Origin of the sequence: Enterovibrio makurazakiensis, assembly GCF_050336585.1 — a bacterium.
Lineage (GTDB): Bacteria > Pseudomonadota > Gammaproteobacteria > Enterobacterales > Vibrionaceae > Enterovibrio > Enterovibrio gelatinilyticus.
The window spans coordinates 57672-115342 of record NZ_JAKJSE010000011.1 but is presented as its reverse complement, the minus strand read 5'-3'; the positions used below and the strand labels follow the sequence as shown (position 1 = coordinate 115342).

Here is a 57671-nt window from a genome sequence, read left to right as displayed (position 1 = left end):
ACCTGTCTTTCCGACTGTACATAAGGCCGTGCTACCCGCACTCTGCCCGCGTAGACCTTCTCCACCCAACGGCTTGTTCTTGTCCGGCATGTCATGCTCCTTGTCATAGACTAATTCATTGTTTTTATTACTTTCCTTACGTTTCTCGCTCTTTCCAATTGCGTTTCAAATATCGGTACTATTCTTTGTCGGCAAACAGCTTATCGAGTTGCTGTTCGTAGTTGTGATAACCCAGGTAGCCATAGAGCTCCTCTCGCGTCTGCATGGTGTCAACCACATTGCGCTGATGACCGTCGGCTTTCACCTGCTGGTAAACGTTCAACGCTGCTTGGTTCATGGCCCGAAACGCCGAGAGCGGGTAAAGCACAAGGTCGACACCCACTTCGTCGAGTTCACTCACTGAAAACAACGGTGTTTGACCAAATTCAGTGATGTTCGCTAACACAGGAACCTTTAGTGCTTGGGTGAACGTTCGGTACTGATCAAGGGTATTAATGGCTTCAGGGAAGATCATGTCTGCACCCGCATCCACACAGGCATGTGCCCGTTCCAACGCAGAATCCATCCCTTCTACTGCCAGTGCATCAGTGCGTGCCATGATGACAAAATTGGGATCGGTTCTCGCATCGACCGCCGCTTTGACCCGATCGACCATTTCAGATTGGCTCACGATCGCCTTATTTGGGCGATGACCACAGCGCTTTTGTGACACTTGGTCTTCAATGTGAACAGCCGCTACGCCTGCACGCTCCATTTCTCTCACGGTTCGAGCAATGCTGAATGCCCCGCCAAACCCCGTATCGATATCCACCAGCAAAGGAAGACTTGATGCATCCGTGATACGGCGAGCATCTTCAAGAACGTCGTTAAGTGTTGTTATTCCCAGATCGGGCAAACCAAATGAGGCATTGGCAACGCCACCCCCTGAAAGGTAAATGGCCTGATGCCCTGTTTGTTCTGCTAACATCGCGGTATACGCATTGATCGTACCCATGACTTGTAAAGGTCTGTTGTTTGCGACGGCTTCTCGAAACGTTTTCCCTGCGCTCATGAGGCTTTCTCCCTGTCTGAATTAAGTTGCTTCGCGGCTAATTCCCCACTTCGGCGAATGTGTCTTCGCATTAACATTTCCGCCAATTCTGCATCTCGTTCTTCGAGTGCATTAAGAATCTGAAGATGTTCATCTAGCGCTCGCTCTGGGCGAGACTGAGTCCGAGTTGATTGGGTACGATACATCCGCACAAGATGATAGAGTTCGTCACATAACAAGCTGATTAATTTATTATTTCTACTCGCTTGAATGATTCGGTAGTGGAAATCGAAATCACCCTGCTGATGGAAATATGTCGCACCATCAACATCATCAATATGTTGCTGGTGACGGTGCAATAAGGTTTTCAATGCCTCAATCTCACTAGCCGAAATGTGCATGCAGGCTTGCCGTATTGCCATGCCTTCCAATGCTTCGCGCACCGCATAAATATCAGACAGTTGTGTCGCACTTATCGCCACCACTCGAGCGCCAACATGCGGTACACGCTCAACCAAACCCATCGACTCTAACCGCATCATGGCTTCACGAAGTGGACCACGACTCACGCCCAACTCTCTTGATAACTCCGGCTCAGAAATTTTGCTTCCTGATGCAAATTTGCCACTGACAATCGCTTCGATAAGCCACTCGGTCATCCCTTCTGATTTGGTGACATCTTTCATTGTGCAATTCCTTAGGTGTCGACAATACGTTTCAATTCTCACTCGCATAACTCAATACATTGTCGACAATATTTTAGGCTTGATTAATTATTAGCCATTTTTTGGCGATTTATCAAGCTAGATTGTCGACAATCCATGTTAGACATTGGTCTACCACAATGCATTGATGAGTAAATATTCAACGCACATAATTCATGAATTTGCTGAATGTTTGTCAGTTGAAACTGTGAATCGCTACCAGAAGCGAGAGGCTTTTTTACCCAGTAACTGACTAGAGATCTAAAACTCACCAAAACCACCGTGTCTCATAAATGCAACTCGTCTACTTTATTTATTACGCGATTTAAGTTGCGTTAATTAACAATAAATCAATAAGTAGTATCAATTTTCGAGGTAATTCCAATGGATGTGTCACGCAAGAGCAAAGGCTTCACGCTGTCGGCAGTCGCCGTCGCGTGTATGTTTGCTTTCAACGCGCAAGCAGCAACCGATTGTTCAAATATTGAAGAATGGAAAGATAGTGTCGCCTACGGCGGAGGCTCTACTGTCCAGCAAGATAACACTGTCTACAAAGCTAACTGGTGGACAATGGGTAACAACCCAAAAACGTCTTCCGGTCAGTACCAAGAGTGGAAAGTCATTGATCAGTGCGATACGGGCGGCCCAGTCGATCCACCATTGAATGAAGCTCCTACCGCCTCGCTAGATGCGCCTACGGCTAGCGACAAAATTACGACAGGTGACAGCGTAACGCTAAGTGCATCTGCAGCAGATACAGACGGCACTGTCGCCAACGTCGAATTCTTCGTAGATGGCATTTCTGTTGGCAAAGACAGCACGGCACCATACTCTGTCGCTTGGACTGCCGCTGAAGGCGCTCACTCCATTACCGTTAAGGCAACGGATGATAAAGGTGCAGTGACTGAATCAACGGCTCTCAGCATCACCGTTGAAGCTGGCACGGTTGAACCGGGAAATGAAGCACCGACCGTTTCTGTCTCCGTATCTGCGACTGCTGTTGACCAAGGCGCAGTTGTCACCCTGACAGCGGATGCCGCTGATGCCGATGGCTCAGTTGCAAAAGTTGATTTCTATGCCGCGGGCCAGTTGGTTGGCTCTAAAGCTGCCGCGCCATTCACGCTTGATTGGACGGCAAATAAAATCGGCAACGTCGCTGTCTACGCAAAAGCGACGGATAACAAAGGCAAATCAGCGGATTCCGCTTTGATCACAGTTAACGTTACCGGTGTTCCTACCGTGTCTAACTGTCGCCCTGAAGGCTTGTTCCAGACGCCTGGCGTCAACGTTCCTTACTGTACCATTTATGATTCAGAAGGCCGTGAAGACATGGGTGCTGACCACCCTCGTCGTATCATCGGTTACTTCACAAGCTGGCGTTCAGGCGATGACCCACAAGCCGCATACCTTGTTAATGACATTCCTTGGGAAGAGCTAACGCACATCAACTATGCGTTCGTCAGCATCGGTTCTGACGGCAAAGTTAATGTTGGTGATGTTAACGACCCAAGCAACGCCGCTGTCGGTAAAGAGTGGGCGGATGTTGAAATCGATCCAGCACTTGGCTTTAAAGGCCACTTCGGTGCACTTGCTACCTACAAGAAAAAGCACGATGTTAAAACACTGATTTCTATCGGTGGTTGGGCTGAAACAGGTGGTCACTTCGGCAACGATGGCAACCGCGTTGCCGATGGTGGCTTCTACACCATGACAACCAATGCCGACGGTTCTATCAACCACGCTGGCATTCAGAAGTTTGCTGATTCTGCTGTTGAAATGATGCGTAAGTATCAATTCGATGGTCTGGACATCGACTATGAGTACCCAACCTCAATGGCAGGCGCCGGTAACCCATACGACAAAGACTTCATGGAGCCACGTCGTGCTTACCTGTGGGCATCTTATCAAGAGTTGATGCGCGTACTTCGTGAGAAAGTCGACATCGCTTCTGAGCAAGACAGCCAACACTACATGCTGACTATCGCAGCGCCATCTTCTGGTTATCTGCTTCGCGGTATGGAAACCTTTGATGTCACTAAGTACCTCGATTACGTCAACATCATGACGTATGACTTACACGGTGCTTGGAACGATCACGTCGGTCACAACGCCGCGCTGTTTGACACTGGTAAAGACTCTGAGTTGGCAGCATGGAATGTCTATGGCACTAGCCAGTACGGCGGCATCGGCTACCTGAATACTGACTGGGCTTACCACTACTTCCGCGGTTCAATGCCTGCAGGTCGTATCAACATCGGTGTTCCTTACTACACCCGTGGTTGGCAAGGTGTCACAGGCGGTGAAAACGGTCTGTGGGGCAAGGCTGCTCTTCCAAACCAAGCTGAGTGTCAACCAGGCACAGGCGAAGGTGAGAAGAACAACTGTGGTAACGGCGCAATTGGTATCGACAACATGTGGCACGATACCGATCCGAAAGGCTACGAAATGGGCGCAGGTTCTAACCCAATGTGGCACGCGAAGAACCTTGAGAACGGTGTATTCGGTTCTTATGCGTCAGCGTACAAACTTGACCCAGCAAATAACCCACAACACCAACTGAAAGGTAACTACGAGCGTAACTACGATGCAGTTGCTGTAGCACCGTGGTTGTGGAATGCCGAGAAGGGTGTATTCCTGTCTACCGAAGACGAAGCGTCTGTCAGCGTGAAATCTGACTACGTTATCGACAAAGGTATTGGCGGCATTATGTTCTGGGAGCTTGCAGGTGACTATGCGTGTTACCAACTAGATGCTAGTGGCAACCGTACCAACGTTGTCGATGCAACCGAGAACGCGTGTAAGACTGGCAATGGTGAATACCACATGGGTAACACCATGACCAAAGCCATCTACGACAAGTTTGCTGCTGCAACACCTTACGGTAACAAACTGTCTGACACGGCAATGCCGTTAGAAGCTGTGGACATCACTGTTTCGGTCGGTGGCTTCAAAGTGGGTGACCAGAACTACCCTATCAATCCTAAAATCACCTTCACCAACAACACTGGTACTGATCTGCCGGGCGGAACGGAATTCCAATTCGATATTCCAACGTCAGCTCCGGACAACGCAAAAGATCAATCTGGTGGCGGTCTGAAAGTGATTGCTTCGGGTCACACCAAGTCAAACAACATTGGTGGTCTTGAGGGTAACATGCACCGTGCAGCATTCTCATTGCCAGCATGGAAATCACTGCCAGCAGGCGCGAGCTACGAATTGGATATGGTTTACTACCTGCCAATCTCTGGCCCAGCAAACTACACCGTGAACGTTAATGGTGTTGATTATGCATTCGCGTTTGAATACAGCGATCTTCCTTTGGCTGACCTGACAACAGGCGGTTCAAACGGCGGTGGTAACGGTGGCGATACGGGTACTTGTGACACAGCAGGTCTCGTGGTTTATCCGAACCTACCTCAAACTGACTGGCAGGGTAATCCAAGCCATGCCAGCGCAGGCGACAAAGTCGTAAATGATGGCAAGGTATACCAAGCCAACTGGTGGACTGCATCTGTACCTGGAAGTGACGGTAGCTGGTCTAAAGTGTGTGGCTAATCGCCTCTTAGCACTATGACTAACCCGTAAACTCCATAAAGCCGGCTAATCAGCCGGCTTTCTTTTTTTAGTAATCAAATGCCAGCCTGAAGCCTCACTATCGGCATTCCAATAAAACGAGGCGTCCCATCCGGTTTTCTAATCTTGCTTTCGTATTTTGTTTTCTCGTTCTACTTAAGTGAGTTGAATCTTTAACTGAACGAAAATTCATACAATCGCGCTGCTCTTTTATGCTGTTGCGGCGTATCATAGGCACAGATTTTCTAGCAACATTATGTTGTTTCTTCTTTCTTCTTTTCGTGAAGGTTCCATGATTTATAAACTTTTTGAACGGGTAACCGCCGCGTTCCCTCAGTCCCAAACGGAACAACCTCCTAATGGGTTGCTGGCGTTTTGCCGCCATTACACCAAGGGATTTGAGCGTCCACTCGTCGCCATGTCACTACTGACCGCATTAATTGCGGTAGCGGAAGTTTCTCTATTTGGTTTTATGGGGCAAATGGTTGATTGGCTGACCAGCCAAAATCCAGACACCTTTTTAGAGCAAGAAGGTTCAACCCTAATTGGCATGGGTTTGCTCGTCCTAATCGGTATGCCTTTGCTGGTGACGGTACACTCTCTCGTGTTGCACCAATCTCTGCTCGGTAACTACCCGATGTCGATTCGCTGGTCGGCCCACCGTTACTTGCTAAAGCAAAGCATCAGTTTTTACCAGAACGATTTTGCAGGACGCATCGCCACCAAAGTCATGCAAACCGCGCTTTCCATTCGCGAAACCGTCATGAAGTTGCTGGATGTGGCGGTTTACATCAGCGTTTACTTCACCGCGATGTTAGTCATGGTCGGGCAAGCAGACATTCGCCTGATGATCCCTCTTCTGATTTGGTTACTGGCTTATATTGGCATTCAAATATACTTCGTTCCCCGCCTGAAGGCGGTGTCGACAGAGCAAGCTGACGCCCGTTCACTCATGACAGGGCGCATTGTGGACAGCTACACCAACATCGCGACAGTGAAGCTCTTCTCACACACTGACCGCGAAACAGAATACGCAGAAGAAGGGATGAACACCTTCCTTGATACTGTGTATCGCCAAATGCGATTGGCTACGGGCTTTAATATCGCGGTAGAAATCATCAACTACATCTTGGTGTTTTCTATTGCTGCTATCTCAATTTGGCTGTGGTTGGATTCTGCGATTAGCGTTGGCGCTATTGCCATTGCTGTTAGTTTGGCCCTTCGTATTAACGGCATGTCTAAATGGATCATGTGGGAGATCGGGTCACTGTTTGAAAACATCGGTACTGTGGTTGATGGCATGACAACCTTGTCCAAGCCCGTTGAAGTGAGCGACAAAGCAAATGCTCCCGCTTTGGATGTGCCAAAAGGTGAAATTTCATTCGACGATGTGCGCTTTCACTATGGCGAAGGCAAAGGCGTGATTGAAAAGCTAAACCTCAACATTAAGCCGGGTGAAAAAGTCGGATTAGTCGGACGCTCAGGCGCGGGGAAATCTACGCTTGTTAACCTTCTGATGCGATTCCATGATGTTGAAGGCGGCCAAATCCGTATTGATGGACAGAACATTTCAGCGGTAACGCAAGACTCGCTTCGCGCCAACATTGGCATGGTGACGCAAGACACGTCGTTGTTACATCGCTCGATCCGCGAGAACATTCTGTATGGCAACCCAGATGCTGGTGAAGAGGCAATGCTTGAAGCCAGCCAACGCGCGCAAGCACACCAATTCATTGAAAACCTCTCTGACCCTCATGGCAACACCGGTTACGACTCTCAAGTGGGAGAACGTGGCGTCAAATTGTCAGGTGGACAACGTCAACGTGTCGCCATTTCTCGCGTGTTGCTAAAAGATGCACCGATTCTTATTTTGGATGAAGCCACCTCCGCACTGGACTCAGAAGTGGAAGCCGCCATTCAAGAAAGCTTGTATCAGCTAATGGAAGGGAAAACCGTGATTGCCATTGCTCACCGCTTATCAACGATTGCAGCAATGGATCGCTTGATCGTGCTGGATAACGGCGAGATAGCAGAAGAAGGTACACACCAAGAATTGATTGCTAGCGGCGGTATTTATGCACAATTATGGCAGCATCAAACAGGCGGTTTCATCGGAGACTAACCGCAACATGACTCTTTCGTAATACCATAAAAACAGGCGCTTTCTGCGCCTGTTTTACTATCTGCCCACTCCTGTTTCGCATTTATAAGACACATCTCCTACCCTTATCAGTGAGCAAACTGATTAAAGGAAGGACTCATGTCATTGACCAGATTCACCGTAAAATCTACGTTTATCGCCCTACTTGCGTTCGGTCTAACCGCATGCACAGATTACGATCCCATTCCTGTTAGCCAATGCAGTAAAGTAGTCAGCCATGCTCAGAAAGTACTAGGGGCCATGGCACCTTCTGCCAGTGAATTGATGGGCCAATGTAAGTCAGCCACCGATAGTGAGCGAGGCTGTGTGATCGCAGCAACCAAAAAAGGGCAACTTGCTCAGTGCCTCTAGCAACAAAAGATATCGTATAATGGCCCCGTTTTTATAGCGGGAGCCATTTATGCAACGTTCCACCCTCGTCGGCTTGAAAGTCGGCTTAATCGCCCTTCTCATCTTTATCGCCATGATAGGCACGAGCACTAACGCACCTGCGACAGAGTGGCTAAAAGAAGCGTTCCTCGGTATTAGCTTTACGTTTGCTTTTGGGTTAGGTGCTCCTGAAGCATTGGCCTACGTGCTAACAGGTGTGATCTTTGTTGCGATTTTCTGCGCAGGATACTTTGTTGGTAAGAAGGCATCAGCAAAGCTAGATAAGTAAACACGTCATCAATGGAACACCTTGCCAATCTCTAAGCGTTTAGAATGTAAAGTGGAAGTCGCCTCAGTCAAAATAGGGATCAACATCATGTCAGATTTAAGCAGCCAAAAAGTCAGTTGTTTATGTGGGGAAGTGAGGATTGAAGCCACGGAGATAAATCCCAAGTTTACTGTCTGTCATTGTGAAACATGCAGAACGTGGGGAGGTGGTCCGTTGTTTGCTGTTGAATGCGGAACGGATGTTAAGTTTGAAGGTGTTGAGTCGATTAAAGAGTACAAATCTTCACCTTGGGCAACCAGAGGGTTTTGTCATCATTGTGGCACTCATTTATTTTATCGTTTGAATAGTACTGGCGGCTATAACATGCCTATCGGTTTATTTCCTTTTTTAGAAAAACCCGTGATGACAATGCAGTATTTCAGCGACCAACGCCCTCATTACTATTGTTTTTCTAACGAAACCAAAGAAATGACCAAAGCTGAAATTGAAGCGTATTTCGGCACCTTGAACTAGATAAAACATCGTGACAACAATGGCAGGTTGACACATAGGGGGCTATCTAGCCCCTTTATTGTCTTCGAATTATATTTTTTCGACTAATTTTTGCAGTAAACGAATCATCTCTTCGCGTTCCTCAAGGTCTAACGTTCCGAGAAGCTGTTGATTGACGTTGGCAGGAATCGGCAACAGTTCATGCTCTAGCGCTCTACCTTTATCCGTAAGATAAATGCGAAATGAACGGCGACTATTTGGATCAGCTTGACGTTCTACCAATCCAAGCGCTTCTAGCTTGTCCAACGTCCTCGTCGTCGTCGAGTTTTCGACTTTAGATTTGGCGGCAATATCACGCTGAGTCACGCCTTCTTCTTCCCACAAACACATCAGGGTGGGCCATAAAGCGACAGTTAAACCATGCTTCTTTAGCTCATTATCAAAGGTCTTTGAAGCGTCGTTTGCGACAACATTGATTAACCAACCAAAACTACGCTGTCTATCAAATTCGATTTCCATTTCAGACTCACTCACACTCATGCTAACGCAACTATTCCCATAGTAACTGATGTCGCCAATCCTAACACTAACAATGCTCGCCATTGAGAAACAAAAATAACGGCTTGTGCTGAGCTTAGTGGTTTCTGCTTCCCTGTCACCATCGCCCAAGTGAGTGGCTTTGAACGAAACTTGTAAATCAAAATGGCACCAACATGAACAAAAACCAACGCAGGCAATATATAAGCAAGTTGTAGATGCACCATTTCCAACCAGTAAAAGACCGTATCGGTCAACAGCACGTCTGCATGCGGCAAGGCATCAAAAAATCCAGCCAATGCTAGCCCAGAGATACACTGCAAAAATAGCGCAAGAACCAAACTTATCACCATCCAGCCACCACTGGGGTTGTGCCCCGGCTGACTCTTCTCTCTTCCTCTTAGGTAGTTGAAAACATGTTTGGGTGAATGCAGAAACTGTTTGAAGCGACTGGTTTCACTCCCTACAAATCCCCATGCCATACGCCAAATGATCAACGTCATGATCGCCAAGCCCAATTGTACGTGGGGGCCATTACCTGAAAAGCCCGAAAACATTAACACCATAAATAACAGCGCTTGAGCCCAATGGTATAGACGCGTTGATAAATCCCAAACTTTTATTTTTCTGCTCTCAATAGGGTTAGCTCGAATTCATAAATCCAAATTTACACCACAACTATTGCACACGCAACAATTGCAGTGTAAATTAATCCTCATTGAATACCTACCCTGACCCAACATGAGAACAGCACCCATGAAACAACTGATTATCAGCCTTATCTGCTTTGTCCCATTACTCGTTAACGCACAAGACTACTCACATCAAATCGAAGCACGGCAGCAAGCATTCGCCGACATAGGATCGCTTTCAGACAAGGCAGATCAACTCATAGAAGGCGCTAACACAGATTGGGCGGCGTTGGAATCAACCAGTGCTGAACTCAAAGAACACAGCCAATCTTTATTTGCGCTGTTTCCTTCTGGAAGCCAAGTAGGAAGCAAAGCGCAAGAAAGCGTGTGGAGTAAGCCAGAAAAATTCAATCAGTTGTTAAGTGAAATGGACGAAGGGTTTCAAGCACTTTATCAATCTGCACAACAACAGAATGCGAATGGTGCTGAAAATGGCTTAGAAGCAGCACAAAGCACATGCAGAGGATGTCACCGTACTTATAGAGCGCGCTGGTAACGTTTCATCATTGATTCAGCATCTCAGACCCTTAGTGTGGTGTTGCTTAGGTGTTGAGCGAACGATGCAGACACCTTCCTTGATAGCACCTTTCACCCAATAGCCGTTGAGACCGACGCTTTAAAGGGGTTGTACCCAAAATCACCCATAGGGATCCTGTCTTCAATGTCTTTTGAGATAGCATTTTGGTATAAATCGCTCATAATCTTGCTACAAACACTCGAAGAAAAATTATCTATGACTGATTTTCAATATTATTTTCATGAACTCCCTTGTTTTAGATGTAAAAAAACCGCAGTAAGCACTGATCTTGGTTGGTTAACCGCTGCGATGAAAGATGATGTTGTCGCGCAAATGGCTGCGATTATCAAGCAAGGCAACGATGAATCAGATCTTTCGGTGAACGTGACTTGTACTAAAGACGAAGCGCGTGATTACTTATTACTGAATTTCTACGGTTACTCAGAAGAAGAACTCGCGAATCCAGTTAAAGTGGAAGATGAGCAAGAAGTGGCGGATGAAATCGCTGAGCTGCTGGCAGAAGGTGCCGATGTAGCCGTCTTTGAACATGAAATCACACTACAAAGTTGTTCTGATTGCGACATGGGTTAAGCGTCAAACCACGCGTAATCACCAAGCTTAAACATGTTCATCATGCATAACTTGATGGTCTAATTAAGGCGTTATCAAACTAGGATTGATAACGCCTTTTTGGTTCTACCGTGTTTAGTTTCGCGCCATTCGTGAGGGGAAATCATTGATTTCCCCTGTCACCAAAATCTTCGCAAGCATCGAGTTAACGGTTAGAACGAGCGCAAAAACCACAATCTGCGCAGTGATAGTTTGTAACAGACGGTAACGCGATTGAACGGTCAAAGCGTGTCGGGAAGCCTCTGTTGACAGCTAAGGTGGTGTATTTGCTTAGGTGCCAATGTCCGCGGGTGACACTGTCTCATTTTGTTTGCATGGTTTTGTGTGAGTATTCACTAGACTAATTCGTTATTGCGGAAATATACTGCGCGTCCTGTTATTACGTTAGGAATACTTTGTGGACCCCAACTCTAGTCGATTGTGTCAAACCTTACTGGCCTCTTGTCACCAAGGGAGGACGCAACAATGATTGAGACCCTTCTTACCCTTCTGTTCGGCATTCTATTTATCTTGGCTATTATCGCAGCAAACGGCTACTTCGTTGCCCAAGAGTTTGCGTACATGGCCGTGGACAGAGCAAAACTCGCAACTCTAGCTGCCACTGGCGATGAAGCCGCAAAACGCGCTCTCAAGGTGACCAAACGTACCAGTTTTATGCTTTCCGGTGCCCAACTTGGCATTACGGTAACTGGTCTGGTGCTGGGTTTCGCTGCAGAGCCACTTGTTGGCCAGTCACTGGGCGTATTGTTGCAAGGCTTTGGGTTATCGCTAGAGGCGGGTATCGCTCTAGGTACAGTTATCACTCTGGGTGTCGCTATGGTCGTTCAAATGATCATGGGCGAGCTGTACCCGAAAAACCTCGCTATCGCGAACGCAGAGCCAATGGCTCGCATGATGTCCCGCTCAACACTGATTTACATGTCTGTGTTTGGCTTTTTCATCAGCTTTTTCGACAAGTCAGCAAACCTTCTTCTTCGCGCGTTTCGCATTGAACCGGTTCACGACCTTGACGTGAGTGCGTCGGAAGAAGATTTGCACCACATCATCGCTAACTCGCGTGAAACAGGTGATATCCCTGTCGAACTGTCATTGATGATGGATCGTATACTGGATTTCCCAGAGCGAGACGTAGAACACGCGATGGTGCCCCGTTCGCAGGTGGATTGGGTTGAGCCGGAAACCACATTGACTGAGCTTGTATCACTGATGGCGCAAGCACATACCCGTTACCCAGTGGTTAACGATGATGACGCGCCTGTGGGTGTGGTTCATCTGCCTGACGTGCTGGCGCGTATTGATGCCGGTCACGCTGACGACACCGTAGAATCAGTGATGCGCCCTGCTACCGTGCTGCCAACCCTGATGAGCTTGCCCGACGCCCTCGACCAGTTGGAGAAATCAACCAACCACCTAGCGTGTATTATTGACGAATACGGTGGCTTTGCTGGCGTTTTGACAATTGAAGACCTTGCGATGGAAATCGTGGGTGAAATCACCGACGAGCACGACGCAGACGCGGCTGATGCGGTTGTTCCACAAAGCGACAACGTATGGCTGATGGAAGGTGACGTTCACATTGACGAAGTGGAACGTGCGATTGGCTACGACCTGCCGAAAGACGATGTAGAAACCATCGCCGGTATGTTGATTGCTGAGCGAGGTGCACTTCCGGCTGAAGGCGAAACAGTGATTATCGAACTGCCTGTCGACCCATCCGAATTTGCTTCCGGCGAGCTGTTTAAGCGCCATCTTGAGGTTGAAGTGTTGCGTATTGAGCGTCACGTTCCAACAGAGGTGCGCGTCAAGCTTGTAGAGAATCCAATTGAGGAGGGTGAAGAATGATGACTGATCCGTTGACTGTCACTCTGGTGACCACTGCCCTCATCATATTGAGTGGCTTCTTCGTTATCATCGAGTTTGCATTGATGGGAGCACGCCGCCACCGCCTAGAAGAAATGGCCGTTGAAAGTGCATCTGCACGTGCTGCGCTGCGCGGTATGAACGACCTCACGCTGATGTTGGCAGGTGCTCAACTCGGTATTACCTTCTGTACCTTTGCTTTGGGTGCAGTTACCAAGCCAGCGGTTGACCATTGGATTGGGCCAGTATTTGCCTCAATGGGCATGCCAGAATGGGCGGTAGATGGTGCATCATTCGGTTTTGCGCTGTTCGTCGTGACCTTCCTTCACCTCGTTGTTGGGGAAATGGCTCCTAAGTCCTGGTCGATTGCGCACCCAGAGAAATCAGCACTGGCGATTGGTCTCGTGGCACGCGCTTACGTGTGGCCGCTGCGTCCACTGCTGAACTGGATTAACCGCATTGCGAACCATCTGGTGAAAGCATCTGGCGTTGAGCCAGTAGAAAGCGCCGCTGTGGGTGGACAAGACATTGATACCATCCGTCAACTCGTAGAGCACTCCGGCAAAGTGGGTACACTGCAGCCGAGTATTCAGAAGCAGCTATCCGGCCTGATTGACCTGAGTTCAATCCCAGTTGAAACGCTGGTAACTGAAGGTCAGGTGATGGCTCATGTCGACAAGCGTGCTAGCGTTGCAGAAGTTCGCAAGGTGTCGATGGAGTCTGGACACATGCGTATTTTAGTATTCGGCAACCGTGGCCTGAAACCGCTTGTGGTTCACGTGCGTGATACCCTGCTGGAACCTGCTGACCGACCTGCACGTGAAGTTGCACGTAAAGCGCATGTGCTTGATGCCAACACACCGGTATACGAAGCGCTGGCGCGTATGCGAGCAGCGAGTGTGCAGATTGCTGTTGTGAGCAAAGGCGACAAGATGATTGGTGTCGTCACGCTGGCAGATATCCTGAAGCGCGTGCTGCCAACGTCAGCCGCGAGCTAATCGTTCAGCTACCTTGTCGTCGTCACGCCTACTCTTTGCTGGTGTGTATAAAAAAAAACGCCACCTTTTCGGTGGCGTTTTTGCTTCAAATCAATCCATCAAAGCTTTAGCAATAGCGGTCACCGAAGACGGCGCTGCGCTCTGGTGACCAGCCGTAAATTTCGTCAAGCTGGTCGTTGTGACCTTTAAAAGTCATCTCAACGGTGTAAAACAAACAACTGAAAGCATTCAAAGCTGCTTAGGTAAGATCCCGCCCTGTTCAACAAAATAGTCGCTAAGGTTGTTCGCCACCGAAACTAACGCACTTTTGTAAGAACTACCCGACCCTTTAACATCGACTTGATAAGGCAATTCGCCATCGCCACTGATCAGTAGTGTTGTTTGAATATGCTTGTCTGACACCCTGTCATTGCGAGCAACAAACTGAACTTTTCGGCATTCAGCGCGTTCAGAAACCGTTAAGTGCGAGTAATACAACGCATTCTTTATCACTGGCAGGAAATACTTATCTGCAACCTTGTCGTGGCTTTGCTCAACGGTAAAACATACCGCGTTAGCAAACTGGTTCTGCTTCTTCGCGAGGTTTGCAAATGCCGCGCTATAACGCGATGACGTCATGGAGTATGGCGAAATCATTGCTGCAATTGCTTGATTATCCTTGAGAGCAATGGCTTTGCTGCGACGGTAGTCACCCAGCGACCACTCTGAGAGTGAGGTGATACTCTCAATTTCTGTTATCTGACCTTCCAGTTTGGTTTCTTGAATAATCACCCATTCGGCAATAATCACGCCCCCTCGAACATAGTAAAGCTCGTCGACATAAGCCTGTTTTAACCAATGTACGATAGATAAGGGGACATGCTTATTTTCAACCTTGGTGACTGCTTGTGAATGCACCTTTCCTTTATTCCCTTCTGTCACCACGGTTTGTTCCGTATAGCTGGATACTTCACTGTACAGCGACAGTGAAAGGTTCTTCAGGGCTTGCTGTTGTGCACTTTCAAGATCTTCCCCAACACCAACGCCTGTCACCCACTTTGGGTCTACCTCAGTACTAGAAAACCAATCTGGTGCGGAATAAGCACAAATTGAAATAACCATTAAGCCAGCAAAAAGTGCGTTAGAAATAAGGCGCATAGAACTGCCTCTTTGCTTCTACTTTTTGAATGTAATTCCGAGTTTCTTCGAAGGGGAACTGATGGGCAAGTGAATGATAAACCCGCTGGGGTTTCATGCCATTGACATGACTTGCCAGTTTTTTCAACGAACCTGTTCCAGTGAAGTGCTTTGCTACTGAGCCAACGCCACCATTATATGATGAGATCGCAATGTACATTCGTGTTGTAGGATCCTGAATACCTTTGAGGTATCGGGCATCAAGAATATTTAAATACGCCGCCCCCACCTCGATGTTGTAGTTGGCATCAAACAGCTCACTCGGTTGCAAAAGTCTCTCCTGCCCCATGTGCAAGCGCGTGACATCTTTACCTGCTGTAGTAGGCACGATCTGCATTAGTCCATAAGCAGGAATATGAGATTGAGCAACGGGATTAAAGTGACTTTCTGTGTGCATAATTGCCATCATCAACACGGGGTCAACTTGCCACTTATTCGCCTGTTTCTCTATTTCAGGAACATACTCCAAACCACGTTGTGACAACGCATCTTTTGGAAATGCCATGGACACTTTAGTCACGGTTTGGCCATTCGGCTGTTCAAACTGAGTTTGGCGTTTTGTTGCGATCAGGCTTGCTGTGCTGGTGTTGGGAAGAACACGCTTGTGCTCATAAACTTTTTGTGAAGAAATTTGACTGAGCACAGGATCTTTAGCGACTGCTGAAGCGACTGTCGCGCTGGACAGTTCTCGTGTTTGTGCCCGAATGATACCATCGACTTCCGCCTGGTTCTTGGCACCCAGTATCTCAACAGTGTATTCACCCGATTCAAAGTCAACCGTACGACGCACCCGCTTATCGTTACTGTATACCACCCACTTATTCGCGGAGCTCATTACAGGATTTTCCCAAATATCAGCATATCGAGCCTGCGCTTTTTGAAAGCTATCTCGGTAAGCCTTCTTCGATTGTTCAAATTTGTCATCCTGAACCTGTCGCTGAGAGTCAAAATGACTGTTCATCAACGATTTTTTTGCTTCGAAAAGCGCGTTCATATTCGCTACATCGGCGTAGGAACAAGGAGCAGCCAAAGCTGCTCCCGCCGCCAATATAAGTAAAGTTTGCTTAATCATTGACTCACCCACTTTCACGTTCAATTCGCGCTTAGAACGGCACTAATTTCACCCGCTAGTTCTGCGTTATTATCCGTATCCAGTAGGTTTTCAACATTTTGCTCAAGCGACTTTTCCGGCATTGATACCAAGACATACATAAAGCCATCTGGGCCTTTCTGAACTCTCAATACATCAAGGCCTTTCAACATGACATTGGTTCGCATCATGGTTTCTTCTGATGTCGCGCCAGTGCCACCATTGCTGCCTTCCACTCCCAAAGTCGCCAGTTTCTTCTGCATAACCTGAACAACATCAGACTCTAGCTGTTTCCCGATTAGCTGCTGAGCATCAAGGATAGCTAAGTTACGCTGATGGCTTACACCACCAGCCGCGTTTTCACTCACACCGACAACAGTGTACAGAGAAGTGACATCCTTCACTTTTGCAGAGCATATCCAATCAGGTGCCACTGCTTGTGGTGCACCAAAATAGTGACAACCTGATTGCGCTAGCTCGTCTTTAGGCCCGGGCTTAGCGCTGCATGCTGACACCATGACACAGGCCGAAAGTACCAAAACAGATCTCATCATCCACATCACCTTAGAAGTCGTCATCGCTAATATCAGGAGCACTCATTAAGGTCTTGCTCGCCGTTGCTCCCTGCACTTTCTTTGCTGTTTTCAAGGGTGCAGAAGCAGCTATAGAATTTGATGGTTGTTGAGAAACCGAAGGCATCGCTACCTCAGATTTGGAGCGATTAAGCTTTTCCTGATTATTTGCGGCTTGGGCACTTTTCAGGTTGTTGTGGCGGTTGGCAACAGCTGCAGAATCAAAACTGGAGTACTCAATCGCGAGTGCTTCGCTAGCGCTACTTGCTGAAACGCCATATGCCACAACATACATTTCTTGTTGGGAAATGGGATGAACAATAGTGGAGGAAAACAGCTTGGACATACCATTGATGTTTCGGCCTTCAACCGCCTGACGAGTCGCCTCTGAGAAGCTGGTCGCCACGTCAGTGCTGTCTTTTTCGCCCAGCTCGGAAGAACGTGTTTGCATGGCAATAGCAGCCTGCTTTTGCGTCTCTATATCTGCAAATACCGCAACCGCCATTTCCTTTTGCGCCATTGTTTCGGCCAATTTACGATTCTTGCGAACTAACGAAGAAGAGCCCTCAACCGGCATTGCGTAAGCACCGATAAACCAACGCTCACCCGTCTTATCCACAAACTGACGTGGACCGACCATAGTGCTGGCTTCTTGTGCTTTAAGCCAAGCCTGAACCGACATACCATCTTTCGGTTTTAACGCTGTCGGTTCACCCGTCACCACCGCCTTCGCTGCAGCCTCAAGCTTAGGGCTCCAGACCAGAAGCGTCGCCACTTCATACACTTCTCGAACCGCATTCCATGATTCAGCTTGAACCAGAACACTCGCCCCAAGAATCGGCGCTTGAGCAAGGGTTTCAACCATACTGGTTGACTCCAGTTTCACTTCACCCGCTAACTTTTGGGCTTCTGATTCAATACGCTCCAGCTCTGAACTCGCCTCTTCATAACGTTGCTTCACTTTTTCATATTTTTGACGCTTACTCTCTTCAATTGCAGCAACATCGTAGGAATCATCAAGACGTTTGATCACGCCATCCCAAGTCGCCTCTGCCCTATCTTCCCAAGTCGTTCCGCTAAGCTTACTTGCCTCTGCTTGGTCAAGCTCGGCCAGGATTTTGACCAGCTGCTTTTTCTGTGCAATGAGCTTTTTCTCTGCTTTTATGTGTCTCCCATTGAGTTCAGCGTGCACATCCGTGCCTGGTGCTACCAACATGTCTACAGCTGACATTGTTGTTCGCATGTATTCAACCATCTGAGCCTTTGCTGACATCGTTGCCAACGTAGCAAACTGCGAGCGCTTGATAATAAAGCTGTCATCATATGATGGGTCTTCGGAGTCAAACTGTTCTTGGCTCAATACAAAGAGTCGTTTTTTGTTCGCATCCCATCCTTCTGGCCAGCCTTGAGCTTCCATGTAATCACGGATCTGTTGCTCAGCAGGCACGTATTCCACAGTCGCTTTTTGTTGATAGGGCTCGCTGGCAACCTGCTGCTGGGCCGCTAATGCTTCAGATGCAGTGGGTTGTGGAACAAAGTCTTGTGCAGGAGCCATCCCGGAAAAACTAACAGCAACAGCGAACGCCATTGGAGCCAACATGTTGTTCATTATGATTATCCTTTTATTTGATTTTGTTCCCAGTGACTCAAAGGCCATTCATTGGCGACTTGTTTGAGTAACTTGAGTAATTGGTTTGCCTGATCAGGATGAGCCACTTCCAGCGCGCTATAGAGATATACCCAAGCGTTAAGAGAGCCGCCGCTGGCTAGAAAGTACTGCCTAGCAGTCCAAAGTGCGTCATCTTGACCGATTGTTCGCATAAGGTTGCTTAAGGTTTTCCACGCGTTTGCATTACGTGGATCAGCGTTGAGTGATAGCGTGAGATAGCGTTTTATCTGAACGGGTGATTGCCCCCGTTCGAACAGATTTTCCGCTTTAATTAGCCAGTACTCTGAAGCTTGCGGGTTAGCTTTATCACTTGAAGCAAGTGTTCTCCCACCTAATAATTTCGCCGTGCTGAGCACACCATTTATGTCGTACTGATCCATCCCTACCACTGCATCAGCTAAATCATTGTTAGATGCCGTAACCTCGCCTTGAATCAGCACACGATAAAGCCCACTCACTTCGGGAAGAGAGGGTGAATTTAATTGTTGGGCCAGTTTGTCGTAATCCTTATCGGCAACTAGCTCAGCAATTGCTTCACCCACAAGTGGAGCCACGTCTTTATTTGATATGGTGATATGCTGACTGTTGAAAGCTTCAATACTGCTAGCTCGTACCTGACGACGAACACAATTATCGAGGTTACTATCAGAGAGAAGTTGATAGTGCACTCGTGATTGTTTCAATCGCTGAGCTTTTTGACGGTATTGAATCTCCTCAAATATCGGTAGTGATTCCCATTCACTGGGTTCTATCGACAACACCCGTTTTTCTACTTCCTGAGCAAGCAGCTGATAAAAGTGCGCCTGTGCCTTTTTTGATTCAAGCGAACCCGCTGAGCGCTTTTCTTCTATACACTCCGCTTCAGTGATAAAGAAAACATGATCGATCGATTCGTAGACACCAATAGGGTTATCAATCAATTCGCTACGATAGTGTTCTAGCAGGTCACTCCCCCAAACAGAGGATGACGCTATCAAACTCAACAACGTACCTAGATAGTTAATTGTTTTTGTTATTTGCATAGCACCGCCTTACAAAATTTCAAAGACTGCATCACGCTCATTCAGCGCTTTTAGGTGTGGACGCCTTCCCTTTCCTTCTACTTTGAAGGTTTGATAAATTTCATCTAACCCTTGATCAAAAGCCTGCGATAGTGAGCCAGAGAAGCGGTAGTTGAGGGTCATTGTTTTACCCGACTTATCCCATGCCCAGTTTTCTACTGAGCCTTCGGTCGAATTTTCAAGGACATGTCGGAAGATAGCCGTATCGTTACGATTCGCGTTATGAAGAATAATGGGGTACACCTCACCTTGTTCAGCATGCGCTGCAAGAGATTGAATCACCTCGAGCCCCATTTTCTTTCCCATCTGCTTGTAAGCTTGATGTTCTGAAACCTGCTTTGCCCGGCTCTCTGGTGTCACGTATATGCGGGTTTTCATCGGCTCATTCACGACGGAAAGAACAATATTCCCGGTGTGATCATCGATGAGGTCGATAGACAGAGCTGTTTCTATTCCTTTCGCGCCTTTGTGATCTTCCACGGAGCGCTGGTGTTGTTGCAGACGAAAAGTATGCGTAGCAGCACTTGCGTCCTCAGTAATGCTGAAGCCAAGCCCTTGCAACTCATCAATTAACCACTGCGATTTTTGCCTGTTATCCGACTGAATTGAAAAACGAGCATTGCCTAATACATCTAGATAGAAGCTGGCGTCATGAAGCAACTTACCTTGGTTAACGTTTGCCACCAGCACAACGTAGTACTGGCCTCTCTCGATATCTTCATCCAAAACTTCATAGCTACTCACATAGCCTTGTGTTTTCGTTGATATCGCCATAGAGACAGCATCGTTAAATTGTCCCGACTTGCCACTTAACATGACTCCCTGAGCCTGCTGTACCGCATTGCGGATGGCATCTAACAAGGCTTCTTCGCGCGCTTTTGCCTCTCCACTCTTCATTGAAGCAAGTCCTTTCGCTTCAACGGATTTTTCATGAGAGGAAAACGCCGCAACGGTTTCCACCACTGTCGCAGAAACAGCCCCGCCACTTCTTGAAGGTGCTGATTTAAGGCGCCCCACTTTGACAATGTCAGCTTCTGTTATAGCCAGAGCGACAAAGTGTTCATCCTTAAATTTTCCACTGTGAAGCATTTTGACTGCAGATAGACTCCCACTGAAGGATGTATTCACCACATCGATAAACCTTTCTTCAGAGAACTCGTGCTGTTTCGCGCCATCACTCAAGGTGGTATAACTCATTGATACATGTGTTGAGCCCGAAGCAGTGACCCCGTTGATCATCTCATTTAGCTGGCGCAGAGCATCAATTCGTGCTTCCTCTATACCCTTTGCTTTTGAAGAGCGATTAGATGTCCCCATTGCCACCACATAGTAGCCATCCATTTCGCTCACACCGCTGCGTGTTCCTCCTTGCCCGAGCATAGAAAACACATCATCCATGGGATCAGAAGCAAAACAGGGCACCACGAATAACGCGCTCATCATTAGAATGAGATATTGGAAAAATGCTGCAGTCTTGCTCATCGCTACAGTCTCCACTCCTCAGGAGTGCCTACTGATACTGCGTAAATTTTATTGCGTTTCAGGTACTGTTTCCCCATCGCCTCAATTTGCGCCTTAATCTCTTTGGCATCTTGGTCAGACTCTTTCCATTTCAGTACTTCGAACATACTGTTGTCCTGACCAGCTGGCGTGATAAAACCTGAAGCTAATGGGATGGCGATACCGAAGTCGTCCTGATAAATAACTGCAGGAATCTTTACCCCTTGTTTAGGTACACCTTGCTCAGAACCTGCTGCGATAGCGAATCTGTTACTTCGATAGTGAACAGCCTTACCACCGACTGGGAATTGGTTCATCACATCTGCCACCAGTACTTGGAGGCTCTTCTGAGCGGCTTCTTGATAAGCTTGGTTAACGACGGCTTTGTCTTCGAAATTAAAGCCCGCCAGATATTTGCCACTTGACGGACTCTTGGCATACTTTTTCGGCGAGAGGTTCTGACGGATTGGAGGGAATGCGTGTTTCACCTGCTTTGTTGTACCGTCAATCAGCTGCGCTGAAACGGTGCTTCGAAATGTCAGTTGATAATAAGTGCCATTGCTATCGGTGACTTTCTTTTCAGAAGTACCCAATTGAACATTCGCTTCCAGAATGTAATCAGGATTGAGCGCCTGACCTAGCTCGATCGCACCTTCAGATACTGAATTTTCTGCCTGGAATGCAACTTCATAATCACAAGAAGTACAAGTTCGAGAGAGAACACTGAATCGCTCAGTGCGTGACAACTCACCACCTAACATGCGAGCCGGCATGCCCATGTCAATTCGATGGTTTACTGAATCTTTTGCCATCGCAATGTCTACGATATAAGGTGCAATCGATAATTTAACGAACTCTTTAACATTGAAATTGGCGGGAACTTTAATGTTTTCTTCTTCTAACAATGCTAGTTCGTTTACCACTGACACCTTGGAATTCGTTGTGATATCAGCCTCTTTATCGGCTCTCAACTCCGGCGCTGTCGACTGACAGCCAGATAAAATTAAAACCATTACCAGAACTGAAATAGATAATTTTTTACTACTCATTGCACATTCGCTCTTCAAAAAAAAAGCCTGACGAGTCAGGCTTTAAAACTGGTTAACGCAGATTACTTGATTAAATTTGCTGCTTTGTTTGCTTCGTATTCGTCGTTTAGTGCAACGATTGTTTTATTCATCACTGAGATTTGGTCAGCCATTTGTGAAACAACATCTTTTTCACGACCCAAGTCCATAAGGCCCAAACCACTGTCAGCAATAAGAGAGCCGGTATCAATTTTGGCGATCAATACAGATTGAGCGGCTGCTTTCAGCGCCACTTTAGCGATGCGGCTGTAGATAGAAACCATATGTTCGTCGTTGATGAAGTCTTGGTATTGCTGGTACTCATCAGCATTGCTTGCTTTAAGGTCAGCAATGTAAGCCTGACGCTCTTCTTCCGTTTCCAGCATCACTACTGCTGATGAATGTGCAGCGCCAATACCGTTCGAGTTTTCAACATGTGCAGCGTAGTCTTGATAAACTGGGTAAGACTCTTTAAAAAGTTCATTTGTGGTTGAAGCAATGTGAGACAGTTGACTAATCTGAGAAAGCTGTACTTCCTGACTAGCCACTTCGGAATATTCTGCTGATAGCGCAGCTGGAGTGACCACCTCATCGTTACTCATCGAAGAACAACCAGAAAGTACAGCAGAGCTCATTAGTAGCGCGATTAGGCTTTTCTTAAATTTCATGACTTTTCTCTTCTCTTGAATTTGAGCCAAATCCAGGCTCCAAAAGTCGTTCCTTGACTCTCAATTAATGAATACACCGTAAACAATAAGTCGCAATTTACTCACTACTGAATATATTGTCAACAATAAATGTTTACAGCATATTCTTTAAATCAGCAGTTGCCTTTGTTTGCCCATGTATCGACAAGGGATCTTTGTTTACAATGTATCAATAAGAGTTTGGACGCAGAAAAATATGGCACGAATAACCGTTCAGGAAAGAGAGAGAAAGAAGGCAGAGCTAGACGATATTGTGCTGTCAATTTTCTGGAATGAAGGCATTGAGGCACTAACATACTCTAGGGTGGCTGAGCTATACAACACATCAAGAGGGGCAGTTCAACGCTATTACCCAAGCCAAAACGACCTGTACGCCTCGATGAGAGGGAAAGTCATGCCATTGATGATGGCCAAATTAGACTGGTCAAATGCCGATGCATTCTATAGTTCTTGGGTCAATTCACTCAGTGACAAAGATGACATTCGCTTCCAGAGAGTGATTGAGTTGCTATTTCACCACACCCTCAAAAGCCCAAGTTCACAGAGCGCCATCGCAGCGGTCGAGAAGCTAACGGAGCAAGTTGAGATGAGATTTGGTGATGACTCCATGATTAAGCGTTTGCTCGGGGAAAGCTTTTTGCATTTACTCAAATCGTAAAATATCCAATAACAACGCCCAACCAAAAACGCCACCTTTCGGTGGCGTTTCAGATTGCCCTCGTTTTGTTTTGTGCTGCTTTAAGCCATTAACGTTCTTTCTCGTAAGGTCGACCAATCGCTTTTGGTGCAACCGCTTTGCCAATGAATCCCGCTAGCAACACCACGGTTAACACATATGGCAATGCTGAGAAGACTTGGGTTGGCAACACACCAACAAACGGAATGTCTACACCCTGCATTCGCGTTTCCAGCGCGGACAAAAAGCCAAACAATAAACACGCAAACAATGCGTTGCGTGGTTGCCATTTGCCAAAAATAACCGCTGCCAGCGCAATGTAGCCCTGGCCTGCCGTCATCTCTTTACCAAACGCCGCGTTTTGCGCTGTCGACAAATACGCACCCGCTAAACCACACAATAAACCTGCAATAAGCACAGCGCGATAGCGAAGCCAAACCACCGAGATACCTGCAGTATCAATCGCATTAGGCTCTTCTCCTACGGCACGTAGGCGCAAACCAAAGCGGGTTCTAAACAATACCCACCACGTCACGATAACGGCGACAAACGCCAAGTACACCAACACATTGTGCCCTGAGACCACATCACGGTAAAAAGGCCCTAGCACAGGAACGGCATCACCCAACCATTCTGCACCCGGTAATTCATTAGGTAAGAAACGTTGTTCACTGCTTAAAGAGGGCGTTTGCCCACCGCGCTCAAACCACGCATGACCAAGGGTTATTGTCATCCCTGAGGCAAAGAAGTTGACTGCAAGACCAGAAATGATCTGATCGCCTTTTTGCGTAATAGAGGCATAGCCATGGATAAGTGCGAGCAACATTGAACCTAAAACTGCTGCTGTTAAGCCTAGCCAAGGGTTGCCTGTCACATACGAAACCGCGGCAGCAACAAACGCTGAAAACAGCATTTTTCCTTCTAGGCCAATGTCCACAACCCCTGCGCGTTCAGAAAAGATACCCGCCATTGCAGCAAAGATAAGTGGCACAGCTAGGCGTAAGGTGGAATCCGCAGACGAAAGTATCCAATTAAACATTTCCATTGGCGGTCTCCTCTTTGTTGGATGCTCGACGCATAAAGAAGCCTTCAACCGGTTTTCTTATCAACCTATCCAATGCCCCAGTGAAGAAAATCACTAGCCCTTGAATCACCATGATCAATTCTGGGTTCAAACTTGGCATTTCAAACTGCAACTCTGTTCCGCCTTGGTATAGCGCACCGAACAATAAAGCGGCGACGATAATACCCGCGGGGTGATTACGCCCCATCAAAGCCACAGCAATTCCAATAAAACCAAAACCACCCGTGAAGTTCAAAATCAGTCGATTTTGTGCGCCAAAAACCTCATTGACTGCCATCAATCCCGCTAAAGCGCCGGAAATAGTCATGGCAATAATGATAATTTTCTTGGCGTCGATCCCCGCATACTCCGCGGCTTGTGCATTCTGCCCAACGACACGAATCGCATAGCCAAGGCGTGTTCTAAACAGCAACAACCAAACCAAATAGGCAACCACGAGAGCTAAGAGGATAGAAGGGTTAAGCAGAGAAAATGGCAGTTCGTATCCCCAACTTGCTGCCAGTTCATACAGTTTGGGGAACACGGCTTCAGGGTTGAAGTAACGAGAGTCCGTCGAGTTGCCACCGTATTTCGCGATATGCTCCACCAGCGCGTAGCCCATTACCGAGAAGGCGATGAAGTTAAACATGATAGTGGTCACCACAATGTGCGACCCACGTTTTGCTTGAAGGTAACCCGGAATGGCCCCCCAGAGTGCCCCAAAGGCCGCCGCGACAATAATCGCTAACGGTGCCATCAACCATACTGACAACACATCATCCAGTAACAACATCAATATGCCGATACCTAAACCCGCGATATAGGCTTGACCTTCACCGCCGATGTTAAACAAGCCGGCGTGGAACGCGATGGCAACCGCCAACCCCGTAAACACAAAGTTGGTGGCGTAATACAAGGTGTTGCTCAAGCCGCCATATTCTAGGTTCGTCGCCCCTTGGATCATCACACTAAACGCCGCCGTTGGGCTTTCGCCCACCAGCAAGACCACAAGGCTTGAAATAACAAGCGCAACAGCCAGCTGCAGTGCCGGCACTAAAAATACTTTTACCCACGTTGGGGCACTGTGCTGAGAAGTACTCATACTGCACCCTCCTCTTGCGCGGCATTGGCCATCAAAATACCGAGTTGACGTTCGTTCGTGTCTTTTGCGACCACGTCACCGGTAATTTCGCCGTCTGCCAATACAATAATTCGATCAGACAATGACATGATTTCTTCAAGTTCTGTCGACACCAGCAATATCGCCGCACCCGCATCGCGAGCCGTGATCAAATTGCGGTGAATAAACTCAATCGCACCAATATCAACACCGCGTGTAGGCTGCCCCACTAGGAGCACATCAGGCTCTCGAAGCATTTCACGCGCGATGATCAACTTCTGCTGATTACCCCCAGAGAAATTGGCGGACTTAAGATGAGGATCCGCGGGGCGAACATCATATTTTTCCATCATGTTCCGCGTCGCCGCTTCAATCGCAGCCGGGTTCAATAAGCCTTTGCCATAAGCAATGTCATTCTGAAAACCCAAAATGGCGCTTTCAGAGGCAGGCATTGCTTTCACTAATCCTTGGCGAATACGGTCTTCCGGTATATGACCCACACTGAGTTGACGCATGATCCCAGCATTTCGCTTCTTCGAAGGGCCAAAGTGCGTTTCGCCCTTGCGCGTTTTTAGCGTCATTTCGCCTTCTTGTGGCGTTGTAACGCCAGACAAAACCGCCAGCAGCTCAGACTGTCCATTTCCAGACACGCCCGCCACACCCAGAATTTCACCTGCGCGTAAACGAAAGTTAAGGTTTTTTAAGCGTTTGACTCCGCGGCTGTCTTTCCAAGATACGTTTTCCACACGAAGCCTTTCTTCGCCCGGTGTCGCGTCGCCTTTATCAACACGGAGTAATACCTTGCGGCCCACCATGAGTTCAGCCAGTTCATCGACACTGGTGTCCGCCGTATTACGGTGCGCGACCATAGCACCTTGACGCATCACCGACACCGAGTCTGTGATTGCCATGATTTCTTTAAGCTTGTGTGTAATCAAAATGATGGTGACACCCTGCGATTTAAGGGTGTTGAGGATGTCAAAAAACTGTTCAATTTCTTGCGGAGTCAGTACGCCAGTAGGTTCGTCCAAAATAAGAATGCGAGCGCCGCGATACAACGCTTTTAGAATTTCTACCCGCTGCTGAATACCAACTGCTAGCTCGCCTACGATGGCGTCAGGGCTAACGGACAAACCATAGTCGCTTTCAATTTTTTCTAATGCTTGACGCACATTGCTCGAAGCAACGTTCAATAAACTGTGCCCTTCAGCGCCGAGCATCACATTTTCTAGCACTGAAAAGGTTTCAACCAACATAAAGTGTTGATGCACCATACCAATGCCATGAGAGATCGCGTCTTGAGAGTCTTTGATTTTCACGAGGGAGCCATCAACTTCGATAGTCCCAGAATCGGCTTGATAGAAGCCGTAAAGGATAGACATCAGGGTCGACTTACCCGCCCCGTTTTCACCAACGATGCCGTGAATAGTGCCAGGCATCACTCTAAGGTCGATGTCTTTGTTTGCGTGTACTGCACCAAAACGTTTATTGATGTCACGCAGTTCTATTGCGGGGTTTGCCATGCCAGCTCCTTGGCAAGTAATACCAATCAGAACAAGTATTCCGTCATGTTTGCTGGTTAAAAGCGTCAAAGCCTGCGTCAGAGATTTTATCTGTAGAATAACGACTTACCGCAGTCTCTCCCTTGCTTTTAACGATTGTTCCTGTGCAAATATATGACCGCTTACTGAACCCCAATTGATATAAGAAGGTACAACGAAGGCGAACAAAACAAAACGCCCTCTGATGGCCGATTGCTCGATCAGAGGGCGATGAGGTCGCTACTTAGTATTCGCAAGAATCAGAGCTGAAGTAATCGTGAACGACGATTTTTCCAGCAATGATGTCGTCACGGATCTGTTTCACGCGCGTTTCCATTTCAGGCGTCACGAGATCTTTGTTGTACTCATCCAGCGCCCAATCCACACCACCTTCCTTCAAGCCAAGTGCTTGTAGACCAGGAGTGAACTCGCCATTTTTAGCGTCATTGAATGCATCTTGAACGGCAACATCAACACGCTTGACCATAGAGGTCAGCATCACGCCAGGGTGGAGGTAGTTTTGGTTTGAATCCACACCCACCGCGAACTTGCCTTCATCAACAGCGGCTTGATATACACCCACACCGGTACCACCGGCTGCTGCATAAACCACATCAACGCCTTTATCGAACTGCGATTTTGCAAGCTCTGCACCCTTCGTTGGGTTGTTCCATGCAGCTGGGGTTGAACCGGTCATGTTCTGAATCACGTCAGCATCTGCTGCTTGAAATTTCGCGCCTTGCTCATAGCCACACGCAAATTTACGGATCAGAGGAATGTCCATTCCGCCAACAAAGCCGACTTTGTCGTTCTCACTCTTCATGACTGCCAATGCACCAACAAGGAACGAACCTTCGTGCTCTTTAAACACAACAGAACGTACGTTTGGCAGATCGACCACCGCATCGATAATAACAAACTGAGTTTTAGGGAATTGCTTCGCCACTTTTTCTACGATGGGAGCTTGTTGAAAGCCCACAGCAACGATTGGACTGAAACCACGTTGCGCCATACGCAGCATAGCCTGCTCACGTTGCGCTTCATTGGTGATTTCAAACTCACCGTAGCTGATACCCGTGTCTTCTTTAAACGCTTCTGCGCCCGTGTAGGCTGCTTGGTTGAATGATTTATCGAACTTACCACCCATATCAAAAATCACAGAAGGTTTAAACGCGTCGGCTGACGCCGATGCTGACATCAGACCAAGGGTAATTGCTGCTGCCAGTGAGGTGATCGTTTTCATCCTTGCTACTCCATTCATTGAAGAAATCCATAGTTTCGATTCAACGTTAACATTTAACTCACAACACACGGAACCTTAACCACTATCAAAACGATGAAATCTTGAACACTTTCACACCCCACACTCGTTTTTGGGACTTCAAATAGGTATTAGGAGGACAACCCACGTTAAATGAGGCCGATATCAGCCCAAACTAATCGATGATCTGAGGAGGATGAAGCACGAACCTTTCTAGCATTACTCGTGAGAAGCGAAAACGTCGGATCGCTCGGGGCAGGCCAAAACACGCCACCTTCGCAGAGGCGTAAATTGCTTGAAGGCAAAACATAATCTAGACGCAGACCTCGCTGATGTGTTGCGCAGTCTTTATGGTGAATATATCGCCCACGAATAAAGTGCTGGGCGCCATGGCTACTTGGCGTAGGCATGGATTGCACGTTCTTATCCGCAAGCAATTGAGTAATTACGCTTTTGTCGCCATCTCCGTTATACGGGTCGGCATTCAGATCTCCCATCACCACGAATGATGAATTCGGGGCTATACCTCCCACCACACCGTTGTCGTCCACCAAATACGATTCATTGTTCAAGATATCGTGTAATAGACGAATTTCATCGGCATTGCGTCTTAGATTTCTCTTTTCTGGCCCGTCAAATACCGGGGGAGTCGGATGGCATGCCACAACGTGAATGGTTTGTTCCCCAACACTGACAGGAATTACCACATGATTTTTCGACGATAGGCGCTGTTTGGCCAGCACCTCATGGTCAAAATAATCCTGCGGCATGCGGTGCTCAGGCATATCTTGCCAAAGGAAACGCTGCCAACTTCGAACATTATTGATGTCTAAGGGAAATTTACTAAGTAACACAAAGCCATACTGCCCGTGATGTTTACCAAAGCCTTGCGCACGCTCAGGCGTGTCTGAGATGTCTTCGCCGTCAAACAGTGCTAATCCGGTATTGGTCGGAGGAAGATACTGGAAAGGATAGGAAATCGGGGGTTGCCCATGTTGCGACACATTAAGATAGTGCGACTGGAAATGAGCCAACATGCCGTCATCCCCGCCCTCACCTAAATGGTCGAATTCGCAGAGCAGTAATACGTCAGGTTGGCAGTGCTGAATAATAGCGGCAATTCGACTGAAACGCGGATGATGGGCTTCTCTCAGCAAACGAAACACATAATCGGGCTTGTCAGCTGACATCGCTACATTAAATGTCGCAAACCGAAGCAGAGGTTGAGGCGTTACCATGTCGTCAGAATCCAGATTTTCGTCAATGCAGATATTGAGACGGAGGGTAACGCACTCTCAATACTATCGAACAGTATTAAGTGATTTTAAGTGTTTCTCATTTTAATAAGCCATTACGACAAGACACATCGAAATGGCCCAAGAAAACACCTACGAACAGCTCTGGTGACTGTGTTGCCCCTCCAGCACCATCGTCAGTGCTCGCCGAATCTGTTTAGCATCTGCTTCTGCTCTATGAGGTGCTGGACCTAGTGATTCCAGCGCACTCAAAAAATCTTTTCTGTCGACACCATCATGACGGTGAAGCCAATGGCCGACTTCCGTTAACGTGAACGTTGGTCGCATGTGCGCGGCTTTGTAGAGCCTACCCAGCCAAAACAAATCCCATTGGCTATCGCACAGCACGTCATCGAAATAGCACAGGGTGTTATTTAAATGCGCACAGACATCAAAAACCGACAAACCATTAATTTTTAAACAGTCACGGCTAATGCCATGAATTTCAAACTCTGCGTAATCATCCCAATACTGCCATGCTTCGGGCGAAGAGTCTGGGTTGATAAGTAGGCTAACACTTGCCCCATCGGGCAAGCTAAAACCAACTTCTATCGGGTATGAGGCATCGGTTAAACCTGACGCTTCAAAATCCAAGGTAACCCACATATTATCGCTCCATGATAATTTAGTGTCGTCGATTGATATTTGAGAATGCTATTTAGGTCTGTCAACGCAAGGGACATCCATCATTTGCCCTAAGCAATAAGATCAACCCAGACCAAATACACTCTCCCCTAGAATTTAGCTGTAATATGCAACGACAACGCTAACTGTAGTTTGTCTACGTCGCTGTGCACGTAAAAATGCTGACCTCGTCACAATTATTTTGGTCTTTATCACTTTTTGGAAAGTAGGCGTTAAATAAGATGCAACACTCCCTATCTACCCCAGTTATCGGTTTCGCCGGATTTAGCGGTTCAGGAAAAACCACACTATTAGAGTGTGTTATCCCACATTTAAAAGCCGCGGGGTTACGCGTTGGCCTGTTAAAACACAGCCATCATGAAATTGAGCCAGACTCCCCGCGAAAAGACAGCTATCGGCTTCGTTATGCTGGCAGCGATCAATTACTTCTCGCCACCTCAAAACGTCACATGCTTTTTTTCGAATATCACGACACTCCCGAGCGAGAGCCTTCTTTACATGAGTGCTTGATTCAATTAGATCATTCTCGGCTTGATATCATTCTGGTTGAGGGCTTTCGTGATGAAGTGCTAACGAAAATTGAGGTGTACAGACCCTCTTATGGCAAACCCAAACTGCATGCTGAGGATGCCAATATTGTCGCCGTCGCCAGTGATGAACCTTTAGATTCGCTGGCACCGCGTGAGATACATTCACTGAATCTTAACAATGCCGAAGAAATTGCCTTGTTTGTCAGACACTGGTTAGCCAATGCCTCTGATGAGGAAAAATACCTTCCCTATTTCAACGATAAAACGGCGCGCACCGCTCACACAATCGAGTAGATAACCCAGTGAAAAGCGCCTCAATCACCGCGAAATATCGATCCATATCCAGTATTTAACGATCAATGTCTGGAAATAGGGATTATCGTGTCGCTCAAATCCAACAAAGTCACCAAAATGACTCATCATCCCAACAATGGAAAGCAGTATCACATGAAGTCAACCAATCGTACCGTCAGCAAAGTCAAACAAATTGCGCTAGTTGCACATGATCACTGCAAAACGGATCTTTTGCGCTGGGTGAAAGAAAACAAAGATGCTCTTTCTCAACATCAACTCTTCGCTACTGGCACGACTGGAATGATTTTGAGTCGTGAAACAGGCCTTAATATCACATCATTGATGAGTGGCCCAATGGGCGGTGACCAGCAGTTAGGAGCAATGATCTGTGAAAAGAGAATTGATGTGCTGGTTTTCTTCTGGGATCCCCTCAGCGCTGTTCCGCATGACCCTGACGTAAAAGCGCTATTGCGCATTGCGGCAGTATGGAACATTCCCGTCGCGATTAACCGTGCCACCGCTCGCTACCTCATCACTTCTCCACTGATGGACAATGAAGTGCAAGTTGAAATTCCCGACTACAGCTCTTACTTAGAAGAACGCCTTTAACTATGATTATCCAGCCTCAAATTAAAGGGGTCATTGCGCGCAACTGCCACCCCATTGGATGCAAAGCCGCCATTGACGCGCAAATTCATCACGCGCAACAACAGCGACCAACACCAGGCCTGCCTAAGAATGTACTGGTGCTTGGCGCGTCATCTGGATTTGGGCTGGCATCTCGCATTGCTCTGACCTTTGGCCCTGCCAATGCCTCTACGATTGGCGTGTCATTCGAACGCGGCATGTCAGAAAAAGGGATAGGCAGCGCGGGATGGTATAACAACATTTATGTAAGAGACGCAGCCAAACAAGCCGGTAGAATGACCTCTAACATTGTCGGCGATGCCTTCTCAGAGCAAACGCGTCAAACCGTGGCCGATACAATTCGCACACAATGCGGCGGAAAAATTGATTTGGTGGTGTATTCCCTCGCTACGGGTATACGCCCAACCCCAGAAACTGGTGAGTTTTGGCGATCTTCCATCAAACCCGTTGGCGAAGCGGTAGACGGCTATTCCATTAATTTTGAGAATAACAGCCTAAGCCATCTCACCCTCCCGCCTGCCAGCGAGCAAGAAATTGAAGATACCGTCAAAGTGATGGGCGGTGAAGATTGGCTAAGTTGGATGCAATTTCTTCAACACAACGATTTGCTGTCTGAGGGTTGTCGTACTGTCGCTTATTCTTACATTGGCCCAGCTCACACTCATGCCATTTACCACAAAGGCACACTGGGCCTTGCGAAAACTCATTTACATCAAACCCGTCACGATATTGATGCGCTGCTGTCAGACATACACGGCAAAGCCGACATAGCCGTTTGCAAAGCGCTTGTTACCAAAGCAAGCGTGTTTATTCCCGGCTTAACGCCTTACTTGCTCGCGCTTTACCGCGTGATGAAAGCCAAAGGCTTGCAAGAGGGATGCATTGAACAGATGGATCGCTTGTTTTATCAAAAATGGAACGACGATGAGGATAGAGACGATGAAGGCCTGATCCGCATAGATGATTGGGAACTTCAACAAGATGTGCAAGACGAAGTGAACGCGATTTTGGCGGAGATGACGCCAGATAACTTTGACCAAGTCGCTGACTATACTGGTGTGCTCACGGATTTCTTACAGCTCAACGGATTTGGTTTTCCAGAGGTTGATTACCAAGCCCCTGTGAGTATCGAACAGTTAAAAGCGCTGACACCATAACCGCCGTCTTTACTTGCATCTAAAAAATATCAAAAAGCCGCTAAGTTCATTCGCGGCTTTTTTCATTCGTTGGTAACAGCACGATCGCTAAGCTTCCGCTTTCGGGTATTCCAGTGCTTCTCGAATACGGTCTTCATGCTTGGCAACCCAATCACGATTTACTGCGCCCCAATCATGAATTTGATAACCGCCGTTTTTATTTGCGCCAACAAATTGCACATCAATATCGAGCTCTTCCAACGCATCAATCGTGTCTTGCGCGGTGCGTCTTGGCATTCCCGTTTTTTTGATAATGGCAGGCACAGTGTTCACACCTTGATCAATGAGAAAGGCCACCAATAAACGGCGATAAAAGCTGGTTTTGGTTTTGCTTGGTTTACTCAAAAGACACTCTCCTAAACAATTACCTCGAGTGTAAACCCTCACCCGCATGCATAAACTGATTTCATCTGGTTAAGCCCAATACTGTGTTGTATTTCACGCTACGCCACTCAAATACATTGTTCGAAGCAATATCACACTGCCCATAGTTCTCTTGTGGAATGCCCAACTTCACTGGCCTTGTTCTCAATATTGACACGCGCTTAACCCGTCAAAAATCACGGATGCGTGCCAGACTACTGATTCGATTTCTTCTAAGGAGAACCACCATGGCGCAACAAAAAACCAAAGTGTCCACGCATGAAACCATGGAACATGCCTATGGTGACGACGTAGAGCACAAGCACAATAAAGACCACTTGGAATACCGTGACCACGAGCCTAGCCACGGTCACCACCTGCACGGTGGCGTCGACACTCATAAGGGCACACACCATCATCACCGCACCACACACCACCACCATCATTACTATGGCCCTGTCACCATTGTGATGGGACCGGAAGACGACGAAGATTAACCGCGATACGTTGTTTGAACACTGTGGTAGATCGAACCACCTTGATGCACTGAACACGCATTAAGGTGGCTCGGGTAAAATAATCTATTTTGATACACGTCACCTTGCCCCCTTCCACTACCCTTTGCTGCAACTACCCAAAAGGCGAGAAAGCAATAATGGCTGGCGAAGGCTCTAACGTTATTCTTCACTTCATTGATGTGCTCTTCAACATGGTGTGGCAAATCTATTGGCCACTGGCATTTGGTTTAATTCTCTCCTCTTTCATTCGCAATTGGCTTCCCGTCGAAACCGTTGCCAAGCATCTGGGCCAAACTAATTTTAAAAGCCTGACCTTCACCACGCTTCTCGGCGTTGTCTCATCATCTTGTTCTTACGCTGCGGCTTCCATGTCTCACACGTTGCTGATGAAAAAAGCCACCATTGCCAATGCCATGGCGTTTTTGGTGTCCAGCACAAACCTGATTGTAGAAATGTTCATCGTCTTGGTTGCCTTGCTGGGCTGGACCTTCTTTTGGGGGGAAATCATCGGTGGGTTGATTTTGATTATGGCGATCGCATTCTTGTTTGAGCGCTTCTTTCCCAAAGATGTAGAAACAGAACTTCGTCAGAAATTAGAGGCAGACCAAAAACCCAAAGCCACCGGGGCCGCCATGAGCGACTGCGGCATGGACATGTCTTCCATGAAACACGAAGGCCATGAACACATGAACATGGCAAGGCCAGCCGATAAGCATGATGAAAGCGACTGCGGCATGGATATGCCTTCCATGAAACATGAAGGCCATGAACACATGAACATGGCAATGCCAGCCGATAAGCATGATGAGAGCGACTGCGGCATGGACATGTCTTCCATGAAACATGAAGGCCATGAACACATGAACATGGCAATGCCAGCCGATAAGCATGATGAAAGCGACTGCGGCATGGACATGTCTTCCGTGAAACACGAAGGCCATGAACATATGAACATGGCAATGCCGCACAACGCGCCGCTTTCACCCTCCATGGCAAAAATCAGCAAGAGCGCTGGCTTCTTTCACATGGATCTCGCCATGATCGGCAAAGAAATCCTGATTGGTGTGGTGGTCTCTTCGGTGCTGATTGCTGTCGTACCACTTGATGGTTGGCGGGCACTGTTTATCAGCAGTAGCGTTGATATGCCTGCTTGGCTGCACTCATTCCTTGATGTGATCATCGGTATATTTGTCGCAATGATCGCCTATGTGTGCTCGGTCGGTAACTTGTTGTTAGCCGCCGCGCTGTGGCACGGTGGTATCTCTTTTGGTGGGGTCATTGGTTTTATTCTTGCCGATGTTCTGACCATTCCTATGATGCGCGTATATCAAAAATACTATGGCTCTCGACCCACTAAATGGATGATTGGGTTGTTGTTTAGCGGAATTCTGTTTACGGGGCTTTGCATCGACGCGATCTTCACAGGATTTGGTGTATCAGTATCCAGCGAAACCCTCAGACCTCTGATTCAAGATGGCGTAGGTTTTAACTTCACCACCATCATGAACCTTATCTTTATTCCCTTATCAATTTGGTATTACCAAGTAGGCAAAAAAGCCAATGCCGGTATGGGAATGAGCATGTGACAACCAACGGCAAATATTGTATTTGCCGTTTTTTTTCGCGCCCAAGCAACCCAAGAAACAACAAAATAAAAAACCACTCACAGAACCCACCAACCACTTAGCACGCCATAGAACCACTCAACCATCCATCAAATGCACCCTTGCACAACGAAGCGTATGTTTAGCAACGTGAATTAATTCAATAAGGATGATTGCAATGATTTGGTTTCTCACCTGTGTCGCCGCGTTACTGGGTGGCTACTTCATTTACGGTGCGTTTGTTGAAAAAGTATTTGGTATTAACGAACAACGTAAAACCCCTGCCTACACAAAAACAGACGGTGTCGACTTTGTCCCTATGTCCACGCCAAAGGTCTACCTTGTTCAATTGCTGAACATTGCCGGTGTGGGCCCAATCTTTGGCCCTATCATGGGCGCACTGTATGGCCCTGCTGCCATGCTATGGATTGTGGTTGGGTGTGTCTTCGCAGGTGCGGTTCACGATTATTTCTCCGGTATGCTTTCTGTGCGTAATGACGGTGCCTCTGTGCCGACCATCACAGGCCGCTACTTGGGCAATGGCGCAAAACATTTTATGAACATTTTTGCCATTGTCTTATTGCTGCTTGTTGGTGTGGTATTCGTGTCAGCGCCTGCGGGCATGATCACCAACCTGATCAACGACCAAACCAGTCTGACCGTGAGCATGACCTCTATGGTCGTCATCATTTTCGCTTACTACATCATCGCGACGATTGTGCCAGTCGACAAAATCATCGGTCGTTTCTATCCGTTCTTTGGCGCATTGTTGATTTTCATGTCAGTGGGTCTGATCACTGCGATTGGCGTCTCCGACGAACACACCATCATGGGTGGTTTTGAAGTCAAAGACATGTTCAGTAACTTGAACCCAAATGACATGCCGTTGTGGCCTGCGTTGTTCATCACCATTGCATGTGGCGCTATCTCGGGTTTCCACGCGACGCAGTCTCCACTGATGGCGCGTTGCATGGAAAATGAAAAAAATGGCCGCTTCGTGTTCTACGGCGCGATGATCGGTGAAGGTATCATTGCCCTGATTTGGTGTGCGATTGCGCTATCATTCTTCGGTTCACTGGAATCACTGCAAGACGCTGTCGCGAACGGCGGCCCAGGTAACGTGGTCTATGGTGCATCATTTGGTTTACTCGGCGTGTTTGGTGGCATTATTGCTTTCTTGGGTGTGGTGATTCTGCCAATTACCTCAGGCGATACCGCGTTCCGCTCTAGCCGCTTGATCCTTGCCGAATACTTCAACATGGAACAAAAGACTCTTCGTAACCGCCTGCTCATGGCTCTGCCTCTGTTTGTTATCGGCGGCATACTCACGCAAGTGGATTTCGGTATTATTTGGCGCTATTTCGGCTTTGCAAACCAAACCACCGCAGTGATGATGCTGTGGACTGCTTCCGCTTATTTGCTTCGCCATAACAAGCTGCATTGGATTGCCACTGTACCTGCAATGTTCATGACCACAGTGTGTGTGACCTTTATCCTAAACAACGCAGCATTGGGTTTTGGCTTACCAATGAACATTTCCACCATCGCAGGCATTCTGTTCACCCTGTTCGTGACAGGCTATGTGATTAAGAAATCCAAAGGCAAAGGTGAAACTGACTATGCCGATGAAGAGAAACCCGAGGTTGTGACGAAAACTGCCTAACCTCCAATTCACCTAACAGCTAGAGCGATATCAAGAGCCTGCATTATCAGGCTCTTGTTGTTTAAACGGTATACCCAGCCCTCTAAAAATGTGCGATTTCAGCAACTTCAGGTTGTTTGGGTATATGGCGGCAGTACAATAGCAAAAACAATCATTAAGGCTCGCCATGGAACTGGTTATTTCGTTGCTGCAGCAAATGTGTGTGTATTTGGTTCTTGCCTACACACTCAGCAAAACCCCCATCATTTTGCCATTGCTAAATATTTCCTCTCGGTTAAGTCATCGTCTTATTTGTTACGTTCTCTTTTCTGGCTTCTGTATTCTTGGCACTTACTTTGGGCTTCACATTGATGATGCCATTGCCAACACTCGTGCCATTGGTGCCGTTATGGGTGGCTTGTTTGGCGGGCCTGTCGTGGGCTTTTTTGTCGGGCTTACTGGCGGGATTCATCGTTACACTTTGGGCGGTTTTACCGATATCGCCTGTGCCATTTCGACCACAGCCGAGGGCCTGATTGGCGGTTTGCTGCATGTCTATTTAGTAAAACGTCACCGCGCCAGCCTATTGTTCAACCCCTTCGTGGTGTTCGGCATTACTTTTATCGCCGAAATCGTTCAAATGGCAATTTTACTGCTCGTCGCGAAGCCTTTTGACCAAGCCTATGCTCTAGTTTCAGCCATTGCAGCCCCGATGATCATTGCCAATTCACTCGGCGCCGCGTTGTTTGTAAGCATTCTTCAAGATCGCAAAACCATATTCGAAAAGTACTCCGCAACGTTTTCCCGACGCGCACTAACCATCGCGAAACGGTGCGTGGGTATATTACACAGCGGTTTTCATCAAGAAAGTGCCAATAAAATTGCCCGCATCATTTACGAAGAAACCCAAGTTGGCGCGGTGGCCATCACTGACAAAGACAAGATCCTCGCGTTTGTCGGGCTTGGCGATGATCACCATTTACCGGAAACGAAAATCTCCTCGCAAAGCACGCTCGACGCCATGCACCAAGACACCATTATCTATCTCGATGGCACGGAACATCCTTATCAGTGCTCACTCTCATCGGAGTGCAAGCTAGGCTCAGCCTTGATTATTCCGCTTCGCTCAGGCGATGACGTAGTCGGCACCATCAAGCTTTATGAACGTAAGCATAAGCTGTTTTCCACCATCAACATGTCAATGGCCGAAGGCATTGCCCAACTGCTGTCGAGCCAAATCCTATTCAGTGGCTACTTGCAGCAAAAGTCATTGTTAACGCAGGCTGAAATTAAGCTGTTGCAAGCGCAGGTGAATCCCCATTTCTTGTTCAATGCGCTCAATACCATTAGCGCTGTAGTTCGCCGTGACCCCAACAAAGCAAGGGAGCTTATCCAAAATCTTTCGCAGTTTTTCAGAAGCAACCTCAAGCAGAACATCAATACGATTTCGTTAAGAGAAGAACTGGCGCATGTGAATGCGTACCTGAGTATTGAAAAAGCACGCTTCACTGACAGGCTCAACGTCGACATCACTATTGACGAAGCATTGCTGGATGTTCAGATCCCCAGCTTTACGCTGCAACCCCTCGTGGAAAATGCCATCAAGCACGGGATATCTACCTTGCTAGAAGACGGGCATGTGCGAATTTACAGCCAGCCATCACCGCTAGGCTTTGCCATTTCAGTAGAAGACAACGCGGGCTGCTACACTCCCCCAGCGACGAATCATCAAGGGTTGGGTCTAGAAATCGTCACCAAACGACTCGAAAACCAGTTTGGGCGTGACTCACAGCTAAAAATAGACTGCGAGCAAGACCAATTTACGCGAATGACGTTTATCATTCCCGCCGCCAAAATGAATAAAGGTGCATAAATAGGATGTTAACGGCGCTCGTTATTGATGATGAACAGTTTGCCCGTGAAGAGCTGATTGATCTGCTGAGTGAATCCAATGAAATCACGGTTGTCGGTGAAGCGCCGAATGCCATTGTTGGGTTGAAGAAAATCAATGAATTGAAACCTGATGTGGTGTTTGTGGACATTCAAATGCCACAAGTCACAGGGTTAGATCTCCTGTCGATGCTCGATCCTGACACTATGCCATACGTGGTTTTCGTTACGGCTTACGACCAATATGCCATTCAGGCTTTTGAAGACAACGCGTTCGATTACCTCCTCAAACCTGTTGAACCTCAGCGTTTAGTGAAAACCCTGCAAAAATTGGTGCGCAATGCCAACAAAGGAACCTTGTCACAGAATGTGACCCCGATTGCTAGCGAGCAATTGGCACAAGTTCCTTGTATGGGACACAACCGCATTGTGCTGATCCCCACGCCTAACGTTGAAAGCGTGTATACCGACCTCAGCGGCGTACATGTTCGCTCTGCCGACCAAACTGCCAGTACCCAACTCACGCTAAAAACACTGGAAGATAAAACACCCCTGCTTCGGTGTCATCGTCAGTACTTGGTTAACGTGCAACACATTCGTGAAATCACGCTACTGGAAAACGGGTTGGCAGAAGTCATCACCACCAGTAATTTCACGATCCCTATTAGTCGTCGTTATCTAAAAGCCTTAAAAGAAGTCATAGGACTAAAAGCGAACTAAATTCTCTCCTAGCCCAACATGACGTTGGGCGAAGCAATCATGCTCGACAGTTAGCGTCCATTGATGCGTTCTTTCTATGTCACCAACCCCCGTGCTTCGCTCTGTGGATCTGTTTCACCGCTCTGTTGCTCGAACCCATCCCTGATTTGTCACACATACGCGCCAACACCGCGTACGGCTGTGAACTATCGTCCTAGTTACCTTATTTCTTCACTCACCCGATGAGCATTCCTATGACAGATCCTAATGCGTCCCATCATCGACATATGACCCTTTGGGGCGTTGTGGCGCTAGGCGTCGGCTCAATGGTCGGCGCAGGTGTGTTCGCCTTACTTGGGCAAATCGCCGTCAATGTGCGGGGGGATACCTGGATTGTGTTTGTACTTGCGGGCATCGCCGCGCTGTTTTCTGCTTATTCGTACGCCAGACTCAGCGCCAAATTCCCATCTAGGGGCGGCGTGACCGATTTCTTTGCTCTGGGAATGGGCTCTCCCAGAATCGAACGTGCCCTCGCCTGTTTATACCTGATCACGCTGGTTCTTACACTCGCGTTGGTGTCCAAAGCTTTTGGCGCTTACGCTGCTCGTGTCGTCCACCAGCCGGAGCATAGTGATTGGGCAAATATCTATGCCACAGGCGTGTTGATCGTGCTGACACTCGTCAATTTAATGGGGTCAAAAACCATCGGTCGCGTTGAAGTATTTCTGGTCGCCATCAAGCTCGCTATTCTCGCGCTATTTATCGGCGTGGGCGCGATGACACTCAAACCCGCTATGCTTGAAGTCCACGCGGATGTAGCGCCATCACTGATGTTTTCTAGCATTGGGTTGGCATTTTTTGCCTATTCAGGGTTTGGTATGATGGCTTCTGCCGCCGCCGATGTCCCTCAACCCGAAAAAACAATGCCCCGCGCATTTATGCTCGCGGTGAGTTTGGTGATGGTGCTTTATGTGGTGTTAGCCTTGGTTGTACTCGGCAACGTCACTCCCTCTGACCTCGTCGCGTATTCAGACACCGCTGTTGCACAAGCTGCCGCGCCGATACTGGGTGATTGGGGCTTTTTGCTTGTCTCTCTCGCTGCATTGTTCGCTACTGCTTCGTCCATCGTGGCGAATATATTCTCCATGCTCAACGTATCCAAACAAATGGGAAACAACGGCACATTGCCCCAAGTATTTCGGACTCAAGCCATTGCAGGCGGTACTAGGGGGTTTTACAGCCTGATTGCCGTCATCATTGTGCTCACCAACTTCTTCGACTTATCGTCTATAGCCAACGTCGCCAGTGCGACCTTTCTTGCCTGTTATATCGCGGTATTTATTGTCTGCTGGCGAAGACGAAAAGACTGTCACGCCAACCCATTGATTATCGCGATGGGTTTCTTGGTGATGTCCGGTATTTTTGTCACCTTCATTGGGGAAATGATTGCAGAAAAGCTTTGGCTACAGTGCATCACCCTTGCGGGGGCAGCCTTGCTCAGCCTGCTGATCGGTTGGCGATCCCCTAACAGCAGCGATAACCAACAAACAGATAGTCACCATAGTGGGCAACAATGAATGTCATTTCTAGTACGTTAAGTCGTATCCAAGGCGAAGCCAGAGGCCGTTTATTCACCCTAGTGGGCGTAATGATCCTGAGCTTCGACAGCTTGCTTGTCCGCTTGATTGATAGCGAAGAATGGACGCTGATTTTTTGGCGAGGTTTACTGCCTGCCATCGTGTTCTATTTGGCGCAATGGAAGATGGACAATCAAGTGCTTAAAGCGCATTTTTTTCACCCCAAGATCAGTACGTTGCTCACTGCTTCACTTTTTTCTGCTTCTACCATTTGTTTTGTATTTTCACTCGACCATACCGAAGTCACCAGCACGCTAGTGATCACCAATACCGCGCCATTAATCACGGCAGTTCTGGGTTTTTTCTTTCTTAAAGAAACGCTCAATCGCTCAACAATTGTCGCTATCATCATTTCTGTGGGAGGTATTTGGTTAGTGTTTGGTTATCAGCCAAACCCTGCAGAACTTGAAGGGGATTCGTTGGCGCTAGTCACCGCGGTTTCAATGTCTGTTTATATGATTATGCTGCGTAAAACCCAAGCGCGGTATGCCACTGTATTTTTGATTTACTCCGGCATCTTCACGGCCATTATCGCCCTCATCGCTGGCGCTAAACCGTTTTCCCTGCCGCCCATCAGTGATCTCTATATTGTCTTGCTGTGTGGCGTGGTATTACCTTGTTCATTTTTGCTGATCAACGTTGGCCCGCGATACCTTCCCGCCGCAGAAGCCAGCCTGATACTGCTGCTAGAAGTGCTGTTCGGCCCACTGTTGGTTTGGCTAATTCTTGGAGAAATGCCAGCGCCCGCCGTTGCGTTAGGCGCAGGGATCATCGTTGTTACACTGGCTGGTCACACGATCTGGAGTCAGCGCAAACACACATAGCCAGCGCTCGTGGCATACTTACCTGATTTAAAATCTCACTGCATGTGTGGAAACACGAAAGAAAACTAGTCGCTATTGGCTTCTTTGCCCGTTTCTTTAACAAGCCCCTGCCCCGAGCGCAGCAGCATGCTAAGCAGTTTGTCATTGTCGATCGCTTCACCAGACAAAATACTGGCGAGTATTTCGCTGCCAAACAACTGAGGGGAAAGAAGCACATCCGGTTTTACTTGCTTCACTTTGTTCATGTTTTTTGCGTCATTTACTGCAACCACAGTATGAATGTCTAGGTTCAACTCTTTCACTGATAACACGATAAATGCATTCGTTGCATCATCATCTGTCAAAGCGAGAATAGCGCGACTTTGTTCAATGCCAGCGGTTTTTAGCAACGCATCATCCGTACAATCCCCAGAAAGCATATCAAGCTTCATTCCCATTTTTTGCTCGATGAGAGGGAATTTGTCTTCGTCCTCTGACGTCAACACGGTGACATCCAATCCGCGCCGCTTTAGCTGCACAATCGTACTCGTTGCCAGCACCGACACACCGCAAACAATATAGTGATTCTTCCGATTCATTTTCTTGGGCGATCCTTTTACAAGTTTATTTAAACCACCCCAAATGAGCGGCCCAAATACCGTGGTTAACGATGTGGCAAAAACGGTGATCCCTGCGATGATCACCGAGATTGTGAACAGTCTTGCGCTTTCAGTCATGGGCGTAATATCTCCATACCCCACCGTTGTCATGGTGACCATGGAGAAATAAAAAGCCGTCATCAGATCATGAATTTGAGGGTGAAATCCGCCCCCAAAATAGAGTGCGCCATACGTGGAATAAAAGAGTAATGCGATGAAGCTAATGAACGCTGCAATCCCTCCCGCTGTCGCACTCGAGTGACTAAAGTCGCTACTGGTGACCATCAGGAGGGCAATGGCGCCAAAGCTCCAATAGAAGTGCTTGGTAAGATGAGGAAAAAAATGCCATTCAAAGGCCAGCAAGATCAGCAACAATATAATACTGACAGCCCAAGCAATGCGGGCTCGGAACAGTAAACCAATGGCATTGAGCATGAGAAAAATGCCCAATAAAAACCAAGGTCCATTAGCAATATCAGCCCAATTGATACCGGTAAATGTTTTGATATTGAACACAGCAAAAACGTCGGTCGACTGCCCCCAAACCGACAGGAAGATAAACGCGCCGTTGGCGAAAACCATTCCCGCCACCAGATAGTGCCGGATGGTCATCCATGCTGACACGAAGTGCCGAAAAACCTGCCGTATGATGCCCAAACTGCACCCTCAATATGCTGATAACTCAGGCAGTATAGTCAGCGATAGGCGCATTAACGTGCTTCATTATTAGGTCAGTGCGGAACTATTGGAAAACCCCTCGGCATGAGGAAAATCACGGCAGACCGGCTTATCTAGTCACGAAGGGGAAGAATAAACGGAATAACAAAAGCAAAAATCAGTGATGGTATGGTCATAAACAAAAAAACCGCGGGAACATCTTATGATGTTTCCGCGGTTTTTTAACCGTCCAAACACTATCTCTATACTTGCGGATCTATTGATCGCAACCCATGATCACGACAGGGTTGGAACTAAATAGGTAGCCATCAAAGTTAGGGTCATCAATGTCAGACAGCTCTATAAGTCGTTGTTTTACATTTTCTAGGTGTTGCCACATAGCACTCTTTGCAGCAATAGGGTCTTTCCTCTGCATGGCTGCTAGAATCCGAGCGTGATCGTCTAACCATTCATCGCGGTAGTCTTGAGTGCTGATACGTGAATGAAGCTTTTTCCACATAGGGCTTTGCTCACGTCGATCCCAAGACTGCTTCAGCATATCCACCAGCACAGAGTTTTGCGTCGCAGCAGCGATAGACATGTGGAACTCTTCATCACCACTGTATCCCGTGATACCGCAAGACAATTCACTTCGCTCTAATTCGAGCGCAGCACGCATCTTCACAATATCACTGGGAGTGACTTGAGTGGCCGCAAACTCGGCAATATTGCTTTCCAACAATTGACGAGCCTGTAGCATTTCAAACGGACCCGCTTCATCACTCACCTGATTATCATGCAAGTTAGAGACACTCGGAATATTCAGGATATACACGCCAGAGCCTTTCTTAACTTCAACTAAGTTCTCTAGCTCCAACATGATGATAGCCTCACGCACTACAGTGCGACTGACATCGAGACGTTCTGCAATATCACGCTCAGGAGGCAACCTATCACCGACCTTATATTGGCCATCGCTGAGTTCGTTTCTTAGTATTAGACCTATCTCTTGGTAAGGTCTTTTGGGTTCAAAAGGTTTCATGACAATACTTGTACTTTATCCGTTTGCTTTCTCGAACCATCATAACCACCAATGGAAATTGGTCAACCCAATTCCACTGGACAAATTTAAGGCATTGTTTTTAATTGATTTAAATCTAAAAAATGAAAATGATTCGATGCATTGCTATCAACCAATTTACTCAACTAGCGCCTTTTCCTACCCGTAATTTATTGTGACTCGCGGTCGTGATCACCCGAGCTTAGCTTGGAGATGATACTAAGCGCTCTGACTTCATCATTCGATATGCAGTAATTACACCTAAAAACAACAGAATGCTTTCGATAGCAATGCCGCCGATTGACCCAATGATTACTGCATTTGAAATCCCGAAGAAACATGAAAAAATCAACACAAGGCGCATCTTAATCCCTTTAAGAGTAACAATGGCCATTGTATTGATAACCGCCCCAATGACAGGAAGCATATCAACGGGTTTTGACATAAGTAAAATACCAACAATTGAATAGATTGCTGCGAATATCAATGCCACCCACAGAGAACTATACCTAATAGAGACAACATTTCTTACAATCCCAACCATGAGAGTACTTGCTGTGACCATTGAACTTAACATGACGTAGTGAGATGCCAGCAACATATAACCAATGGTCATCCAAACTTTCAACTTAATATCATTTGTTTGTAATATCGCGATTATCGCTGTTGAAAATGCCAAATAACCAAGAATCTGAGACGGTGAAAATATTTCGTTCACGTTAGTTTTCCAAGTTAAGAAAAGGGAGGTTATACCCAAAAAGTGACATGCACGAAGCAGAAGACGAAGTTGTTCAATTCGCTATACAAAAAGAGCGGCCATATGACCGCTCTTTGCATTCGTATCGCTTAATTATTTTTGGTTGAAGTCTTTAACTACACCCCAACGAGCACGCAAGTGGTGTGCTGCCATCTTAGGTTGACGGTCACGAGTAAATGCACCCTTTTTGTTGCCGTTAACACGAATAATGCCTTGGCCAGTATTAAAGTCATGCATATTCCAGCAGTGCTCACCAACGACTGCGTCACAGCTATCAAATGCCGCAAAGTTCTGGTCTAAGTACTCGTTGTAATACTCTTCAGTGAACATTGTCGATGGCAGAGCGTGGAAGCCTGAAACCGTGTCGGCACCGAATTCAGTGATGATGATTGGTTTGCCTTCCGTCGCCCAGCCAGCAAGTTCTTTTGCGAATTGATCACCCGCATTTGGCAAGTCAGCACCGTTAGTCACGTACCAACCGTAGTAGCGGTTTAAACAGACAACATCTGCAAACTGAGAAGCTTTACAGTTGCCGTAAGCAGCCAGCATAAAGTTAACCATTGTCATCGGTCGGTCTTGTGCATCTAAGCCATCACGAGCAAACGCAAAGATTTCTTTGAAGTAAGCTTCGGATGATTCTTGAGATGAATCAGGTTCGTTCGAGAGCGACCACATAACAACACAAGGGTGGTTCTTATCACGTGCGATTAGCTTAGTAATCGCATCTTTGTGATTGACCATACCTTCAGTTTGCACATCTTCACGGTCGAAGTGCTTAACAGGAACGGCATTAGAACCACCCATACCCGCTTGAGAAACATCTGTCATATTCCAAGCACCAACGTGCGATACTTCGTCGATGATGACTAAGCCACGACGGTCAGCAAGTTGCATGAACTCTTCTGGATAAGGGTAATGCGAAGTACGTAAAGAGTTAGCGTGGATCCAGTCTAAACATTCAAGATCGCGTAGGTTCATAATGTCGCTGTGACCACGGCCGATGGTGTGTGCATCGATGTGGTGACCAAAACCTTTGAAGTAAAAAGGTTCGTTATTGATTAGGAATTTAGTTCCTTCAACTTTCACCGTACGAACACCAACAGGTAGCGTGTAGATGTCGACAAGCTCTTCACCTTCAACAATCGTCGCGACAAGGTCGTACAGGTAACCTTTGCGCGGTTGCCAAAGAATCACGTTCTCAACGGTTAGCGACCCTTGCTGACCATCCGCGGTAGCGACAACTTCACCCTCTGCATTAAGCAGCGATACACGGATCTCCTGACCAGCATTCAGTGCAGACTCAATCGTATATTCTACGGTACCGGTTGTCCCTTCGAAGCCGGTGACAACAGTGATATCATTAACACGCGTTTTAGGCACTGCAACCAAACGAACTGACGAATGGATACCTGCGTAGTTAAAGAAGTCGAATGCAGGCGTACATTCTTTCACGCCGTTGTCATGTGTCTTCACTGAACCAACAGGGATTGTTACCTTAGATAGTTCGTTGTTAACAACGACAACAACCGTGTTTTTCTGGCCAAACTTAGCGACGTCATTTAAGTTGCCACCAAAAGGCGTGAAACCGCCCTCATGTGACACAAGTTCTACACCGTTTACAAAAACCGTGGCACGATGTGTTGCTGAGCCAAATCGAATCAGTGTATCCAGTGCTTCGAATTCAGAAGGAATATAAAAGTCTGTTTGATACCAAACATCACCACAGAAATCTCGTTTTGCAGCTTCGGTGAAAATGTCGTTGTAAGAGCTTGGAACAACCATTTCGATGGTGTCGGTAAGACCATCTTTCCAATTTTCGTTACGACCTACACCTTGGGTATCAAACTTAAATTTCCAAATACCATCAAGTGAAATTACACGGCGCTTTTCATTATCTAGTGGGTACATGAATACAGACATTTTTATTCCTTTGATATAGTAATTTTTGATTAAAATAACTTATTTTAAAATTTGGTTAGTGACCTAAATCACCATTATTAATAAAACAATAAATTAAAAAAATTAATGATTAAAAAGCATTCAAACAAGTATCAGCATGGGACTACTGAAAGAAGTTAAAATCATATTGCGCAGCAAACTTAATATCATAATAATCAAGCTGACCTGCCTTTTCTCCTGTTTGATCCTCTTCGGCCTTGTTAAGAACAAGTGATGACTTTAATCCTTTAAGTTGGCCAGAAGTAAATTTATGGGAAATTGTCAAGTTAGCACCAATACCATCTACTACGGTTGTTTCGTATGAATCTAAATCACCATCAGTCTTAACGATGAATAATCCTGAAGACCAGTTTTCATTGAAGTTGTAGCCGCCACCAACTTGCCAAGATGTCGTATTGTGTCCATTCCGTGCAATTGACATATCAAATGGAAATACAATATCGGTATCGATTGAAGATCCTGTAATCTTGTCACCGACTTGACCAAAGCTAGCCACACCAAAAACCTGACCTTTGGCAATAGTTATTTGCGTCGAAGCGACATAAGTGTTTTCTACATCATTTAATTGGTTTTCTTTTGTGTAACCGATTGTTTGTCCATAGAAAATACGACCGTCGAACTTCACAAATAAGTCGCTATCAGTGACAAACGCATAATCTAAGTTGCTTTGTAATTGATAAGTGTCATCTTCTTGATAGCGGGCACCAAATGACGCGGCATACATTGGCGCGTCATACACGACACCAATATGATAACGCGGAGTATGTTTTCCGTTGACTGCGTCATCTTTCCAAGCGGTATCAAACCCACCCGCTGTTTTTGTTGTCACTGCACCATAAAAGTCCAGTGTATCGGTTGCTTCGTAATGAACTAAGCCACCCTCTTTCATCGATGGCATGGTTCGAACTGATGAATACTCCAACAATGGCACGATATGATCCATCGAACCATAAGCGTAATCGGTTCCCCAGCGACCTAACTTAATTTCAAGTCCTTGGACAGGTTTAAGATTGACAGAGCCACCAAGCAAATTGAATGATTCATCGTTTGCATCTAGATATGCACGCGATGTTGCATCGTCAGCCACACTCATGAGTTTGTGGATCGAGTAGGAATAGGCTTCTACATCAAACCAACTGCTTAGGTTAGATGTTTCATAGTCAACCATGACACCTTGAACCCAAGCTTCTACGTTTCCGTACTTACAATCTTGAGCATCAGGATCACTGCCACAAGCACTTGGGCGATCTGCCATACGTAACTCATTGCGCAAACGAACACGTAAATCTTGCTGTAGTTCATCAGAAGTGGCTCCTGATTGGCTTTCTGATGCCATCGCTCCACCAGATAGCGCCAATGCAATAGCAGATACTAAAAGTCCTACATTGAATTTCTTGCTCTTCATAAGATACCTTTCTGTTTCACGTTATGGTTTTGAATATTTATAAGTAACAACTTCATTTGGGTTACGTTTTTTATTATTTTGCGTCAGCACCAAGCTTCATCATTGCTTGGTTGTGTAAAACCATTTGTTCACGTTTTTCAGGAGTGATATTCCACATAAATTTGAAGATTAAGAACATGGCAACGGATGCGATGGCAGGCAGTAGGAAGATCATCGCGTGCAAGCCGTTTTGTGTTTCCATGGTCTGAGTGGCAAGTGACGGGTCATAGCCAATCACACCGATACCCACACCCGCTAGAGCACCCGCTAACGCGCCAGCCACTTTACGAGACAGGGAGTAAGACGCGTAAATAACGCCAGCTTCACGCTTGCCACACTTATATTGGTTGTATTCGATACAGTCAGAAACCAGGCACCACATAATCGCGACAGTAAACATACTGAACAGTTTTTCTGATGTGTAGAAAGCGAGATATTGCATTGGGGTTTCAACGTAGAAGTAACCCACCACGCATAGCAAAACTGTCATCAAGGAGCACATCATGATGATGTTACGCACACCAAAACGAGCAGTTAATTTCGGCGTAACAAGCAGAATCACAATCATTGCACCAAGGTCGATAATGCCCGTATACGCTAAGATTTCGAGTGCATTGTCCATGTTACTCTTAATCCAGAAGATAAGAGTCGCACCGACACCGTAAAGCGCAGTTAGGCAGCAAAGTCCGGCTAAACTCACAGCAATTAAAGGACGATTCGAAGCAAGAGATTTAATTTGCTGTGTGAACGGCGTCATAGGCGCTGGTTCTGGTTTGATGTTTTCTTTAGTATTGAAAACAGCAATCATGTGGCAGGTAATACCAAATAAACCGAGTACCGCCATCGCAAACAAATAGCCTTTACCAATATCATCAGCAAATAGGGTTAACATGATTGGAACTACAAACTTAACCATGGTTGAACCAACAATCGCGCCTAACGTTCTGAATGTTGATAAGCTGGCTTGTTCCGCTGCATCTTGCGTCATTGAACTGGCTAGAGAACCGTAACTGATATTACAGATCGTATAACACATACCCCATGTAATATATGTTAGGTAAACCCAAGCTAATTTTTGCCCATCTGACAATGAGTCTGGAACAATAAACATGAGTATTGCTGAAGCCGCTAAAGTAAACGACCCCCACTTAATAAATGGTCTAAATTTATCCGCTGAAGGATTATTTAATTTAGCGTACCTCAGCTCAGCGATAGTACCCATCATTGGGTCGTTTATTCCGTCCCAAATCCTGGCTAATAGAAACAAAGTACCTACTGCAGCGGCAGAGATACCAATAACATCAACATAAAACGCAAGTAAGAATGTGGATGACATGGCAAATGACATATTGTTACCTATGTCACCAAACATGTACCCCACTTTATTTCGTAGAGTTAACATTTTCATTTTTATTATTCCATGTTATTGAATTTGGCTGGGTGACCAAGACATTCAGCCACCCTAAACATTAAGTTCTATTACTGTTCATTTATTAAAAAAGGCGCGTTTAATCCCTAGTTCTAAGCCGCGGACTTCTGCGAGTCCTTTTAGTCGACCGATACAGGAATAGCCTGGGTTGGTTTTTTTCTTCAGGTCATCAATCATTTGATGCCCATGATCGGGTCTCATTGGAATAGAGCGCATATCGCCTTTAGCAATACGTTTTTCTTCCTGAGTAATGAGTGCTTTAACAACCTCGTACATATCGACGTCACCCTCTAGGTGAGCCGCTTCATGAAAGCTTGATTGGTTTTCTTCACGTTGTGTTGAGCGCAGGTGTGTGAAGTAAATACGATCGCCATGTTTATTGATCATATTCACTAAATCATTATCGCCGCGAACACCGTAAGAACCAGTACACATGGTGATGCCGTTCGTCATGCTTGGCACGGCTTCGGTTAACCAGTCGATGTCCTCAATGGTTGATACAATTCGCGGTAGGCCCAAAATTGGACGCGGTGGATCGTCCGGGTGTACTGCCAGTTTTAGTCCATATTGCTCACAAACAGGCACTAACTCTCGTAAGAAAGCAGCCATATTTTCACGTAAAATGTCTTTGGTAATGTCTTGGTAGCGGTCAAGTTGGGATTGGAAGTCTTCTAGCGTGTAGCCTTCTTCCGCCCCTGGTAATCCCGCGATGATATTAGAAGTAAGCTTGTTTAAATCTGCTTCAGACATTGCGTTGAAGTAATGGTTAGCTTGTGCAATTTCTTCTTCGCTATATTCTTTTTCTGCACCAGGGCGTTTCAATATAAAGAGTTCAAATGCGGCAAAAGCGATGTGGTCAAAGCGCAGAGCTTTAGAACCATCACTCATTTCAAACTCAAGATCAGTTCGTGTCCAATCTAATACTGGCATGAAGTTGTAGCACACAGTGTCAATGCCACATTCCGCCAGATTAACAATGCTTTGTTTGTAATTCTCAATCCATTCGTTGTAGTTACCCGAGCGGGTTTTAATTTCTTCATGCACAGGGATGCTTTCAACAACAGACCAAGTCATGCCCATTTTTTCGATGGTTTCTTTGCGTTTCAATATTTCCGCCACCGGCCAAACCTGACCGTTAGGGATATGATGAAGCGCCGTAACAATGCCCGTCGCGCCCGCTTGTTTGATATCAGATAAGCCTACTGGGTCGGAGTCCCCATACCATCGCCACGTCTGTTCCATAAAATCCTCTATTTCTTTATTTTTCGTTTTAGGAGCGTTTGTTTGTTGAAATCGACAACATGGGAATGTTTTTAATCAATCAATCGACTCGAGGCAATTGTGAATGATCAATTGGTTGACCAAACCTGCAATAAAATTTAATTTTGGTGCGCCAACATTGATTTTGTGATGAATATCTGAGATTAAGCGCGGCTTTTCAATTACATCGGCATGAAAATGAAGGTATTTGAAGTAGGGAAAATGGCGTGTGGATGGATGAGAACCCTAGGTTCTTAGCGGCAGTAGGCTTTATTTCTGCAGTCAGCCAAAACCGGCCACATATCAGACGATTAACGGTAAATTGCTTTTAAATAACACGTTTTTCACATTACCTGTCTTGTTTTATCTGTTCAGAGTGATCCAACGCCGAACACAATTTCGCAGTTGTTACCCAATCCAATGGCCGAACCAACCTAAATTGATTGACCAAAATCACAGTTATCAGCGGATTATTGGTCAACCAAAGCAATTGTGATCATTCTCACTATCAGTCACAACCCCCTGTTTTATACTGCGATTCAATCGAAATCACGCCACCAATATGACGTGTCTCGCTTTTTTTCATTGGTTTACCAATAGAGCAACCACATCAATATGGCGTCGCAGAATCAATAACAACCCTCCGATCGGTTATATAGGACACCATCATGAAAACCGTTTATAACTCAATGCTCAATGACTTTGTGCAGCTACCCGACTACGACCGATCAGTACTGAAGAGCCGTATTGTTCACCTTGGGTTTGGCGCGTTTCATCGTGCTCACCAAGCGCTCATCACTAATGAGATGCTAAACAGAACAGGTTGTGACTGGGGCATTTGTGAAATCAATTTGTTCGGCGGTGAAGACTTAATCCAGTCGCTTCGCGCACAAGACCACCTTTATACCGTGGCGGAAAAAGGCGCTGATTCAACAACCTTAAAAGTGATTGGTTCAGTAACGGAATCACTGCACCCTAGCCTCGATGGTATTCAAGCAGTCTTAGAGAAGATGGCAGAGCCTCAAGTCGCTATCGTATCCATGACTATCACAGAGAAAGGCTACTGTGCAGACCCAGCAACAGGGACACTCGACAAGAACAACCCACTGGTCGTTGCCGACCTTGCAAACCCTACTGAGCCAAAATCAGCACTGGGTTACATCGTTCAAGCGCTACTACTGCGTCGTGAGCGTGGCTTGTCTCCATTCACTGTTATGTCTTGCGATAACGTGCAAGAGAACGGGCATGTTGCAAAGGCTGCCATTCTTGAGTTCGCTCAATTGCTTGACCCAGAGCTCGCGGCTTGGATTGAAACTCACGTAACGTTCCCATGCACCATGGTTGACCGCATCGTTCCCGCCGCGACTGAAGAAACGCTGGCTGAAATCTCTGAACTACTTGGATGTGAAGACCCTTGTGCCATTGCCTGTGAACCGTTCCGTCAATGGGTCATTGAAGACAACTTTGTTGCAGGTCGACCAAATTGGAATATGGCGGGCGCACAGTTCGTGGCAGACGTGGTGCCTTATGAAGAAATGAAGCTACGCATGCTCAATGGCAGCCACTCTTTCTTAGCCTATTTGGGTTACCTTGGTGGTTATGCACATATCTCCGACACCATGACCGACGAGGCATACCGTAGCGCCGCATTTAACATGATGATGCAGGCGCAAGCACCTTCACTCACTATGCCTGAAGGTACGGATTTAGAAGGCTACGCCACACTGCTTATCGACCGCTTTACCAACCCAAGCTTGAAGCACAAAACATGGCAGATAGCGATGGATGGCAGCCAGAAGATCCCACAACGTATGGGCGGTAGCTTGCAGTTCCATCTTTCGGAAGGTACTTCATTCTCTTGGCTAGCAACAGCCATTGCTGGTTGGATGCGCTATGTCTCCGGTGTGGATGAGCAAGGTAACGACATTGATGTTCGTGACCCGATGGCAGAAAGCTTGCGGGCTATCTGTGACCAACATGGTTTAAACCCTTCGGTGGTACCCGCTCTGCTTAGTATCGAAGCCATCTTCCCTTCAGAGCTTGGCCAAAACCCACACGTGATTGACGCAGTCTGCACTGCTTACCAATCTCTGATTGATCATGGCGCTCGCGCTACCGTTGCAGCATTGTAAGAGACATTTGCTATGAAGAATTTCCTGTGTGATGACTTCCTACTTTCAAACGAAACCGCCCGTCGTCTTTACCACGAACACGCGAGCCATCAGCCAATTTATGACTTTCACTGCCATCTCAATCCGGCGGAAGTTGCAAAATACCGCCAATTCGAAAACATCAGTAAAATTTGGCTTGAGGGTGATCACTATAAGTGGCGAGGCATGCGTTCGGCTGGCATTGATGAACGCTATATTACAGGTGATGCGAGCGACAAAGACAAGTTTATGGCTTGGGCAAAAACCGTCCCTCTGACAATTGGCAACCCTCTATACCATTGGACTCATCTAGAGCTTCGCCGTCCATTTGGTATCACAAGCACCTTGTTTGGCCCAAACACAGCTGATCAAATATGGCATCACTGCAATGAGCTATTAGCGACCCCTGAGTTCTCTGCTCGCGGCATCATGAAACAGATGAATGTGGTGATGGCGGGTACAACCGATGACCCAATTGATTCCCTAGAGCACCACAAAGCGATTGCGACGGACACAACGTTTGAAACTCAAGTATTGCCAAGTTGGCGTCCAGACAAAGCGTTCAAAATTGAGTTAGATGTGTTTGCGGATTACATGCAAGCGCTGGGTGAAGTTGCCGATGTGAATATTCGTCGTTTCGACGATCTACTGACAGCCTTAGATAAGCGCTTAGCGCATTTTGATGCTCACGGCTGTCGCGCAGCAGACCACGGAATCGAAGTGGTTCGCTACGCACCAATCCCGCGCGAAGCCGATTTAGATTCCCTGCTGGCACGTCGTTTAAGCGGGGAAACACTCACCGAGCTAGAATGCGCACAGTTTTCAACGGCGGTTCAAGTATGGCTGGGCAAGCGTTACGCAAAATTGGGCTGGGTGATGCAGCTTCATATCGGGGCACAACGCAACAACAACACGCGCATGTTCCTGCATTTAGGTGCCGATGCGGGTTTTGACTCCATTGGTGATAAAACCTTCGCGTTTGAGTTAGCACACCTGCTGGACGACATGGATAAGAGTAACGAGTTACCACGCACAATTCTTTACTGCCTTAATCCTCGTGACAACGAAATGATGGCGACCATGATGGGTAACTTCCAAGGTGGCGGTATCGCTGGCAAGGTGCAATTTGGTTCAGGTTGGTGGTTTAACGATCAGAAAGACGGAATGCAACGTCAAATGGAACAGTTGTCTTCACTTGGCCTTCTTAGCCAATTTGTAGGCATGTTGACAGACTCTCGCAGTTTCTTGTCATACACACGCCACGAATACTTCCGTCGCATATTGTGTGACATGGTCGGTCGCTGGGTCGAGAATGGCGAAGCCCCAAATGATATGTCACTGCTTGGCCCTATGATTGAAAACATCTGCTTTGGCAACGCCAAACGTTATTTTGAAGAGAGGGCTTAACTCATGAAACACATCGCCATTATCGGTGAATGTATGATTGAGCTGAACGGAAAGCCTTTCGGTTCAATGCATCAAACTTTCGGCGGCGACACGCTCAATGCAGCTGTGTATTTACGACGTGGCACCGAAGCCAATGCCCATCCAGATAACATTAAAGTGTCTTATGTGACGGCATTAGGCACAGATCCAATCAGCCAAGGCATGCTGACACGCTGGCAGCAAGAAGGTATCTCCACTGAATTGGTGCTTCAAGACAACACGCGTACGCCCGGCCTTTACCTGATCCAACTGGACGACCAAGGCGAACGCACATTCTTGTACTGGCGTAATCGATCTGCAGCACGCTACCTGCTTCAACACCCATCGTTTGACACGATTAAACTCGCGTTAATCGACGTTGATATGGTGTTTATAAGTGGCATTACGCTAGCGATTTTACCTAATGAAGATCGCATTGCCTTGCTGCATTTGTTGGGTGAACTCAAAGCCCAAGGTGTCGAGATTGCTTTCGATAGCAACTTCCGCCCTGCGTTATGGCCACAAGACAACAACCATACAGTCAAAAACGTGTATCAATCCATGTACTCATTAACCGATGTAGCATTAGTGACGTTTGATGATGAACAGCTCCTTTGGAGAGACGCATCACCAGAGCAGACCATTGAGCGCCTCACAGCGCTTGGCGTCAGTAAATGCATCGTCAAACTGGGCGCAGAAGGTTGCCTCATTCAAGATTCCGGTGCGGCTTCGGCTCCACGAGCCGTACCAACTCATCCCGTCGCAGAAGTTGTTGATACCACTTCCGCAGGCGACTCATTTAATGGTGGATTTCTGTCTGCCTACCTAGCAGATACCGACCTTATTTCGGCGTGCCAGCGCGGCAATGCCATGGCGGGTGTCGTCATTCAACATCGGGGCGCCATCATCGCGAAAGAACTCACTCAATTAGCTATCAAGCCCATTTAAGGATTACCAATGCCTAGCATTAAAGAACAACTGAAAGCCCTGAAAGTTATCCCTGTTATTGCTATCGACAACGCTGAAGACATTATTCCTTTGGGCAAAGTCTTAGCAGAAAATGGCTTGCCTGCTGCTGAAATCACCTTCCGTTCAGACGCCGCTGTCGAAGCGATTCGTCTGCTTCGCGCCTCACAACCAGACATGCTGATTGGTGCAGGTACTGTGCTGAACCGTGAACAAGCCATCGCGGCAAAAGAAGCGGGAGCCACCTTCATTGTGTCACCTGGTTTCAACCCAAACACCGTTAAAGCTTGCCAAGAAATGGGTATCGATATCGTCCCGGGCGTGAACAATCCAAGCACCGTCGAAGCAGCTTTAGAAATGGGCCTCACCTTGCTCAAATTCTTCCCTGCGGAAGCGTCAGGCGGTATCAACATGGTGAAATCGTTACTGGCGCCTTACACCAACGTAGAGCTGATGCCTACCGGCGGTATTAACCCAGCCAACGTGAATGACTACCTCGCTATTCCTCGCGTCGTGGCCTGCGGCGGTACATGGATGGTTGATAAAAAGCTGATCGAAGAAGGCAACTGGGATGAGCTAGCTCGCCTAACTCGTGAAGCAGCGGCATTGGTGAACTGAGCCTATTCGGCGAACTAAACGGCCCTAGATATCAGGGCCGTTTTTTTGCAGAAAGATGGAGAAACAACATGGAAATGTGGTTCACGCAGTTGGTTGGCGGCGTCGCCTGTCTGGTGGGTATTTCTGCATTTTGGCAAAAAGACGACTTACGATTTCGCTATCAGATGATGGCATTTTGTTTCGTCATGAGTCTTCACTTTGCGCTTATGGGCGCAGCAGTCGCCACAACGGGTGTCGCCATAAACGGAGTGCGCAGCTTTGCTTCCGCCAAAACCCGCTCTCGCGTCGTCATGTGGTTTTTCATTGCTCTGATGTGGGCGATGACTGTCAGCAATATTTCCCACATTTTTGAATTGATGGCAGTGGTTGGGTCAACCGTTGCGACGTGGGCGCTGTTCACCTTGAATGGCATCGTTTTGCGCTCACTCATCTTGTTCAACTCTTCATGCTGGCTAGCACACAACCTGTGGCTAGGCTCCATTGGTGGAACAATTGTCGAATCCGCCTTTATCATCACCAACATCTTGACGATTTATCGGTTGTATTCGTCGCAACAAGCGACTCAAAGCCCCAGCCAAGTTTCCTAATCACGCGTTATCACTTTCCCTTGATCATCATGCGGCGCTAAATCGCCGCATGTTTAGGAGCAAAAATGTCACAAATCAAACCATTGAGTTGGAATGACCAATCAATCCCTCACAAGTTTTGGGTAGAGCAACAGGAGGATGGTTGCAAAATCTGCTTGGAAGTCATTAAAGACGTCGAACCAGAGCGGCTTTCTTTGGTCGTGCCCGACGTGGACATAGAGATGGTACTCACTGCATGGCAAGGACATGCAACCAATATTACGCCTGCTTTTGATGACGGTATTCTATTCACTCAAACCCGTGCGCTACTTAACTTACCTCAAGGATGCTTGCTTTGGGCTGTTACCCATATAAAACGCATAGATGACCTAAAAATGTCGGCAGATAAGCTCTTTTTTGTACCCTTGCGAACGATGGGTCAGTAAGGAAATGAGGTAGCTTTAACATCACTAGAATGCAAAAAGGCCGCTGAATCATCAGCGGCCTTTTCTAATTTGGCGGAGAGATAGGGATTTGAACCCTAGGTGGGCTATAAACCCACGCCGGTTTTCAAGACCGGTGCTTTAAACCACTCAGCCATC

At 47.0% G+C, this 57671-nt stretch carries 53 protein-coding genes and 1 tRNA gene (2 of these 54 cut by a window edge); 26 read left to right on the top strand and 28 right to left on the bottom strand.

Annotation, left to right across the window (positions count from 1 at the left end; all coding sequences use genetic code 11):
* From prpC to L4D06_RS09600, 3 genes are all read right to left on the bottom strand, one after another.
* Positions 1–90, bottom strand: partial view of a bifunctional 2-methylcitrate synthase/citrate synthase gene (prpC, locus tag L4D06_RS09610; protein WP_274165953.1) — the 5' end (the start) only. It extends 1047 nt beyond the left edge of the window; only the first 90 of its 1137 coding nucleotides appear in the window; its start codon is at positions 88–90; the stop codon falls past the left edge of the window.
* 88 nt (positions 91–178) lie between these two features.
* Positions 179–1051: a methylisocitrate lyase gene (gene prpB / locus L4D06_RS09605; protein WP_274165952.1), complete on the bottom strand. Its 873-nt coding sequence runs from the start codon at positions 1049–1051 to the stop codon at positions 179–181.
* On the bottom strand, positions 1048–1716 hold the full coding sequence (locus L4D06_RS09600; RefSeq protein ID WP_274165951.1) for a GntR family transcriptional regulator: 669 nt from the start codon (positions 1714–1716) through the stop codon (positions 1048–1050). The genes prpB and L4D06_RS09600 overlap by 4 nt, the downstream gene beginning before the upstream one ends.
* A 402-nt stretch (positions 1717–2118) precedes the next feature.
* On the opposite strand from L4D06_RS09600, the gene L4D06_RS09595 reads away from it, so the two are divergent.
* From L4D06_RS09595 to L4D06_RS09575, 5 genes are all read left to right on the top strand, one after another.
* Positions 2119–5289 (top strand): chitinase C-terminal domain-containing protein, encoded by a 3171-nt coding sequence (locus L4D06_RS09595; protein ID WP_429739087.1) that lies wholly within the window; start codon positions 2119–2121, stop codon positions 5287–5289.
* A gap of 274 nt (positions 5290–5563) precedes the next feature.
* The gene (locus L4D06_RS09590; protein WP_429739085.1) at positions 5564–7429 is read left to right on the top strand and encodes an ABC transporter ATP-binding protein; all 1866 of its coding nucleotides are present in this window, start codon (positions 5564–5566) and stop codon (positions 7427–7429) included.
* A gap of 138 nt (positions 7430–7567) precedes the next feature.
* On the top strand, positions 7568–7819 hold the full coding sequence (locus L4D06_RS09585; protein ID WP_274165949.1) for a hypothetical protein: 252 nt from the start codon (positions 7568–7570) through the stop codon (positions 7817–7819).
* A gap of 49 nt (positions 7820–7868) precedes the next feature.
* Positions 7869–8126, top strand: a complete 258-nt coding sequence (locus L4D06_RS09580; protein WP_429739083.1) for a hypothetical protein — start codon at positions 7869–7871, stop codon at positions 8124–8126.
* 87 nt (positions 8127–8213) lie between these two features.
* Positions 8214–8639 carry a GFA family protein gene (locus tag L4D06_RS09575; protein WP_274165947.1) on the top strand — a complete coding sequence of 142 codons (426 nt, stop codon included), beginning with the start codon at positions 8214–8216 and terminating at the stop codon, positions 8637–8639.
* A 69-nt stretch (positions 8640–8708) separates the two neighbouring features.
* On the opposite strand, the gene L4D06_RS09570 is transcribed toward L4D06_RS09575, so the two are convergent.
* Positions 8709–9137 (bottom strand): MarR family winged helix-turn-helix transcriptional regulator, encoded by a 429-nt coding sequence (locus L4D06_RS09570; RefSeq protein WP_429739081.1) that lies wholly within the window; start codon positions 9135–9137, stop codon positions 8709–8711.
* Between the two features lie 17 nt (positions 9138–9154).
* Positions 9155–9778, bottom strand: coding sequence for a cytochrome b/b6 domain-containing protein (locus L4D06_RS09565; protein ID WP_274165945.1), 624 nt, complete (start codon positions 9776–9778; stop codon positions 9155–9157).
* A 133-nt stretch (positions 9779–9911) separates the two neighbouring features.
* On the opposite strand from L4D06_RS09565, the gene L4D06_RS09560 reads away from it, so the two are divergent.
* From L4D06_RS09560 to L4D06_RS09545, 4 genes are all read left to right on the top strand, one after another.
* Positions 9912–10343: a c-type cytochrome gene (locus tag L4D06_RS09560; protein ID WP_429739079.1), complete on the top strand. Its 432-nt coding sequence runs from the start codon at positions 9912–9914 to the stop codon at positions 10341–10343.
* A 237-nt stretch (positions 10344–10580) separates the two neighbouring features.
* Positions 10581–10955, top strand: coding sequence for a hypothetical protein (locus tag L4D06_RS09555; RefSeq protein ID WP_429739077.1), 375 nt, complete (start codon positions 10581–10583; stop codon positions 10953–10955).
* A 504-nt stretch (positions 10956–11459) separates the two neighbouring features.
* Positions 11460–12836 carry a hemolysin family protein gene (locus L4D06_RS09550; protein WP_274165942.1) on the top strand — a complete coding sequence of 459 codons (1377 nt, stop codon included), beginning with the start codon at positions 11460–11462 and terminating at the stop codon, positions 12834–12836.
* Complete coding sequence (locus L4D06_RS09545) at positions 12836–13852, top strand: CNNM domain-containing protein (protein WP_337992923.1); 1017 nt, start codon at positions 12836–12838, stop codon at positions 13850–13852. The genes L4D06_RS09550 and L4D06_RS09545 overlap by 1 nt, the downstream gene beginning before the upstream one ends.
* A gap of 228 nt (positions 13853–14080) precedes the next feature.
* Here L4D06_RS09545 and L4D06_RS09540 read toward each other — a convergent pair whose 3' ends face one another.
* From L4D06_RS09540 to L4D06_RS09505, 8 genes are all read right to left on the bottom strand, one after another.
* Positions 14081–14989 carry a hypothetical protein gene (locus L4D06_RS09540; protein WP_429739075.1) on the bottom strand — a complete coding sequence of 303 codons (909 nt, stop codon included), beginning with the start codon at positions 14987–14989 and terminating at the stop codon, positions 14081–14083.
* On the bottom strand, positions 14973–16100 hold the full coding sequence (locus L4D06_RS09535) for a transglycosylase SLT domain-containing protein (RefSeq protein WP_429739074.1): 1128 nt from the start codon (positions 16098–16100) through the stop codon (positions 14973–14975). Before L4D06_RS09535 ends, L4D06_RS09540 begins: the two co-directional genes overlap by 17 nt.
* A 20-nt stretch (positions 16101–16120) precedes the next feature.
* Positions 16121–16672 carry a hypothetical protein gene (locus L4D06_RS09530; protein WP_429739072.1) on the bottom strand — a complete coding sequence of 184 codons (552 nt, stop codon included), beginning with the start codon at positions 16670–16672 and terminating at the stop codon, positions 16121–16123.
* Between the two features lie 10 nt (positions 16673–16682).
* Positions 16683–18299, bottom strand: a complete 1617-nt coding sequence (locus L4D06_RS09525; RefSeq protein ID WP_429739070.1) for a hypothetical protein — start codon at positions 18297–18299, stop codon at positions 16683–16685.
* Positions 18300–18304: 5 nt separating this feature from the next.
* A complete protein-coding gene (locus tag L4D06_RS09520; protein ID WP_429739069.1) occupies positions 18305–19381 on the bottom strand; it encodes a hypothetical protein in 1077 nt (358 codons plus the stop codon).
* 9 nt (positions 19382–19390) lie between these two features.
* A complete protein-coding gene (locus tag L4D06_RS09515) occupies positions 19391–20902 on the bottom strand; it encodes a hypothetical protein (RefSeq protein ID WP_429739067.1) in 1512 nt (503 codons plus the stop codon).
* Between the two features lie 2 nt (positions 20903–20904).
* Complete coding sequence (locus tag L4D06_RS09510) at positions 20905–21969, bottom strand: penicillin-binding protein activator LpoB (RefSeq protein ID WP_394211919.1); 1065 nt, start codon at positions 21967–21969, stop codon at positions 20905–20907.
* A 62-nt stretch (positions 21970–22031) separates the two neighbouring features.
* On the bottom strand, positions 22032–22655 hold the full coding sequence (locus tag L4D06_RS09505) for a PQQ-binding-like beta-propeller repeat protein (RefSeq protein WP_429739065.1): 624 nt from the start codon (positions 22653–22655) through the stop codon (positions 22032–22034).
* Between the two features lie 235 nt (positions 22656–22890).
* Here L4D06_RS09505 and L4D06_RS09500 point away from each other — a divergent pair, with 235 nt between their 5' ends.
* On the top strand, positions 22891–23352 hold the full coding sequence (locus tag L4D06_RS09500; protein ID WP_429739064.1) for a hypothetical protein: 462 nt from the start codon (positions 22891–22893) through the stop codon (positions 23350–23352).
* 88 nt (positions 23353–23440) lie between these two features.
* On the opposite strand, the gene L4D06_RS09495 is transcribed toward L4D06_RS09500, so the two are convergent.
* From L4D06_RS09495 to L4D06_RS09470, 6 genes are all read right to left on the bottom strand, one after another.
* Entirely contained in the window at positions 23441–24415 is a 975-nt protein-coding gene (locus L4D06_RS09495) for an ABC transporter permease (RefSeq protein WP_274165940.1), read from the bottom strand.
* Positions 24402–25535 carry an ABC transporter permease gene (locus tag L4D06_RS09490; protein ID WP_274165939.1) on the bottom strand — a complete coding sequence of 378 codons (1134 nt, stop codon included), beginning with the start codon at positions 25533–25535 and terminating at the stop codon, positions 24402–24404. Before L4D06_RS09490 ends, L4D06_RS09495 begins: the two co-directional genes overlap by 14 nt.
* On the bottom strand, positions 25532–27076 hold the full coding sequence (locus tag L4D06_RS09485; protein WP_429739062.1) for an ABC transporter ATP-binding protein: 1545 nt from the start codon (positions 27074–27076) through the stop codon (positions 25532–25534). Before L4D06_RS09485 ends, L4D06_RS09490 begins: the two co-directional genes overlap by 4 nt.
* A gap of 262 nt (positions 27077–27338) precedes the next feature.
* Positions 27339–28337: a BMP family lipoprotein gene (locus L4D06_RS09480; RefSeq protein ID WP_274165937.1), complete on the bottom strand. Its 999-nt coding sequence runs from the start codon at positions 28335–28337 to the stop codon at positions 27339–27341.
* A gap of 167 nt (positions 28338–28504) precedes the next feature.
* Complete coding sequence (locus L4D06_RS09475) at positions 28505–29593, bottom strand: endonuclease/exonuclease/phosphatase family protein (protein WP_429739059.1); 1089 nt, start codon at positions 29591–29593, stop codon at positions 28505–28507.
* Positions 29594–29743: 150 nt separating this feature from the next.
* The gene (locus L4D06_RS09470; RefSeq protein ID WP_274165935.1) at positions 29744–30256 is read right to left on the bottom strand and encodes a hypothetical protein; all 513 of its coding nucleotides are present in this window, start codon (positions 30254–30256) and stop codon (positions 29744–29746) included.
* A 260-nt stretch (positions 30257–30516) separates the two neighbouring features.
* Between L4D06_RS09470 and mobB the strand changes: the two genes are divergently transcribed.
* The 3 genes from mobB (at position 30517) to fabV (ending at position 32924) form a co-directional block, all read left to right on the top strand.
* On the top strand, positions 30517–31119 hold the full coding sequence (mobB, locus tag L4D06_RS09465; RefSeq protein ID WP_429739057.1) for a molybdopterin-guanine dinucleotide biosynthesis protein B: 603 nt from the start codon (positions 30517–30519) through the stop codon (positions 31117–31119).
* Between the two features lie 153 nt (positions 31120–31272).
* On the top strand, positions 31273–31728 hold the full coding sequence (locus tag L4D06_RS09460) for a methylglyoxal synthase (protein ID WP_274165933.1): 456 nt from the start codon (positions 31273–31275) through the stop codon (positions 31726–31728).
* A gap of 2 nt (positions 31729–31730) precedes the next feature.
* Positions 31731–32924, top strand: coding sequence for an enoyl-ACP reductase FabV (gene fabV / locus L4D06_RS09455; RefSeq protein WP_429739056.1), 1194 nt, complete (start codon positions 31731–31733; stop codon positions 32922–32924).
* Positions 32925–33011: 87 nt separating this feature from the next.
* On the opposite strand, the gene L4D06_RS09450 is transcribed toward fabV, so the two are convergent.
* Positions 33012–33308: a winged helix-turn-helix domain-containing protein gene (locus L4D06_RS09450; protein ID WP_429739054.1), complete on the bottom strand. Its 297-nt coding sequence runs from the start codon at positions 33306–33308 to the stop codon at positions 33012–33014.
* 266 nt (positions 33309–33574) lie between these two features.
* On the opposite strand from L4D06_RS09450, the gene L4D06_RS09445 reads away from it, so the two are divergent.
* The 7 genes from L4D06_RS09445 to L4D06_RS09415 all read left to right on the top strand — a co-directional run bounded on the left by L4D06_RS09445 (position 33575) and on the right by L4D06_RS09415 (position 42140).
* Positions 33575–33823: a hypothetical protein gene (locus tag L4D06_RS09445; RefSeq protein WP_274165930.1), complete on the top strand. Its 249-nt coding sequence runs from the start codon at positions 33575–33577 to the stop codon at positions 33821–33823.
* A gap of 158 nt (positions 33824–33981) precedes the next feature.
* Positions 33982–35430, top strand: a complete 1449-nt coding sequence (locus tag L4D06_RS09440) for a permease (RefSeq protein ID WP_429739052.1) — start codon at positions 33982–33984, stop codon at positions 35428–35430.
* 196 nt (positions 35431–35626) lie between these two features.
* Positions 35627–37111 carry a carbon starvation CstA family protein gene (locus tag L4D06_RS09435; RefSeq protein WP_274165928.1) on the top strand — a complete coding sequence of 495 codons (1485 nt, stop codon included), beginning with the start codon at positions 35627–35629 and terminating at the stop codon, positions 37109–37111.
* Between the two features lie 166 nt (positions 37112–37277).
* Positions 37278–38963, top strand: coding sequence for a sensor histidine kinase (locus L4D06_RS09430; protein WP_274166276.1), 1686 nt, complete (start codon positions 37278–37280; stop codon positions 38961–38963).
* A gap of 5 nt (positions 38964–38968) precedes the next feature.
* Positions 38969–39700 (top strand): two-component system response regulator BtsR, encoded by a 732-nt coding sequence (gene btsR / locus L4D06_RS09425; RefSeq protein WP_429739050.1) that lies wholly within the window; start codon positions 38969–38971, stop codon positions 39698–39700.
* A 233-nt stretch (positions 39701–39933) separates the two neighbouring features.
* The gene (locus L4D06_RS09420; protein ID WP_429739048.1) at positions 39934–41256 is read left to right on the top strand and encodes an APC family permease; all 1323 of its coding nucleotides are present in this window, start codon (positions 39934–39936) and stop codon (positions 41254–41256) included.
* Positions 41253–42140 carry a DMT family transporter gene (locus L4D06_RS09415; RefSeq protein WP_274166279.1) on the top strand — a complete coding sequence of 296 codons (888 nt, stop codon included), beginning with the start codon at positions 41253–41255 and terminating at the stop codon, positions 42138–42140. Before L4D06_RS09420 ends, L4D06_RS09415 begins: the two co-directional genes overlap by 4 nt.
* Before the next feature lie 65 nt (positions 42141–42205).
* Here the strand turns inward: L4D06_RS09415 and kch are convergent, their stop codons facing one another.
* The 7 genes from kch to uxuA all read right to left on the bottom strand — a co-directional run bounded on the left by kch (position 42206) and on the right by uxuA (position 51326).
* Complete coding sequence (gene kch, locus L4D06_RS09410) at positions 42206–43435, bottom strand: voltage-gated potassium channel protein (protein ID WP_429739046.1); 1230 nt, start codon at positions 43433–43435, stop codon at positions 42206–42208.
* 277 nt (positions 43436–43712) lie between these two features.
* Positions 43713–44477 (bottom strand): FCD domain-containing protein, encoded by a 765-nt coding sequence (locus tag L4D06_RS09405; protein WP_274166281.1) that lies wholly within the window; start codon positions 44475–44477, stop codon positions 43713–43715.
* 220 nt (positions 44478–44697) lie between these two features.
* Positions 44698–45213 (bottom strand): YgjV family protein, encoded by a 516-nt coding sequence (locus tag L4D06_RS09400; protein WP_429739045.1) that lies wholly within the window; start codon positions 45211–45213, stop codon positions 44698–44700.
* Between the two features lie 132 nt (positions 45214–45345).
* Positions 45346–47172, bottom strand: a complete 1827-nt coding sequence (uidA, locus tag L4D06_RS09395) for a beta-glucuronidase (RefSeq protein ID WP_429739043.1) — start codon at positions 47170–47172, stop codon at positions 45346–45348.
* Positions 47173–47314: 142 nt separating this feature from the next.
* On the bottom strand, positions 47315–48616 hold the full coding sequence (locus L4D06_RS09390) for an OprD family outer membrane porin (protein WP_429739041.1): 1302 nt from the start codon (positions 48614–48616) through the stop codon (positions 47315–47317).
* A gap of 73 nt (positions 48617–48689) precedes the next feature.
* Entirely contained in the window at positions 48690–50063 is a 1374-nt protein-coding gene (locus L4D06_RS09385) for a glycoside-pentoside-hexuronide (GPH):cation symporter (protein ID WP_429739039.1), read from the bottom strand.
* Positions 50064–50141: 78 nt separating this feature from the next.
* Positions 50142–51326, bottom strand: a complete 1185-nt coding sequence (gene uxuA / locus L4D06_RS09380; RefSeq protein WP_429739038.1) for a mannonate dehydratase — start codon at positions 51324–51326, stop codon at positions 50142–50144.
* A gap of 686 nt (positions 51327–52012) precedes the next feature.
* On the opposite strand from uxuA, the gene L4D06_RS09375 reads away from it, so the two are divergent.
* From L4D06_RS09375 to L4D06_RS09350, 6 genes are all read left to right on the top strand, one after another.
* Positions 52013–53476 (top strand): fructuronate reductase, encoded by a 1464-nt coding sequence (locus tag L4D06_RS09375; RefSeq protein ID WP_429739036.1) that lies wholly within the window; start codon positions 52013–52015, stop codon positions 53474–53476.
* A 12-nt stretch (positions 53477–53488) separates the two neighbouring features.
* On the top strand, positions 53489–54901 hold the full coding sequence (uxaC, locus tag L4D06_RS09370; protein ID WP_429739034.1) for a glucuronate isomerase: 1413 nt from the start codon (positions 53489–53491) through the stop codon (positions 54899–54901).
* Between the two features lie 3 nt (positions 54902–54904).
* On the top strand, positions 54905–55867 hold the full coding sequence (locus L4D06_RS09365) for a sugar kinase (RefSeq protein WP_429739032.1): 963 nt from the start codon (positions 54905–54907) through the stop codon (positions 55865–55867).
* 9 nt (positions 55868–55876) lie between these two features.
* Positions 55877–56503, top strand: coding sequence for a bifunctional 4-hydroxy-2-oxoglutarate aldolase/2-dehydro-3-deoxy-phosphogluconate aldolase (locus L4D06_RS09360; RefSeq protein WP_429739031.1), 627 nt, complete (start codon positions 55877–55879; stop codon positions 56501–56503).
* Between the two features lie 68 nt (positions 56504–56571).
* Positions 56572–57090 (top strand): YgjV family protein, encoded by a 519-nt coding sequence (locus L4D06_RS09355; protein WP_429739030.1) that lies wholly within the window; start codon positions 56572–56574, stop codon positions 57088–57090.
* 65 nt (positions 57091–57155) lie between these two features.
* Positions 57156–57515: a hypothetical protein gene (locus L4D06_RS09350; RefSeq protein WP_429739029.1), complete on the top strand. Its 360-nt coding sequence runs from the start codon at positions 57156–57158 to the stop codon at positions 57513–57515.
* A gap of 70 nt (positions 57516–57585) precedes the next feature.
* Here L4D06_RS09350 and L4D06_RS09345 read toward each other — a convergent pair.
* Positions 57586–57671: transfer RNA gene (locus L4D06_RS09345), tRNA-Ser, on the bottom strand; it runs 5 nt beyond the window's last position.

What these genes read in the sequence shown, in the direction of transcription:
- L4D06_RS09445 (WP_274165930.1), top strand. Translation starts at nt 33,575, where the DNA reads ATGGCGCAACAAAAAACCAAAGTGTCCACGCATGAAACCATGGAACAT.
- L4D06_RS09600 (WP_274165951.1), bottom strand. Translation starts at nt 1,716, where the DNA reads ATGAAAGATGTCACCAAATCAGAAGGGATGACCGAGTGGCTTATCGAA.
- L4D06_RS09545 (WP_337992923.1), top strand. Translation starts at nt 12,836, where the DNA reads ATGACTGATCCGTTGACTGTCACTCTGGTGACCACTGCCCTCATCATA.
- L4D06_RS09475 (WP_429739059.1), bottom strand. Translation starts at nt 29,593, where the DNA reads ATGGTAACGCCTCAACCTCTGCTTCGGTTTGCGACATTTAATGTAGCG.
- uxuA (WP_429739038.1), bottom strand. Translation starts at nt 51,326, where the DNA reads ATGGAACAGACGTGGCGATGGTATGGGGACTCCGACCCAGTAGGCTTA.
- L4D06_RS09595 (WP_429739087.1), top strand. Translation starts at nt 2,119, where the DNA reads ATGGATGTGTCACGCAAGAGCAAAGGCTTCACGCTGTCGGCAGTCGCC.
- L4D06_RS09525 (WP_429739070.1), bottom strand. Translation starts at nt 18,299, where the DNA reads ATGAACAACATGTTGGCTCCAATGGCGTTCGCTGTTGCTGTTAGTTTT.
- L4D06_RS09505 (WP_429739065.1), bottom strand. Translation starts at nt 22,655, where the DNA reads ATGAAATTTAAGAAAAGCCTAATCGCGCTACTAATGAGCTCTGCTGTA.
- L4D06_RS09470 (WP_274165935.1), bottom strand. Translation starts at nt 30,256, where the DNA reads ATGTGGGTTACCTTGGATTTTGAAGCGTCAGGTTTAACCGATGCCTCA.
- uidA (WP_429739043.1), bottom strand. Translation starts at nt 47,172, where the DNA reads ATGTCTGTATTCATGTACCCACTAGATAATGAAAAGCGCCGTGTAATT.
- L4D06_RS09375 (WP_429739036.1), top strand. Translation starts at nt 52,013, where the DNA reads ATGAAAACCGTTTATAACTCAATGCTCAATGACTTTGTGCAGCTACCC.
- L4D06_RS09365 (WP_429739032.1), top strand. Translation starts at nt 54,905, where the DNA reads ATGAAACACATCGCCATTATCGGTGAATGTATGATTGAGCTGAACGGA.
- L4D06_RS09590 (WP_429739085.1), top strand. Translation starts at nt 5,564, where the DNA reads ATGTTGTTTCTTCTTTCTTCTTTTCGTGAAGGTTCCATGATTTATAAA.
- L4D06_RS09495 (WP_274165940.1), bottom strand. Translation starts at nt 24,415, where the DNA reads ATGGAAATGTTTAATTGGATACTTTCGTCTGCGGATTCCACCTTACGC.
- L4D06_RS09415 (WP_274166279.1), top strand. Translation starts at nt 41,253, where the DNA reads ATGAATGTCATTTCTAGTACGTTAAGTCGTATCCAAGGCGAAGCCAGA.
- L4D06_RS09585 (WP_274165949.1), top strand. Translation starts at nt 7,568, where the DNA reads ATGTCATTGACCAGATTCACCGTAAAATCTACGTTTATCGCCCTACTT.
- L4D06_RS09360 (WP_429739031.1), top strand. Translation starts at nt 55,877, where the DNA reads ATGCCTAGCATTAAAGAACAACTGAAAGCCCTGAAAGTTATCCCTGTT.
- L4D06_RS09550 (WP_274165942.1), top strand. Translation starts at nt 11,460, where the DNA reads ATGATTGAGACCCTTCTTACCCTTCTGTTCGGCATTCTATTTATCTTG.
- mobB (WP_429739057.1), top strand. Translation starts at nt 30,517, where the DNA reads ATGCAACACTCCCTATCTACCCCAGTTATCGGTTTCGCCGGATTTAGC.
- L4D06_RS09555 (WP_429739077.1), top strand. Translation starts at nt 10,581, where the DNA reads ATGACTGATTTTCAATATTATTTTCATGAACTCCCTTGTTTTAGATGT.
- L4D06_RS09390 (WP_429739041.1), bottom strand. Translation starts at nt 48,616, where the DNA reads ATGAAGAGCAAGAAATTCAATGTAGGACTTTTAGTATCTGCTATTGCA.
- L4D06_RS09420 (WP_429739048.1), top strand. Translation starts at nt 39,934, where the DNA reads ATGACAGATCCTAATGCGTCCCATCATCGACATATGACCCTTTGGGGC.
- L4D06_RS09560 (WP_429739079.1), top strand. Translation starts at nt 9,912, where the DNA reads ATGAAACAACTGATTATCAGCCTTATCTGCTTTGTCCCATTACTCGTT.
- prpB (WP_274165952.1), bottom strand. Translation starts at nt 1,051, where the DNA reads ATGAGCGCAGGGAAAACGTTTCGAGAAGCCGTCGCAAACAACAGACCT.
- L4D06_RS09490 (WP_274165939.1), bottom strand. Translation starts at nt 25,535, where the DNA reads ATGAGTACTTCTCAGCACAGTGCCCCAACGTGGGTAAAAGTATTTTTA.
- L4D06_RS09485 (WP_429739062.1), bottom strand. Translation starts at nt 27,076, where the DNA reads ATGGCAAACCCCGCAATAGAACTGCGTGACATCAATAAACGTTTTGGT.
- L4D06_RS09435 (WP_274165928.1), top strand. Translation starts at nt 35,627, where the DNA reads ATGATTTGGTTTCTCACCTGTGTCGCCGCGTTACTGGGTGGCTACTTC.
- L4D06_RS09355 (WP_429739030.1), top strand. Translation starts at nt 56,572, where the DNA reads ATGGAAATGTGGTTCACGCAGTTGGTTGGCGGCGTCGCCTGTCTGGTG.
- L4D06_RS09500 (WP_429739064.1), top strand. Translation starts at nt 22,891, where the DNA reads ATGGCACGAATAACCGTTCAGGAAAGAGAGAGAAAGAAGGCAGAGCTA.
- L4D06_RS09510 (WP_394211919.1), bottom strand. Translation starts at nt 21,969, where the DNA reads ATGAGTAGTAAAAAATTATCTATTTCAGTTCTGGTAATGGTTTTAATT.
- L4D06_RS09580 (WP_429739083.1), top strand. Translation starts at nt 7,869, where the DNA reads ATGCAACGTTCCACCCTCGTCGGCTTGAAAGTCGGCTTAATCGCCCTT.
- uxaC (WP_429739034.1), top strand. Translation starts at nt 53,489, where the DNA reads ATGAAGAATTTCCTGTGTGATGACTTCCTACTTTCAAACGAAACCGCC.
- L4D06_RS09575 (WP_274165947.1), top strand. Translation starts at nt 8,214, where the DNA reads ATGTCAGATTTAAGCAGCCAAAAAGTCAGTTGTTTATGTGGGGAAGTG.
- L4D06_RS09570 (WP_429739081.1), bottom strand. Translation starts at nt 9,137, where the DNA reads ATGGAAATCGAATTTGATAGACAGCGTAGTTTTGGTTGGTTAATCAAT.
- L4D06_RS09535 (WP_429739074.1), bottom strand. Translation starts at nt 16,100, where the DNA reads ATGATTAAGCAAACTTTACTTATATTGGCGGCGGGAGCAGCTTTGGCT.
- L4D06_RS09405 (WP_274166281.1), bottom strand. Translation starts at nt 44,477, where the DNA reads ATGAAACCTTTTGAACCCAAAAGACCTTACCAAGAGATAGGTCTAATA.
- fabV (WP_429739056.1), top strand. Translation starts at nt 31,731, where the DNA reads ATGATTATCCAGCCTCAAATTAAAGGGGTCATTGCGCGCAACTGCCAC.
- L4D06_RS09540 (WP_429739075.1), bottom strand. Translation starts at nt 14,989, where the DNA reads ATGCGCCTTATTTCTAACGCACTTTTTGCTGGCTTAATGGTTATTTCA.
- L4D06_RS09530 (WP_429739072.1), bottom strand. Translation starts at nt 16,672, where the DNA reads ATGATGAGATCTGTTTTGGTACTTTCGGCCTGTGTCATGGTGTCAGCA.
- L4D06_RS09440 (WP_429739052.1), top strand. Translation starts at nt 33,982, where the DNA reads ATGGCTGGCGAAGGCTCTAACGTTATTCTTCACTTCATTGATGTGCTC.
- L4D06_RS09515 (WP_429739067.1), bottom strand. Translation starts at nt 20,902, where the DNA reads ATGAGCAAGACTGCAGCATTTTTCCAATATCTCATTCTAATGATGAGC.
- L4D06_RS09480 (WP_274165937.1), bottom strand. Translation starts at nt 28,337, where the DNA reads ATGAAAACGATCACCTCACTGGCAGCAGCAATTACCCTTGGTCTGATG.
- L4D06_RS09460 (WP_274165933.1), top strand. Translation starts at nt 31,273, where the DNA reads ATGAAGTCAACCAATCGTACCGTCAGCAAAGTCAAACAAATTGCGCTA.
- L4D06_RS09520 (WP_429739069.1), bottom strand. Translation starts at nt 19,381, where the DNA reads ATGCAAATAACAAAAACAATTAACTATCTAGGTACGTTGTTGAGTTTG.
- btsR (WP_429739050.1), top strand. Translation starts at nt 38,969, where the DNA reads ATGTTAACGGCGCTCGTTATTGATGATGAACAGTTTGCCCGTGAAGAG.
- L4D06_RS09350 (WP_429739029.1), top strand. Translation starts at nt 57,156, where the DNA reads ATGTCACAAATCAAACCATTGAGTTGGAATGACCAATCAATCCCTCAC.
- L4D06_RS09385 (WP_429739039.1), bottom strand. Translation starts at nt 50,063, where the DNA reads ATGAAAATGTTAACTCTACGAAATAAAGTGGGGTACATGTTTGGTGAC.
- L4D06_RS09430 (WP_274166276.1), top strand. Translation starts at nt 37,278, where the DNA reads ATGGAACTGGTTATTTCGTTGCTGCAGCAAATGTGTGTGTATTTGGTT.